Origin of the sequence: Clavibacter sp. A6099 (assembly GCF_021919125.1) — a bacterium.
Classification (GTDB): domain Bacteria; phylum Actinomycetota; class Actinomycetes; order Actinomycetales; family Microbacteriaceae; genus Clavibacter; species Clavibacter seminis.
On record NZ_CP083439.1, the window covers coordinates 2,770,775 to 2,828,445 of the forward strand.

General features: G+C 71.2%; 39 protein-coding genes, 3 rRNA genes and 1 riboswitch (2 of these 43 running past the window's edge). Of the genes, 11 read left to right on the forward strand and 31 right to left on the reverse strand.

The genetic code is table 11. From position 1 onward, the window contains the following. Together KYT88_RS13115 and glyA are read right to left on the reverse strand one after the other, a co-directional pair. On the reverse strand, nucleotides 1–797 hold the 5' portion of the coding sequence (locus KYT88_RS13115; protein WP_043586121.1) for a bifunctional methylenetetrahydrofolate dehydrogenase/methenyltetrahydrofolate cyclohydrolase. It extends 106 nt beyond the left edge of the window; only the first 797 of its 903 coding nucleotides appear in the window; the start codon lies at nucleotides 795–797; the stop codon falls past the left edge of the window. Next, nucleotides 794–2,071: a serine hydroxymethyltransferase gene (gene glyA, locus KYT88_RS13120; RefSeq protein WP_043586123.1), complete on the reverse strand. Its 1,278-nt coding sequence runs from the start codon at nucleotides 2,069–2,071 to the stop codon at nucleotides 794–796. The genes KYT88_RS13115 and glyA overlap by 4 nt, the downstream gene beginning before the upstream one ends. 32 nt (nucleotides 2,072–2,103) lie before the next feature. Continuing rightward, nucleotides 2,104–2,187: riboswitch (ZMP/ZTP riboswitch) on the reverse strand. Between the two features lie 180 nt (nucleotides 2,188–2,367). Here glyA and KYT88_RS13125 point away from each other — a divergent pair. Both KYT88_RS13125 and KYT88_RS13130 read left to right on the forward strand, forming a co-directional pair. Continuing rightward, on the forward strand, nucleotides 2,368–4,017 hold the full coding sequence (locus KYT88_RS13125) for an alpha-amylase family glycosyl hydrolase (RefSeq protein WP_043586125.1): 1,650 nt from the start codon (nucleotides 2,368–2,370) through the stop codon (nucleotides 4,015–4,017). Nucleotides 4,018–4,057: 40 nt separating this feature from the next. Continuing rightward, nucleotides 4,058–4,558, forward strand: coding sequence for a hypothetical protein (locus KYT88_RS13130; protein WP_043586127.1), 501 nt, complete (start codon nucleotides 4,058–4,060; stop codon nucleotides 4,556–4,558). 30 nt (nucleotides 4,559–4,588) lie between these two features. Here KYT88_RS13130 and KYT88_RS13135 read toward each other — a convergent pair whose 3' ends face one another. Further along, nucleotides 4,589–5,446 carry a LysR substrate-binding domain-containing protein gene (locus KYT88_RS13135; protein WP_043586167.1) on the reverse strand — a complete coding sequence of 286 codons (858 nt, stop codon included), beginning with the start codon at nucleotides 5,444–5,446 and terminating at the stop codon, nucleotides 4,589–4,591. A gap of 156 nt (nucleotides 5,447–5,602) precedes the next feature. Here KYT88_RS13135 and KYT88_RS13140 point away from each other — a divergent pair, with 156 nt between their 5' ends. Continuing rightward, on the forward strand, nucleotides 5,603–7,069 hold the full coding sequence (locus tag KYT88_RS13140; protein ID WP_051629338.1) for an MFS transporter: 1,467 nt from the start codon (nucleotides 5,603–5,605) through the stop codon (nucleotides 7,067–7,069). Here KYT88_RS13140 and KYT88_RS13145 read toward each other — a convergent pair. Continuing rightward, on the reverse strand, nucleotides 6,978–8,009 hold the full coding sequence (locus KYT88_RS13145) for an aldo/keto reductase (protein ID WP_043586129.1): 1,032 nt from the start codon (nucleotides 8,007–8,009) through the stop codon (nucleotides 6,978–6,980). The two genes, KYT88_RS13140 and KYT88_RS13145, sit on opposite strands and share 92 nt — an antisense overlap. A 117-nt stretch (nucleotides 8,010–8,126) precedes the next feature. Between KYT88_RS13145 and KYT88_RS13150 the strand changes: the two genes are divergently transcribed. Next, nucleotides 8,127–8,801: a metal-dependent transcriptional regulator gene (locus KYT88_RS13150; RefSeq protein ID WP_043586131.1), complete on the forward strand. Its 675-nt coding sequence runs from the start codon at nucleotides 8,127–8,129 to the stop codon at nucleotides 8,799–8,801. Between the two features lie 21 nt (nucleotides 8,802–8,822). On the opposite strand, the gene KYT88_RS13155 is transcribed toward KYT88_RS13150, so the two are convergent. The 3 genes from KYT88_RS13155 to KYT88_RS13165 form a co-directional block, all read right to left on the reverse strand. Then, nucleotides 8,823–10,073, reverse strand: a complete 1,251-nt coding sequence (locus KYT88_RS13155) for an Nramp family divalent metal transporter (protein WP_043586133.1) — start codon at nucleotides 10,071–10,073, stop codon at nucleotides 8,823–8,825. Between the two features lie 130 nt (nucleotides 10,074–10,203). Then, a complete protein-coding gene (locus tag KYT88_RS13160; RefSeq protein ID WP_043586135.1) occupies nucleotides 10,204–11,133 on the reverse strand; it encodes a Cof-type HAD-IIB family hydrolase in 930 nt (309 codons plus the stop codon). 143 nt (nucleotides 11,134–11,276) lie between these two features. Then, a complete protein-coding gene (locus KYT88_RS13165; RefSeq protein WP_043586137.1) occupies nucleotides 11,277–12,581 on the reverse strand; it encodes an MFS transporter in 1,305 nt (434 codons plus the stop codon). A gap of 77 nt (nucleotides 12,582–12,658) precedes the next feature. Between KYT88_RS13165 and purU the strand changes: the two genes are divergently transcribed. Next, complete coding sequence (gene purU, locus KYT88_RS13170) at nucleotides 12,659–13,531, forward strand: formyltetrahydrofolate deformylase (RefSeq protein WP_043586139.1); 873 nt, start codon at nucleotides 12,659–12,661, stop codon at nucleotides 13,529–13,531. A gap of 92 nt (nucleotides 13,532–13,623) precedes the next feature. Here purU and KYT88_RS13175 read toward each other — a convergent pair whose 3' ends face one another. The 3 genes from KYT88_RS13175 to KYT88_RS13185 all read right to left on the reverse strand — a co-directional run bounded on the left by KYT88_RS13175 (nucleotide 13,624) and on the right by KYT88_RS13185 (nucleotide 22,612). After that, complete coding sequence (locus KYT88_RS13175) at nucleotides 13,624–17,241, reverse strand: S8 family serine peptidase (protein WP_043586141.1); 3,618 nt, start codon at nucleotides 17,239–17,241, stop codon at nucleotides 13,624–13,626. Nucleotides 17,242–17,550: 309 nt separating this feature from the next. Beyond that, nucleotides 17,551–21,150 carry a S8 family serine peptidase gene (locus KYT88_RS13180; RefSeq protein WP_043586143.1) on the reverse strand — a complete coding sequence of 1,200 codons (3,600 nt, stop codon included), beginning with the start codon at nucleotides 21,148–21,150 and terminating at the stop codon, nucleotides 17,551–17,553. A gap of 247 nt (nucleotides 21,151–21,397) precedes the next feature. Beyond that, complete coding sequence (locus KYT88_RS13185) at nucleotides 21,398–22,612, reverse strand: NADP-dependent isocitrate dehydrogenase (RefSeq protein WP_043586145.1); 1,215 nt, start codon at nucleotides 22,610–22,612, stop codon at nucleotides 21,398–21,400. 258 nt (nucleotides 22,613–22,870) lie between these two features. On the opposite strand from KYT88_RS13185, the gene KYT88_RS13190 reads away from it, so the two are divergent. The 3 genes from KYT88_RS13190 (at nucleotide 22,871) to KYT88_RS13200 (ending at nucleotide 24,229) form a co-directional block, all read left to right on the forward strand. Then, nucleotides 22,871–23,323, forward strand: a complete 453-nt coding sequence (locus tag KYT88_RS13190) for a GNAT family N-acetyltransferase (RefSeq protein WP_043586146.1) — start codon at nucleotides 22,871–22,873, stop codon at nucleotides 23,321–23,323. Between the two features lie 3 nt (nucleotides 23,324–23,326). After that, nucleotides 23,327–23,647 carry an MGMT family protein gene (locus tag KYT88_RS13195; protein WP_012039228.1) on the forward strand — a complete coding sequence of 107 codons (321 nt, stop codon included), beginning with the start codon at nucleotides 23,327–23,329 and terminating at the stop codon, nucleotides 23,645–23,647. 144 nt (nucleotides 23,648–23,791) lie between these two features. Further along, nucleotides 23,792–24,229 (forward strand): hypothetical protein, encoded by a 438-nt coding sequence (locus KYT88_RS13200; protein WP_237583679.1) that lies wholly within the window; start codon nucleotides 23,792–23,794, stop codon nucleotides 24,227–24,229. Nucleotides 24,230–24,305: 76 nt separating this feature from the next. Here the strand turns inward: KYT88_RS13200 and KYT88_RS13205 are convergent, their stop codons facing one another. The 11 genes from KYT88_RS13205 to sucC form a co-directional block, all read right to left on the reverse strand. Further along, nucleotides 24,306–26,114, reverse strand: coding sequence for an ABC transporter ATP-binding protein (locus KYT88_RS13205; RefSeq protein ID WP_043586150.1), 1,809 nt, complete (start codon nucleotides 26,112–26,114; stop codon nucleotides 24,306–24,308). Then, entirely contained in the window at nucleotides 26,111–27,877 is a 1,767-nt protein-coding gene (locus KYT88_RS13210; protein WP_237583842.1) for an ABC transporter ATP-binding protein, read from the reverse strand. Before KYT88_RS13210 ends, KYT88_RS13205 begins: the two co-directional genes overlap by 4 nt. A 679-nt stretch (nucleotides 27,878–28,556) precedes the next feature. After that, nucleotides 28,557–29,768 carry a dimethylargininase gene (ddaH, locus tag KYT88_RS13215; protein WP_043586154.1) on the reverse strand — a complete coding sequence of 404 codons (1,212 nt, stop codon included), beginning with the start codon at nucleotides 29,766–29,768 and terminating at the stop codon, nucleotides 28,557–28,559. 276 nt (nucleotides 29,769–30,044) lie between these two features. Further along, nucleotides 30,045–30,161, reverse strand: a 5S ribosomal RNA gene (gene rrf / locus KYT88_RS13220). A 117-nt stretch (nucleotides 30,162–30,278) separates the two neighbouring features. After that, nucleotides 30,279–33,398: ribosomal RNA gene (locus KYT88_RS13225) — 23S ribosomal RNA — on the reverse strand. Between the two features lie 428 nt (nucleotides 33,399–33,826). Further along, nucleotides 33,827–35,347: ribosomal RNA gene (locus tag KYT88_RS13230) — 16S ribosomal RNA — on the reverse strand. Together the 16S, 23S and 5S rRNA genes form the textbook arrangement of a ribosomal RNA operon. 576 nt (nucleotides 35,348–35,923) lie before the next feature. Further along, a complete protein-coding gene (gene purH, locus KYT88_RS13235) occupies nucleotides 35,924–37,549 on the reverse strand; it encodes a bifunctional phosphoribosylaminoimidazolecarboxamide formyltransferase/IMP cyclohydrolase (RefSeq protein WP_043584267.1) in 1,626 nt (541 codons plus the stop codon). Further along, nucleotides 37,546–38,139 carry a phosphoribosylglycinamide formyltransferase gene (purN, locus tag KYT88_RS13240; protein WP_043584384.1) on the reverse strand — a complete coding sequence of 198 codons (594 nt, stop codon included), beginning with the start codon at nucleotides 38,137–38,139 and terminating at the stop codon, nucleotides 37,546–37,548. The genes purH and purN overlap by 4 nt, the downstream gene beginning before the upstream one ends. 9 nt (nucleotides 38,140–38,148) lie before the next feature. Continuing rightward, complete coding sequence (locus KYT88_RS13245; RefSeq protein ID WP_043584271.1) at nucleotides 38,149–39,429, reverse strand: cell division protein PerM; 1,281 nt, start codon at nucleotides 39,427–39,429, stop codon at nucleotides 38,149–38,151. Between the two features lie 160 nt (nucleotides 39,430–39,589). Then, a complete protein-coding gene (sucD, locus tag KYT88_RS13250; RefSeq protein WP_043584272.1) occupies nucleotides 39,590–40,477 on the reverse strand; it encodes a succinate--CoA ligase subunit alpha in 888 nt (295 codons plus the stop codon). 27 nt (nucleotides 40,478–40,504) lie between these two features. Continuing rightward, on the reverse strand, nucleotides 40,505–41,668 hold the full coding sequence (sucC, locus tag KYT88_RS13255; protein ID WP_043584273.1) for an ADP-forming succinate--CoA ligase subunit beta: 1,164 nt from the start codon (nucleotides 41,666–41,668) through the stop codon (nucleotides 40,505–40,507). 238 nt (nucleotides 41,669–41,906) lie between these two features. Between sucC and KYT88_RS13260 the strand changes: the two genes are divergently transcribed. Together KYT88_RS13260 and KYT88_RS13265 are read left to right on the forward strand one after the other, a co-directional pair. Continuing rightward, on the forward strand, nucleotides 41,907–42,728 hold the full coding sequence (locus KYT88_RS13260) for an oxygenase MpaB family protein (RefSeq protein WP_043584275.1): 822 nt from the start codon (nucleotides 41,907–41,909) through the stop codon (nucleotides 42,726–42,728). Between the two features lie 195 nt (nucleotides 42,729–42,923). After that, nucleotides 42,924–44,825, forward strand: coding sequence for a hypothetical protein (locus KYT88_RS13265; protein ID WP_237583680.1), 1,902 nt, complete (start codon nucleotides 42,924–42,926; stop codon nucleotides 44,823–44,825). On the opposite strand, the gene KYT88_RS13270 is transcribed toward KYT88_RS13265, so the two are convergent. Further along, nucleotides 44,797–47,247: an ATP-dependent helicase gene (locus KYT88_RS13270; protein ID WP_043584279.1), complete on the reverse strand. Its 2,451-nt coding sequence runs from the start codon at nucleotides 47,245–47,247 to the stop codon at nucleotides 44,797–44,799. The two genes, KYT88_RS13265 and KYT88_RS13270, sit on opposite strands and share 29 nt — an antisense overlap. 117 nt (nucleotides 47,248–47,364) lie before the next feature. After that, on the reverse strand, nucleotides 47,365–48,423 hold the full coding sequence (locus KYT88_RS13275; protein WP_043584280.1) for a glycerophosphodiester phosphodiesterase family protein: 1,059 nt from the start codon (nucleotides 48,421–48,423) through the stop codon (nucleotides 47,365–47,367). 132 nt (nucleotides 48,424–48,555) lie between these two features. Here KYT88_RS13275 and KYT88_RS13280 point away from each other — a divergent pair, with 132 nt between their 5' ends. After that, nucleotides 48,556–49,365 carry a Bax inhibitor-1/YccA family protein gene (locus KYT88_RS13280; RefSeq protein WP_043584281.1) on the forward strand — a complete coding sequence of 270 codons (810 nt, stop codon included), beginning with the start codon at nucleotides 48,556–48,558 and terminating at the stop codon, nucleotides 49,363–49,365. 108 nt (nucleotides 49,366–49,473) lie between these two features. Here the strand turns inward: KYT88_RS13280 and guaA are convergent, their stop codons facing one another. The 8 genes from guaA to guaB form a co-directional block, all read right to left on the reverse strand. Next, nucleotides 49,474–51,054: a glutamine-hydrolyzing GMP synthase gene (gene guaA / locus KYT88_RS13285; RefSeq protein WP_043584282.1), complete on the reverse strand. Its 1,581-nt coding sequence runs from the start codon at nucleotides 51,052–51,054 to the stop codon at nucleotides 49,474–49,476. Further along, nucleotides 51,051–51,593 carry a DUF3817 domain-containing protein gene (locus KYT88_RS13290; RefSeq protein WP_043584283.1) on the reverse strand — a complete coding sequence of 181 codons (543 nt, stop codon included), beginning with the start codon at nucleotides 51,591–51,593 and terminating at the stop codon, nucleotides 51,051–51,053. Before KYT88_RS13290 ends, guaA begins: the two co-directional genes overlap by 4 nt. 9 nt (nucleotides 51,594–51,602) lie before the next feature. Continuing rightward, complete coding sequence (locus tag KYT88_RS13295; protein WP_051629245.1) at nucleotides 51,603–52,601, reverse strand: SURF1 family cytochrome oxidase biogenesis protein; 999 nt, start codon at nucleotides 52,599–52,601, stop codon at nucleotides 51,603–51,605. Further along, nucleotides 52,601–54,118: a cation:proton antiporter gene (locus KYT88_RS13300; protein WP_043584284.1), complete on the reverse strand. Its 1,518-nt coding sequence runs from the start codon at nucleotides 54,116–54,118 to the stop codon at nucleotides 52,601–52,603. The genes KYT88_RS13295 and KYT88_RS13300 overlap by 1 nt, the downstream gene beginning before the upstream one ends. Nucleotides 54,119–54,121: 3 nt before the next feature. Beyond that, complete coding sequence (locus KYT88_RS13305) at nucleotides 54,122–54,655, reverse strand: cation:proton antiporter regulatory subunit (protein ID WP_012039247.1); 534 nt, start codon at nucleotides 54,653–54,655, stop codon at nucleotides 54,122–54,124. A gap of 101 nt (nucleotides 54,656–54,756) precedes the next feature. Next, complete coding sequence (locus KYT88_RS13310) at nucleotides 54,757–55,875, reverse strand: GuaB3 family IMP dehydrogenase-related protein (RefSeq protein ID WP_012039248.1); 1,119 nt, start codon at nucleotides 55,873–55,875, stop codon at nucleotides 54,757–54,759. Then, the gene (locus KYT88_RS13315) at nucleotides 55,868–56,968 is read right to left on the reverse strand and encodes a hypothetical protein (protein ID WP_043584287.1); all 1,101 of its coding nucleotides are present in this window, start codon (nucleotides 56,966–56,968) and stop codon (nucleotides 55,868–55,870) included. Before KYT88_RS13315 ends, KYT88_RS13310 begins: the two co-directional genes overlap by 8 nt. A 167-nt stretch (nucleotides 56,969–57,135) precedes the next feature. Beyond that, nucleotides 57,136–57,671 carry the 3' end of an IMP dehydrogenase gene (gene guaB, locus KYT88_RS13320; protein ID WP_043584288.1) on the reverse strand. 967 nt of this gene lie beyond the right edge of the window, so 536 of the gene's 1,503 nt are visible here — the last part of the coding sequence; the start codon falls outside the window, past its right edge; the stop codon is at nucleotides 57,136–57,138.

Here is a 57,671-nt window from a genome sequence, read left to right on the forward strand (position 1 = left end):
GACAGGTGGCCGGCGACCTCGGCGACGGCCGGGTCCACGTCGCCCGTGAGGCGCGCCTTGCCGGTCTCGGGATCCACGACGCGCGTGATCCCCACGTCGAGCACCGCGGCGCCCGGCTTGACCCACTCCGGCGTGATGAGGTGCGCGACGCCCACGGCCGCGACCACGATGTCCGCCCGGCGGACCTCCTGCTCGAGGTCGCGCGTGCGGGAGTGCGTGAGCGTGACGGTGGCGTCGAGGCCCTTGCGCGTGAGCAGCAGGCCGAGCGGGCGCCCGACCGTGAGGCCGCGGCCGACGACGACCACGTGCTGGCCGGCGATCGGCACCTCGTAGCGCTGGAGCATCTCGACGATGCCCGCGGGCGTGCACGGCAGCGGCGAGCTCAGCTCGCCCTGCACGCCCAGCACGAGCCGCCCCAGGTTGGTCGGGTGCAGGCCGTCGGCGTCCTTGGACGGGTCGATGAGCTCGAGCATCGCGTTCTCGTCGATGCCCGCCGGGAGCGGCAGCTGCACGATGTAGCCCGTGACGGCCGGATCGGAGTTGAGGCGCTCGATGGCCTGCCGCACGTCGTCCTCGGTGGCGTCGGCCGGGAGGTCGACGCGGATGGACTCGATGCCCACCTCGGCGCAGTCGCGGTGCTTGCCCGCGACGTACGAGCGCGATCCCGGGTCGTCGCCCACGAGGAGCGTGCCCAGGCCGGGCACGAGGCCCTGCTCGCGGAGGGCGCGGATCCGCACGGCGAGCTCGGACTTGACGGCCGACGCGGTCGCGACGCCGTCGAGCACGACCGCGGTCACTGGGTGAGGCCCTCGTAGAGCGGGAAGCCGTCGGTGAGCGTGAGCACGCGCGCACGGAGGGCGGCGAGGTCGCTGCCGGGCTTCAGGGTCTCGGCGATGATGTCCGCGACCTCGGTGAACTCGGTCTCGCCGAAGCCGCGGGTCGCGAGCGCCGACGTGCCGATGCGGACGCCGGAGGTGACCATCGGCGGGCGCGGGTCGAAGGGCACCGAGTTGCGGTTGACCGTGATGCCGACCTCGTGCAGCGCGTCCTCCGCCTGCTTGCCGTCGATGGGCGAGTTCCGCAGGTCCGCGAGCACGAGGTGCACGTCCGTGCCGCCCGTGAGGACGGAGACGCCCGCCTCGGTGGAGTCGGCCGCGACGAGGCGCTCGGCGAGGATCTGCGCGCCCTGGATGGTGCGGCGCTGGCGGTCGGCGAACTCCTCGGTGGCCGCGATCTTGAACGCCGTGGCCTTGGCCGCGATGACGTGCATGAGCGGCCCGCCCTGCTGGCCCGGGAAGACGGCCGAGTTGAGCTTCTTGGCGAGCGCGGTGTCGCGGCTGAGGATCACGCCGGACCGGGGGCCTGCAAGGGTCTTGTGCACGGTGGAGGAGACGACGTCGGCGTACGGCACGGGCGAGGGGTGCACGCCCGCGGCGACGAGGCCGGCGAAGTGCGCCATGTCGACCCAGAGCTTCGCGCCGACCTCGTCGGCGATCGACCGGAACGCGGCGAAGTCGAGGTGGCGGGGGTACGCCGACCAGCCCGCGATGATGACCTGCGGGCGGTGCGCGAGCGCCTTCTCGCGCACGACGTCCATGTCGATGAGGAAGGTGTCGGGATCCACGCCGTACGCGGCCGCGTCGTAGAGCTTGCCGGAGAAGTTGAGCTTCATGCCGTGCGTGAGGTGGCCGCCGTGCGCGAGCTCGAGGCCGAGGATCGTGTCGCCCGGCTGCGCGATGGCGGCGAGGACGGCGGCGTTGGCGGTGGCGCCCGAGTGGGGCTGGACGTTGGCGAACTCGGCGCCGAAGAGGCTCTTGGCGCGGTCGATGGCGAGCTGCTCGGCGACGTCGACGAACTCGCAGCCGCCGTAGTAGCGGCGGCCCGGGTAGCCCTCCGCGTACTTGTTGGTGAGCACGGATCCCTGCGACTGCAGCACCGCGCGCGGCACGAAGTTCTCGCTGGCGATCATCTCGAGGGTGCCGCGCTGGCGGCCGAGCTCCTGCTCGAGGACCGCCGCGATCTCCGGGTCGACCTCGGAGAGGGGGGCGTTGAATGACTGGTCGACGGGCATGGGACTCCTTGAGCACGGTGGACGAATGGATGCGTCGTGGCCCAGGCGTACGGCCACCAACCGTGTGAGTCGCTCCCCGATGGTGACCCATCCGAACGCCAGTCGCGACGGGTCCGATCCTACCCGGGCGGGCGCGCGCCCGCGAGGTGCGCGGCCGCGCACGACGCGCGCGTGCCTGGCCGCCGAGCGAGGAGATGCGAAGTGCACGAACGATCCAGGGGGTCCCGGGGCCCGCCCGCCCGTAGGATCAGGTGGTCGGGCGACGGTGCCCGCCGGATGCGGAGGAAGGACCGAGCATGGGGAGCGCAGCGCTCACGACCGATCCCGCGGAAGGCGGACGCGACCGCGACGACGCGCGCGCGGACGACGCGCCGACCGACGAGGACCGCGCCCCCGCCGACCCGGCATCCGCGCCCCCGTTCGACCGGGACGCCATCGCCGCCGACCTGCGTCCGCTCGTGGGTGACGAGGCCGACGCGCTCGCGGACGCGCTGGCCGCCGACCTCCGTGCGGCGCGCCCCCGCCGTACGCCGACCGACGGGTCCCCCGCCGGCCTCGACCTCGACCGCCGCACGGGCGGCGTCTGCTACGTCGACCGCTACGCCGACGACCTGCGGGGCCTCGCCGCGCGGATCCCCGCCCTCCGCGACCTCGGTCTCACGCACCTGCAGATCAGGCCGGTCGCCGAGCCGGACACCGATGACGACCCCGACCCCGCAGCGCTCCTGGCGCCGGGCGTGCGCGTGCGGGCCGGCCTCGGATCCGCGGCCGACCTGGGCGACCTCGCCGACGCGCTGCACGACGCCGGCTTCACGCTCGCGGTCGACCTCTCCCCCGCCGACGCCGACGCGCCCCTCGCCGACCGGATCCGCGGCGCCGTCCGCGAGGCCGTCGCCCTCGCCGCCGTCGGGGCAGACGTGGTCCGGGTGGATCCCGCCGACGCCATCGGCGAGCGCCCCGACGCCGACAGGGCCGCCCTCCTCCGCGTGATCGCCGCCCTCGGTCGCCGCGTCTCCCCCGCGCTCGCGCTGGCCGTCGCCGCCGATGCCGCCCCTTGCGGATCCGCCGAGCTGCTGGACGGCGACGCCGTGCGCCTGGCCGACGACCCGGCGCTGACCGGGCTCGTCTGGGAGGCGCTCGCCACCCGATCCGCCGCCCTCCTCGCGCGCGCCCTCGAGCGCCGCGGCGACGTCCCCATCGGCTCCGCCCGCACCGCGCGCGTCCGCAGCCACGACGCCCTCCGCTTCGCCTTCGACGACGACGACGCGCGCACCCTCGGCATCGACCCCGACGAGCACCGCCGCTTCCTCGCCGAGTACCACGTGGGCGGGTTCCCGGGCAGCCACGCGCGCGGCATCCGGCACGCCGACGGCGCGGTCGCCGGCACCACGGCGTCCCTCGCGGGCCTCGAGCAGGACGACCCGGGCGCGGTCGAGCGGATCCTGCTCGCCCACTCCATCGCGCTCAGCACGGGCGGCCTGCCGCTCATCGTGCTCGGCGACGAGGTCGGCCAGCTCAACGACTACGGGTACGACGACGTCCCCGCCCACGCTGACGACAGCAGGTGGGTGAACCGCCCGCTGTACCCGTTCGAGCGCTACGACCAGCGCGACGACCGCACCACGAGCACGGGCGCCATCCACGCCGGGATCCGCCGGCTCGTCGCGGTCCGCCGGGCCACGCCCGCGCTCGGCGGCACGCGCGTCGTCGGCTTCGACGCGAACGACCCGCATGTGCTCGGCTACCAGCGCCCGCACGAGGACGGCACGGTCCTCGTGCTCGCGAACCTCGGCGACGAGCCGGCGACGGTCTCCGCGGAGACGCTCGGCGGCTTCGCGGAGCACGCCGTGGACCTCGTGCGCGACGAGCGGCTCCGCCTCACCAAGGGGATCGTCCTCAGCCCGCGCACGTTCGTCTGGCTCCAGGCGACTCACGACCTCGCGTGACACACTCGCGGTCACTGGCGGGTCGGCACGGAGGAACGGCATGAGCGACGAGGGACGCGGCACGGACGAGCCCAGGGAGGGCGCGCGCGCCGCATCCGGGTTCGCCTGGCCCATGTGGGTCAACATCGGCTGGATCGCGCTCGGCGCGTGGCACGTGCTCGCTCCCGTCAACGACGCGTCCGGCTGGCTCGGCATGTTCCAGATCGGCGTGGGCGCGTTCGGCATCATCGCCTCGCGCCGCCGCGCGCGGCGGCTCGCCGAGGAGGAGGCCGAGGCGCTGCCGCTCGAGGAGGCCACTCGGATCCCCGCCGACGTCGACGACGAGCGCGCCCGGCTCGACGAGGCCGCCGCCGCGCACGCGGAGCTGGACGCCCGGCTGCGCGCGCTCGCGATGCAGCTCGAGCAGCCAGGCACACCCGGCGCGGATCCCGACAAGCCCGAGCCGCCGCACCAGCCGACCGGCCGGGGCCGCGGCCGTGGGCGCAAGGACCGCGCGCGCGAGGCCTGGCCCGACGACCTGCCGCCCGTCGCCCGCTGGTAGCCGCGGCCACCGCTCGTCGACTGACGCCGATCAGCTCGCCCGCGTCACCCCGCGCGACATGATCGCCGAGGTCAGCGCCTCGATGGACGCGCGCGGCCCGGCCGGGTTGTCCATCAGCACGTAGTCGACCTCGTCGAGCTCGGGCAGGCCGAGGCGCGAGGTCACCTTCACGAGGTCCGTCGGGATCAGCGCCTGCGGCAGCACCGCCACGCCCATGCCGGCGCGCACGGCGGCGAGCACGCCGTTCACGTCGCGGGTGCTGCACGTGATCCGCCAGGTGCGGCCCTCCCGCTCGAGGGCGTCCATCGCCATCTGCCTGCTGATGCTCGGTGCGCGGTAGGCGATGAGCGGCACGGTCGCGCCCGGCTCCACGAGCGTGCGCTCGAGGCCCACCCACACCATGCGGTCGCGGCCCACGAGGCGCGCGCCCGGCTGCTCGTCGACCGTGGTCTTGGTCAGGATCAGGTCGAGCTGGCCCGCGAGCAGCCGCCGGTGCAGCGGGCCGCTCTGCGTCACCGTGAGCTCCAGCTCGATCTGCGGGTGCAGCTGCCGGAAGTGGCGGAGGATCCGCGGGAGCTGCGTGATGGCCAGGTCGTCCGCCGTGCCGAAGCGCAGGCGGCCGCTCACCTCGGATCCGCCGAAGTAGCTCTCCGCCGCGCGGTGCGCCGCGAGGATCGTGCGCGCGAAGCCGGCCATCGCGTCGCCCGCGTCGGTGAGGCGCATGGCCCGGGTGTCGCGCGCGATGAGCGTCCGGTCGACGGCCCGCTCGAGCCGGCGCACCTGCTGGCTCACGGTGGGCTGGCTGATCCCGAGCCGCGCCGCCGCCTGCGTGAAGCTGCGGGTGTCGGCGACGGCGAGGAAGGTCGCGAGCAGGGTCGGGTCGAGCACGGCGCCTCCCGGCCATTCGAATGCGTGATGCCACTCATCATGTCGAGACGGGATCCGAATGGGAAGCCCGCGGGTAGCGTCGATGACGGCTCGACGCCGAGCCGCATCCATGCAGAACCGACGCCACCCATACGCAACCGCCACCGCAGGAACACCGTGACCCCGCCGAACGCCTTCCCCCCGACCGCCCCGCTCCCGATCCAGACCCGGCGCCCGCCATGGCGCCACACGCTCATCGCCCTGAGCGTGCCGAACTTCCGCCGGTTCACGGCCTCCAACGTCATCGCCATGACCTCGGGGTGGATGCAGCGCATCGCCCAGGACTGGCTCGTGCTCGAGCTCACCGGCAGCGTCACCGCGGTCGGCATCACGGTCGCGATGCAGTTCGCGCCCATGCTGTTCTTCGGCCTCCTCGGCGGCGTCATCGTCGACAGGTGCTCGAAGCGCATGCTCATGATGATCACGCAGGGCACGTACGCGATCCTCAGCGCGCTGCTCGCCGTGCTCACGCTCTCGGGCGCGGTCGAGGCGTGGCACATCTTCGCCATCGCGTTCGCGACCGGGCTCGTGACGGTGATCGACAACCCGGCCCGGCAGGTGTTCGTCACCGAGATCGTGGGGCAGCAGCACCTGCGCAACGCGATCAGCGTCAACTCGTCGGTGTTCCAGCTCGGCGGCATGGTGGGGCCCGCGCTCAGCGGGGTCCTGCTGCTCGCCGTCGGCGCCGGCTGGTCGTTCGCGATCAACGCGCTCGCGTGCGTCGTCGTGGTCCTCACGCTGTGGAGCCTGAGGACCCGCGACCTGATCCGCATCCCGCCCGCCCCGCGTCGCCGCGGCCAGCTCGTGGAGGGGCTCAGGTACGCGCGCTCCAAGCCGACCATCCTCTGGCCCGTCGTGCTCGTGGCGGTGTTCAGCGTCTTCGGCCTCACCATGCCGGTGCTCCTCGCGGCGTTCGCGAGCCAGGTCTACGACGTGGGCGCGGGCGGCTACGGCTTCTTCAACTCGATGGTCGCGATCGGCGCGCTCACGGGCGCGCTGCTCTCGACCCGCCGCGCGACCGTGCGGCTGCGGACCATCGTGGTCGGCGTCGGGATCACCGGCCTGCTGCAGGCGGCCGCGGGGCTGATGCCCGGGATCGCGCCGTTCGCCGTGCTGCTCGTCACGGTCGGCATGGCGTCGCTGCTCTTCCAGACCGCCGCGAACTCGCTCGTGCAGCTCTCCAGCAACGTGGCCATCCGCGGGCGCGTGATGAGCGTCTACGTGCTCGTGCTGCTCGGCGGCCAGGCGATCGGCGGGCCGCTCATGGGCGGGATCGTCGAGGCGTGGGGCGTGCACGTCGGCATGGTCGTCTCCGGCGGGATGCCGGCGCTGGCCGCCGCGGTCGTGGCCGTGATCCTCGCCCGCCGCGGGCAGCTGACCCTCGAGGTCGTGGTGCGCCGGCACGTGCCGCGCATGCGGATCACGCCCCGGGCGCCGGGTGCCGGCCGTCCCCGCGTCGACGGGGCGGACGAGGGGACGACCGGCGGCGGGATCAGCCGCGCACGTCGATCGCGCGGTGGCGCTGCTGCACGCCGGCCGGGCCGTACGGGTAGTCGGACACCACGGGCGCGCTCACCGCGCTGAGCGACGCGATCTCGTCGGCCGTCAGCTCCAGGTCGGCCGAGGCCATGTTGTCCTCGAGCTGCTCGACGGTGCGGGCGCCGAGGATCACGCTGGTCACCGCCGGCTGCGCCTCGAGCCACGCGAGCGAGACGCGCGCGGAGCTGGATCCGTGGGCGTCGGCGATCCGGCGCACCTCCTCGAGGATCGCCCATGTGCGCTCCTGGCCGTTCCGCGGCGTGAAGGCCTCCATGCCGCGCTCCGGGTCCTCGCCGAGGCGGGTCGCGCCGGTGGGCGTCTCGTCGCGGCGGTACTTGCCGGTGAGCCAGCCGCCCGCGAGCGGCGACCAGGGCAGCAGGCCGATGCCCGCATCCAGCGACGCCGGCACGATCTCCGACTCGATCTCGCGCACGAGGAGCGAGTACTGCGGCTGCAGCGTCACGGGCGGCGTGTACCCGAGGGCCTTCGCGAGCCCGACGGCCTTCGTGAGCTGCCACCCCAGGTAGTTCGAGAAGCCGTAGTACGAGATCTTGCCGGCGCGCACGGCGTCGTCGAGGAAGCGCAGCGTCTCCTCGAGCGGGGTCACGGCGTCCCAGGCGTGCATCTGGTACAGGTCGATCGTGTCGACGCGCAGGCGGCGGAGCGAGTCGTCGAGCGCGCGGGTGAGGTGGCGGCGCGATGTGCCGACGTCGTTGTTCCCCTCCCCCATCGGGAAGCGGCCCTTGGTCGCGACGACGAGCTGGTCGGCCTCGGCCGGGTGCGCCTTCAGCCAGCGGCCGACGATCTCCTCCGAGACGCCCGACGTGTAGACGTCCGCGGTGTCGATGAACGTGCCGCCGCCGGCGACGTACGCCTCGAGGATGCGCCCCGAGGTCTCCTCGTCGGCCTCCGCGCCGAAGGTCATGGTGCCGAGCGCGTAGGTCGAGACGACCGCGCCGCTGTTCCCGAGATTCCGGTACTGCATGTGGTTCCTCCATCGGATCCGCCGCGGGCGTCCCTGCCCGCGGTCCCGTCCAGCTTGCACCGCCCGGGCGCGCAGCGTGACCGCGGGCCTCCCCGCGCCGCTCGGTACCATGGCGGCATGTCCGTCGACGAGCTCTCCAGCGCCGCGCAGGACTACCTCAAGCTCATCTGGTCGGCGACCGAGTGGACCGACCAGCCGATGACCGTCAGCCGGCTCGCGGAGCGCCTGGGCGTCCGTCCCGCCACCGCGTCCGACGGCATCCGCCGCCTCACCGCGCAGGGCCTCGTGGAGCACCGGCCGTACGGCAGCATCGAGCTCACCGACGACGGCCGCCGCCACGCGATCCAGATGGTGCGCCGCCACCGCCTGCTCGAGACGTTCCTCGTGGAGGTGCTCGGCTACGGCTGGGACGAGGTGCACGACGAGGCCGAGGTGCTCGAGCACGCGGTCTCCGACGACTTCGTGGCGCGCATCGACCAGCACCTCGGGCACCCGTCGCGGGATCCGCACGGCGACCCCATCCCCTCGGCCGACGGCGAGCCGCACCTGCCGGACGCGACCGTGCTCGCGGACGCCGTCGCCGACCGGCCGATGCGCGTCCGGCGGATCTCGGACGAGGACCCGCGCCTGCTGCGCGAGCTCGCCGAGCACGGCATCGGGCTCGACGCGACGCTCGTGCGCGAGGCCGCATCCGGCTCTCCCGGCGCCGTGCGCGTGACGGTGGACGGATCCGCGGCGCGGCCGCTCACGCCCGCGGCCGCCTCCGCGGTCTGGGTGTCCGACGCCGACTGACGCCCGGTCGACCCGCGTGCGTCAGCCCGTGAAGGTCAGCACCACGAGCGCGACGTTCAGCACCACCACGAGCGACACCGCGACCCACGCCGCGATGCGCGTGATCGGCCGGTCGACGTGCGCGCCCATCACGCGCCGGTCGCCCGTGAGGCGGATCAGCGGGACGAGCGCGAACGGGATCCCGAGGCTCAGCACGACCTGGCTGATCACGAGCGCGGTGGTCGGGTCGACGCCGATCGCGAGGATCGCGAGCGCCGGGATCAGCGTCACCACGCGCCGGGCGAGCAGCGGCACCTTCACGTGCAGCAGGCCGCCCATGATCGCCGCGCCCGCGTAGGCGCCGACCGACGTCGACGCCAGGCCCGACGCGAGCAGCCCGACCGCGAAGACGACGCCGACGACCGGTCCCAGCGACGCCGTGATGGCCGCGTGCGCGCCCTCGATGGAGTCGGTGCCGGGCACGCCGCCGAGGCTCGCGGCGGCGATGAGGAGCATGGAGATGTTGACGGCGCCGGCCACGGCGAGCGCGGTGATCACGTCCCAGCGCGTCGCGCGGAGCAGCCGTCGGAGCACGCCGTCGTCGGTCTGCACGCCGTGCCGGTCTCGGCTCAGAGACGAGTGCAGGTAGACGGCGTGCGGCATGACGGTCGCGCCGAGCATGCTCGCGGCGAGCAGCACGCTGTCCGGCCCGTCGAAGCGCGGCACGAGCCCGCCCGCGATGCCGGATCCCGACAGCGGGCTCACGACGAGGCCCGTGAGGAACCCCACCGTGATCACGAGGAGGAGCGCGCCGATCACGAGCTCGAACGGCCGCTGCCCGTGCCGCGACTGCACGGCGAGGAGGCCGATCGAGATGAGTCCGACGATCACGCCGCCGGCGACGAGCGGGATCCCGAACAGCAGGTGCAGCGCGATCGCCCCGCCGATGACCTCAGCGAGGTCGGTGGCCGCGGCGATGAGCTCGGCCTGCACCCAGAACGCGCGGCGGCGCGTGGTCGGCAGCCGCTGGCCGAGCAGCTCCGGGAGGCTGCGGCCCGTGACGAGCCCGAGCTTCGCCGACTGGTACTGCACGAGCACGGCGATGGCGTTCGCGGCGACGAGCACCCACACCAGCAGGTAGCCGTAGCGCGCGCCCGCGGTGAGGTTGGCGGCGACGTTGCCGGGATCCACGTACGCGATGGCCGCGACGAACGCCGGGCCCAGCAGGAGCACGAGCCGCGGGCCGGTGACGGGCCGACGCGCGCGGGCGCGCTCGGGGGCGGTGCGGGTCATGGCGGCCTCTCCGTCGAAGTGTTAGCCGAGGCTAACATCCGTTCGCGCACACGCGGAAGGGCCCGTCCGGAAGCGGACGGGCCCCGAGGGTCCTGCGGGTCGCGCGGGGGGCTGCGAGCGCCCGCGCGGATCAGCTCGCGGTGCGGCCCGGCGCGAGGAACGCGGAGTCGTCATCGGCCTCGCCGCGCACGATGCGCACCCACTGCGCGAGGAGCGCGGCGCCCGCCTCGTCGTGGATGAGGTCGCCCGCGGTGAGCACGGGGTACGGCGTCGCGGGGATCCCGTCGGCCGGCCGCACGTCGACGTGCGCGACCTCGTGGCCGTTCTCGTGCAGCCAGCGCGCCATCGCGTAGTCGGTGCGCGAGTCGCCGACCGTGCGCCAGCGCAGCGGCAGCGGGCCGCTGTCGGCCAGCAGCTCCAGGGCGCGAGCGGCGCCGAGGTCCTTGCCGAGGCGGATCGACTCGACGTCGGTCGAGATGATCGTGGGATCCACGCGCACCTGCACCTCGCCGTGCGCGTCCGGCACCTCGACGCCCTCGAGCACCGAGCCGAGCCCGTGCGCCGTGAGGATCTCGACGGCGCGCGCGTCGAGGTCGGGCTGCAGCCGGAGGTAGTCGGCGGACGAGACGCTCGTGAGCTGCTCGACCGAGACCATCGCGTGCTTGGTGGTGTCGAAGAACATCGAGTCGGCGAAGCGCTCGGCGACGAGCCGCTCCATGTCGCGCATGTACGCCTCCGGCAGCGCGAGCGACCGGTCGACGTGCACCTCGCCCGCGCCGTCCGCCGTGATCGAGAACCAGGACGCGCCCTTCTCGCAGACGGCATGCACGCGGGCCCCCGCGGGGAGACCTGCCGCGAGCAGCGGGCCGACGACCTGCTCGCGGATGAAGGCATCCGAGCGGCCCGTGTTGAAGACGACCGGGACGCCCGCGGCCGCGAGCTCCACGAGGTCGGCGGCGATGCTCGGGATGGCGAGGGTGCGGGTGATCGGGCTGGCGATGGGTCCGTCGACGTCGAGGAGGAGGCCGAGGGGCGCGGGGGTCGTGGTCACGGCTCCCATCCTCCCGCAGGCCGAGGGCGCCCCGATGCGACTGGGGACACCGACGGCCTCCCGCAGGCCGAGGGCGCCCCGATGCGACTGGGGACACCGACGGCCTCCCGCAGGCAGGAGGCACGCCGATGCGACCGGGGAGGTCGGACGGATCAGGCAGCCTCGCGCGCGGCAGCCGCGCGACCCCGGGCGGCCCGGCCCGCGGATCCCACGACGAGCGCGACCGACACCGCCATCACCGCGAGGAACGCCCCCGGCAGCGACGCGATGCCGAACCCGTCGAGCAGCGCGCCGCCGACGAGCGCGCCGCCGCCGATGCCCACGTTGAACGCGGTCGTGTAGAAGGAGCTGGCCGTGTCGCGGAACGACGGGTGCGCGGCGTGCAGCATGCGCGTCTGGAGCAGCGTCGGGATCGCGCCGAACGCGAGCCCCCAGAGGAGGAAGCCGGGGATCGCGACGGCCCAGAGGCCGGGCACGAACGCCAGCGCGCTGACGCCCGCCGCCGCCGCCCCGAGGCCCGCGAGCACGCCCAGCTGCGGTCGGCTCGCGAACACGGTGCCGGCGATGAGGAGCCCGACCGCACCAGCGATGCCGTAGCCGAAGAGCATGGCGCTGAGCTGCTGCTCGGGGATCCCCATCACGCGCGTGACGAACGGGTCGACGTACGTGTAGAAGCCGTAGTGGCCGATCATGATCACCATCGCCGTGAGGCACACGAGCAGCACGCCGCCGAGGCCCTGCCCGGCCATGCGCTGCCGGATCCCCACGCGACCTCCCGCGGGCGCGTCGACCGGCGCCTCACGCTCGGGCCGCCCGACCGCCGGCAGGAACCGCCACACGAGCAGGATCCCCACGAGCGTGAGCACGCCGATCCCCGCGAACGCCGCCCGCCAGCCGAACGCCTGCCCCGCCGCGGTGCCGACCGGCACGCCGAGCACGAACGCGAGGCTGCCGCCGCCGACCGTGAGCGCGACCGCCCGCCCGATGAGCGCGGGCGGCACCAGGTGCGCCGAGTACGCGCCGACGACCGCCCAGAACAGGCCGTGCGCGAGGCCGCCGAGCACGCGCGTCGCGGTGACGAGCTCGAACGTGGGCGCGATGGCCGTGAGGAGGTTGCTCGTCGCGAAGACGGCCAGCACCGCGAGCAGCAGCGCGTGCCGCGGGACCCGGCGGGTGAGGGCCGCGAGCGGCGCGCTGGAGACGACCACCGCGACCGCGAACACCGAGACGAGGAGACCGACGCGCGACTCCTCGACGCCGAGGTCGCCGCTCATCTCGCTGAGGAGGCCCGTGGGCAGCATCTCGCTCGTGACGCTGAGGAACACGCACGCGGCGAGCGTGAGGATCCCGACCCAGGGGAAGCGGAAGGACGGGTCGACGCCCGGTCGCGGGCGGCGCCGTCCGGCACGCTCGGCGCGCTCGAGGTCGGGCAGGAAGATGGGGGAGGTGTTCGTCATGGGACCTGAGGGGACGTGACGGCGGGAGTGCTCCCGGGGCCGGCGGGATCCGCGCAGCCAGGGAATAGCCTAGACGGATGACCGACCAGGCCACCCCCGCGCGCGCGCCGCACCGCGTACTCGTCTTCTCCTGCGACGACCGCCCGGGCATCGTGCACGCCATCGCGGGCGCGATCGTCGAGGCCGGCGGCGACATCACCGAGTCGCAGCAGTTCTCGAGCGCCGACACGGGCCGCTTCTTCATGCGCCTGCAGATCCAGAGCGCGGCCGACGACGACCGGCTGGCCGACGCGCTCGCCGCCGTGGTCGAGCGGTACGACGCGACCTGGCACCTCGACGAGGTGGGCCGGCGGCTGCGCACGCTCGTTCTGGGATCCACCGCCGAGCACTGCGTGAACGACCTGCTGTTCCGGCAGCGCGCGGGCCAGCTGCCCGTCGAGATCCCCCTCGTCCTCAGCAACCACGGGAGGCTCGCCGACCTCGCGGGCTTCTACGGCGTGCCGTTCGAGCACGTGCCCGTCACCGACGACGCGTCGAAGCGGGCGTTCGAGGAGCGCGTGATCCGCGCGGTCGAGGAGCACGACATCGAGCTGGTGGTGCTCGCGCGCTACATGCAGATCCTCTCCCCCGAGCTCTGCGCGCGCCTCAGCGGCCGGATCATCAACATCCACCACTCCTTCCTGCCCGGCTTCAAGGGCGCGAACCCCTACAAGCAGGCGCACGCGCGGGGCGTCAAGCTCATCGGCGCGACCGCCCACTTCGTCACGAGCGACCTCGACGAGGGCCCGATCGTGGAGCAGAACGTCGTGCGGGTCGACCACTCGCGCAGCGCCCGCGAGCTCATGGCGATCGGCCAGGACGAGGAGTCGCGCACCCTCACGCAGGCCGTGCGCTGGTTCGCGGAGCACCGCGTGCTGCTCGACGGCGCGCGCACGATCATCTTCCGCTGACGCGCGCTGAGCGCAACCGCCGCGGACGCCACGAGGGGGCGGGCGCCTCACGGCACCCGCCCCCTCGGCGGTCACTCCGGGTCAGCCGCCGATCAGCGGCTCACGTAGAGGTACTTCGGCGAGCTGGTCTTCGCCGCGTTGGCGGCGTCGCCCGCGTAGGTCGCGGTCACGGTGTACCGGCCCTTCGCGTACGCCGGCAGCTCCACGCGGCCGGTGCCCGCAGCATCCAGCGCGACCTCGAACGAGTCCGAGCCGACCTTCACGGTGACGGTGCCCGTGGGCGCCGCCTTCGCCTGGCTGTCGACCTTGACCGTGACGACGGCCTTCTGCGCGCTCGTCAGCACGGGCGGCTTGACGCTCACCGTCACGGTGCTCGCGAGCTTGATCACGACGGCCTCGCTGGTCGCGGTGCCCGAGGGGCCCGTGGCCGGCTTCGCCGTCACGACGACCGTGATCGACTTGCCCGCGACCGACGGCGAGACCTTGTAGGTCGCGCGCGTCTGGCCGGCGAGGGCCTTCCCGTCCGCGTACCACTGGTAGGAGAACTTGAGGCCCTCCTGGTCCCATGTGCCGGGTGACGCCGTGAGCGTCTGGCCGGCGGTGGGCGTGCCGGTGATCACGGGCGGTGCGGTCGCCGCCGGCGCCGGGATCGCGCCCGACTCGACGCGCACGTACGTCGATGACTCGGTGCCGGAGTAGGCGACCCGACCGAGGTACGCGGTCTCGGGCGCGAGCCCGCTCCACGACGCCGTGTACGTGATCGGCTGGCTCTGCACCGCGTCGAGCGGGTTCGGGGACACCGTGAATGCGCCCTCGTCCGTCGACTCGGAGAGGTCGAACTGCGTGATGGTGAAGTCCTGCGTCGTCGCGCCCGCGGGGATCGAGAAGATCGACACGACCACGACGTAGTCACCGGCCTCCGGGGTCTCGATCGTCACGGACTCGTCGGCGGACTCCGTCGCCGAGTCGAACTGCTCGACCGGCTCCCCGTCCTCGAGGCGGAACACCGAGAGATCGAGGTCGGCCTTGTCGTCGGCCGAGTCGAGGTCGATCCGGGTCGCCAGCTGGCCGGCGGGGACGGTGGTCGCGTACTGCAGCTCCGCCTTGGCCGGCCCCGTGCCCGAGATGGGCGAGGACGCGTCCTTCGGGTTCGCGTAGACGCGGCCGGCGGTCAGGCCCTCCGCGGCGAGCGCGATCGGCCCGGTGGTGCCGGGCGTCACGGTGACGTCGACGGATCCCGTGATCCCCTTGCCCTGCACCTCGTCCGGCGCGGCGATGGAGACCGGGTTCACCGCGATCGGGCTGCGCACCGTGGTGCCGCCGTCCGTCCAGGTGAGGGATCCGGTGGCGTAGGCGTCGATGTCGGCCGTGGTGCGCGTGAACGCGACCTCGTACGACTTCGTCTGCCCCGCCTCGGTGAACTCGAGCGTCTTCGGGGTCACCTCGGCCGTGACGCCCGCGAGGCCCTGCACGCTCGCCGTGTAGGTGCCGGCCCGCGTGGACGTGACCTCGCGCGTCACGGTCTCGGAGCCGGTGAGGGCGCCGATCGCGATGCTCGCCAGGTTGAGCTCCGACGGGTCGACCGGGTCGATGCCCGACGCGTAGCCGGTGGCCGCGAGGTACGCGAGCCAGTCGGCGCGGTCGTTGAGGTACAGCAGGCCGGGGTCGAGGTACCGGCGCGCGTCGACGTGGCCGGCGCCCTGCGTGAAGGGATCCGTGACCTTGCCGCCGTCCTCGTCCACCGTGTCGTACGCGGTGGTCATCATCGCCGACTTGATCTCGGCTGGCGTCGCCTTCGGGTGCTCGCCGAGGTACAGCAGCGCGAGGCCGGCCACGTGCGGGGCCGCCATCGAGGTGCCGGAGAGGAGCGCGAAGGTCGGCTCCTCGCCCTCGGCGTTGTTGGTCGCCGCGATGATCGAGACGCCGGGCGCCGTGACGTCGGGCTTCAGGATGTCGCTGCCGTCCGCGAGCACCGGTCCGCGCGAGCTGAAGCCCGCGACCTGGGGCGTCGGGGCGGAGACGCCCGTCGTGTTGTCGGGCACCAGCGTGACGGTCGCGCCGGGCGTCGCCGCGTAGGCGGAGACGGCCGCGTAGACGTCGGCGTCGAGGTGGACGGTCGGCACGGAGTGCGTGTCGGCGTCGACCGAGTTGGGCGTCGGGTTGACCAGCACCATGCCGATGCCGCCCGCGCGCTCGACCTCGGCCGACTTCGCGACCCGGTCGAACGTGCCGCGCTCGCACAGCACGATCTTCCCGGCGGTCTCGGCAGGATCCAGCACGCCGGGCCCGCAGAGGGCCGGCGTGGTGGCGCCGGCCGTCGCGACGGACGCCGCCGTGACGAACGAGCCCGTGACGGGCTCCGTGACCGTGATCGACGAGCCGGCGAAGGCCTTCCCGTCGCCGAGCTGGGCCGTGGCCTCGAAGTTGCCCGCGACCGTGCTCGCGGCGACCGTGGTGATCCACGGCGACGCGTTGTCGAGGGTCGAGGCGTCGGGGCCGGAGTTGCCCGCGGAGGCCGACACGAAGATGCCCGCGCTGGCCGCGCCGAGGAATGCGCTGTCGGTCGCGGAGAACGTGGTGCGCGCGGATCCGCCGCCGATGGAGTAGTTGATGACGTCGACGCCGTCCTTGGTGGCCTGCTCGATGGCGGCGACGAGGTCGGCACCCGCGCAGCCGTCGTCCGTCTGCACGGCCGGGTCGGGGCCGGACCAGCAGACCTTGTAGGCCGCGATCTTGGCGGCGGGCGCGACGCCCGAGATCTCCCCGAGGTCGTTGCCGTCGATGGTGGCCGTCACGCCCGCCTCGCCGGCGGCGGTGGATGCGGTGTGCGAGCCGTGGCCGTCGCCGTCGCGCGGGGAGACGTACTCGCCCGTCGCGGCCGTGCCGATGTTCTCCTGGCCGAAGCCCGTCACGAAGTAGCGCGCGCCCACGATCTTGGTGGAGCAGTCGGCCGCCGTGAACTGCTCGCCGGTCTGGCAGGCGCCCCGGAAGGTGGTGCCGTCTCCCTTGGCGTAGGCGATCGCGGATCCGTCGCGGTACGGCTCGGCGCCCGCCGTCGTGCCGAGCGGCTCGCCCGCGAACGCGGGGTTCTCGGGAGCGATGCCTGTGTCGATCACGCCGATGACGGCGCCCTCGCCCGCCTTCTCCTGGCCGCCCGTCTTCGCCCAGACGCCGTCGGCGCCCGTGAGCCCGAGGAAGTCGGCCGCCGGGGTGGACGTGGGGTGGTAGATCCGGTCGGGCTCGACGGAGGCGACCTCCCGGTCGCCGGAGAGCTTCGACGCCTGCTCGGCCGTGAGGTCGGCGGAGAAGCCGTTGACCGTCAGGGAGTAGGAGTACTCGATGTCGGCGCCGACGCTGGCGGCCACATCCTCCTGCTGGTCCTCGAGGTAGTCGGTGTACGCGACGACCGGGCCGGCCTTCGCGTCGAGCTGCGCGCCCGACCGGGCCTGGGTCGCGGGGAGCCCGTCGACACCGCCCCGGTAGGTCGCGGCGGCGTCGTCCGCGAGGGTGACGATGTAGCGGCCGTCCTCGAGCGCCGATGCCGGCGTCGCCGCGGTCGGTGCCGGGGCCGCCATGGCCCCCGCTGCTCCGAACGTGACGAGGCCTGCGGCGACGAGGGCGGTGGCGGCGACGGAGGCCGTCGCCCTGCGCAGGGATGATGCGCGGTCGGACTCCGAGCGGAGCCGGGGGGAGCGTGGGATCACGAACACGTCCTTCGAGTGGGGATGAGTGGCCCGCGCGCACCCCTTGCGACACGCGCGAATCCTCAACATACCCCGGGTATTCGCCCTGAGAGCGGCCGGTTGTTACCGCCGTGTAACAGTTGCCGGCCGGCACCCGAATCCCGTCATGACTGCCATCCGCTCCCGATCGCGCACCGTCCACCCCGCGGCGCCATCGCCTGCCGCAAGGCAGCCTTTCAGGCTTCGTCGTCCCTCCCCGTGTAGTGGCCGGGTGCGCACGCACGACGGAGGGCGGGTGCCGTCCGGCACCCGCCCTCCGCTCGCCTCACGCGACGATCAGCGCACGAGGATCCTCTGCGCGCGGCTCGTGCCCCCGCCGACGAGGTTGTCGCCCGCGTAGGAGGCCTGCACCGTGCGGGTCCCCGGCGCGATGCCCGCGATGTCGGCGCAGCCGGAGCCGGAGCCGTCGAGGGGCACGTCGTGCTCCGCGCCGTCCACGGTCACCCGCACGACCCCGGTGGCCGCCTGCTTCCCGGCCGACGTGACCGACACCTGCACGTGCACGGTGCCGCTCGCCGCGCCCCGCGGTTGCGTCGCCTGCATGTGCACCGTCGCCGCGTCGCGTGCCGTGACGGTCGGGCTCGTGGCGACGCCCGTCTGCCCGTCGGATGCGGTGGCCGTCACCCGGACGGCGAGCGCCGTGCCCGCGACCGCGGAGGTCACGCGGAACGTGGATCCCGTGGCCCCGGCGATCGGCGTGCCGTTCGACAGCCACTGCGTGGCGAGCGTCACGCCCTGCGGCGTCCACGCGCCCGTCGACGCCGTGAGCGTCTGCCCGACGTCCGGCGTGCCCGTGATGGCGGGAGCCGTGGTCACCGTGGGAGCCGCGGAGGCCGCGGGCGTGGTGACGCCCACGATCGTGGTCGCGGTCGAGCCGCCGTAGCTCACGAGCCCGACGTACGACTTCCCGGCCGCGAGACCCGACCACGAGGCCGTGTACGTGGCCTTCTTCCCCGCGGTGACGGGGAGCTGGGCCGGCGAGACCGCGAAGGACCCCTCCCCGCCCGTGCCCTGCACGTCGTACCGCGTGAGGTCGAAGTCGACGCTCGTCGCCGAACCCGCGAGCTTCGAGGCCTGCACGCCGACGATGTAGTCGCCCGCCTCCGGCGCCGGCACGACGATGCGCTCCGACAGCGAGGACGTCTGCTGCAGGCTGATGAGCTTCCGGTCGTCGTCGGTCTTGCCCACCTTCTGGAGGTACAGCACGAGGTCGGATGCCCCGTCGACCGGCGCCGCGTCGAGGACCAGCGCCTTCTCGCCCGCCTTCACCGTGATCTCGGCCCCGTCGGCGTCGGTGGCGGTGACGCTGCCGGAGTGTCCGGCGTGGCCGGTGTCGCCGTCGCTCAGCAGCTCCCCGGGCGCGAGCCCGGCGGCCGTGAGCGGGATCCGGCCGGTGATGCCCGCGTCGACCGACACGTCGGCCTTCCCGCTCGTGCCGGTGCCGTCGACCGACGCCGGGGCGATGACCGCGGTCGGCCGCACCGCGATGGGGCTGCGGACGGTGCCGGCCGATCCGGTCCAGGTGAGCGAACCGGTCGACCACGCGTCGGACGGAGCCCCGCGCTTCGGGGTGATGCGCACCTGGAAGGACTTCGTCTGGCCCGGGGCCGTGAACGACAGCCGCGCGGGCGTGACCTTCACGTCGGCCTGCGATACGCCCTGCACGGAGGCCGTCCAGGTGCCCGCCGTCAGCGACGTCACGGTGCGCGTGACGGTGGTGGATCCCATGAGCTTCCCGACGCCGATGCTCGGCAGGTTCAGCTGCGACGGGGCCACCGGCGCCACCGGGTGCGGCAGCTCCAGGCCCGTGGCCGCGGCGTAGCCGGCCCAGTCCTTCGCGCCGCTCGGGTAGTAGAGGCCCGGGTTCAGGAACCGGTCGGGCGCGATCTGCCCCGCCCCCTGGGCGAACGGATCCGTGGCGGGCTTGCCGTCCGCGTCGAGCGTGTCGGTCGCGGTCGTCATGAGCGCCGACTTGACCTCGGCCGGCGACGCCTTCGGGTGGACGCCGAGGTAGACGAGCCCGAATCCGGCGATGTGCGGCGAGGACATGGACGTGCCCGAGTACGGGGCGAAGGCGGGCTTGCCGCCGTCGTCGCTGACCGCGGCCAGGATCCCCACGCCCGGAGCGGTGATGTCGGGCTTGATGGTGTCACCGCCGTCGACGTCCTCGGAGGCGCCGCGCGAGCTGAATCCCGCGACCTGCGGCGCGGGGCGCTCGACGCCCGTCGTGTTCCCGTTCGTCAGGGTCACCGTGGCGCCCGCCTTCGCCGCGTAGTCGACGATCGCCTGCCGGGCGTCGGCGTCGAGGTGCACCGTGGGGACGGCGTGGAGGTCGTCGTCCTGGGAGTCGGGCTCGACGTTGGTGAGCACCATGCCGATGCCGCCCGCGCGCTTGACCTCGGTGCTCTTGTCCATGCGGGTGACGGTGCCGCGGTCGCACTGCACGATGCGGCCGCGCACCTTGGCGGGATCCAGCGTCCCCTTGCCGCACAGCTCAGGCGACGTGGCGCCCTTCACCCCGGAGTCCGCCGCGCGCACGAGGGGGCCCGAGACGGGCGATCCCACGGTCGCGGAGGCGCCGGCGAACTTCGCTCCGCTGCCGAGGGTCACCGTGCCGGAGTAGTTGCGCGGCACGCTGCTGGCCGCGACGGTGGTGACCCACGGCTCGGTGTTCGCGACCGTGTCGGCGTCGGGGCCGCTGTTGCCCGCCGACGCCGCGACGAAGATGCCGGCGTCCGCCGCACCGAGGAGGGCGCGCTGGAACGCGTCCTCGGTCTTGCCGGGGCCGCCGAGCGACATGTTGAGCACGTCGACGCCGTCGGCCGTGGCCGCCTCGATCCCGGCGACGATGTCCGACAGCTCGCAGGCGTCGTCCGTCTCCTTCGTCAGGTCGGGTCCGCTCCAGCACACCTTGTAGGCCGCGATCTTCGCGGCGGGGGCGATGCCGGCGATGGTCTCCTGGATGGTGCCCGCGGTCGCCGCCACGCCCGCGTCGCCCGCGGCCGTGCTCGCGGTGTGGCTCCCGTGGCCCGCGGTGTCGAGGGGGGACAGCTTCTCCTGCGGCCCGTTGGGATCGCCCGAGGCGGCTCGGCCGGCCTCGAACGAGCGCGCGCCCACGATCTTGGTGGAGCAGTCGTCGGCGGTGAACCCGTCGCCGGTCTGGCACGTGCCGTGGAAGACGGTGCCGTCGCCCTTCCGGAAGTCGATGCGGGAGCCGTCGAGGTACGGATCCTCCCCGGGCGTGGTCCCGAGGGGCTTGCCCGCGAAGGAGGGGTTGTCCGCGGCGATGCCGGTGTCGAGGACGCCGATCACCGTGCCCTTGCCCGCCTTGTCGGAGCCGCCCACCTTCGCATAGAGGCCGTTGGCGTCCTCGAGGCCGAGGAAGCGGCTGTCCGGCGTGGACGTGGTGTGCAGGGTCTGGTCGGGCTCCACGCTCAGCACGTCGCGATCGTGGCCGAGCGCCTGGACCTGCGCCGCCGTCAGCTCGGCCGAGAAGCCGTTCACCGTGAGGGAGTACCGGTTGGTCGGGGTGACCCCCGCCGCGCTCGCGGCCGAGTCCTGGAGCTGCGTGAGGTGGTCGGAGTAGCGCTGCACGGCGTCCGACTGCGCGTCGAGGCGGGCGCCGGACTCGACCCGCGTGGGCGCGAGCCCGTCGAGGGTGCCGTCGTAGGACGCGGCGGGCTGATCGCGCAGGGTCACGAGGTAGCTGCCGTCCCCCGCGCCGACGGGGACGGTCGCGGTCGGAGCGTCGTCCGCGCTGGCCGTCGTGGTGCCGGCCGCGACGAGCGCGAACGCGAGGGCGCAGGCCGCGAGCGGACGTCCCGCACGCAGGCGGCGCCTCCGGTCCGGCAGGAGCGGGTCTCGATGGATGGGCATGGCTGTTCCCCCCTGTCGCCGGCATCGGCCGGCTCGTGGATCCGCGGAGCTCGGGACGCGCAGCACGCGCGAGCCCCCGTCGCGGAGTCGCGTCGTCGACGCGATGGGGAGAACCGTAGGGAGGAATCCACGGCCCCCGTCGACCCTCTGCACACGTGAGGGTCACGCGAGCATGCGAGAGGCCCCGCCCCCGGTTCGGGGGCGGGGCCTCTCGGCGTGCGGCGGCGTCGCGAGGACGCCCGCGGGATCAGGCCAGGCGCGTCTGCAGGTTGTCCGCGAGCGACGCGAGGAACTCCTCGGTCGTCTGGTACGGCTGGTCCGGTCCGACGAGGAGCGCGAGGTCCTTCGTCATCTTGCCGCTCTCGACCGTCGTGATGACGACGTCCTCGAGGGTGTCCGCGAAGGTCTTCAGCGCGTCGTTGCCGTCGAGCTTGGCGCGGTGCGCGAGGCCCCGGGTCCAGGCGTAGATCGACGCGATGGGGTTCGTCGACGTGGGCTTGCCCTGCTGGTGCTGGCGGTAGTGGCGCGTGACGGTGCCGTGCGCGGCCTCCGCCTCGACGACCTTGCCGTCGGGCGTGGTGAGCACGCTGGTCATGAGGCCGAGCGAGCCGAAGCCCTGCGCGACGGTGTCGGACTGCACGTCGCCGTCGTAGTTCTTGCAGGCCCAGACGTAGCCGCCCTCCCACTTGAGCGACGCGGCGACCATGTCGTCGATGAGGCGGTGCTCGTACGTGAGGCCCGCGGCGGCGAACTGCTCCTCGTACTCGGCCTCGAAGACCTCCTGGAACAGGTCCTTGAAGCGGCCGTCGTAGGCCTTCAGGATCGTGTTCTTCGTGGAGAGGTACACGGGGTAGTTCCGGGCGAGGCCGTAGGAGAGCGACGCGCGCGCGAAGTCGCGGATCGAGTCGTCGAGGTTGTACATGCCCATCGCGACGCCGGATCCGGGGCTCTGGAACACCTCGAACTGCTGCGGCTCGGAGCCGTCCTTGGGGGTGAAGGTCATCGTGAGCGTGCCCTCGCCCTCGAAGCGGAAGTCGGTGGCGCGGTACTGGTCGCCGAACGCGTGGCGGCCGACGATGATCGGCTTGTTCCAGCCGGGCACGAGGCGCGGGATGTTGCTGATGATGATGGGCTCGCGGAAGATCGTGCCGCCCAGGATGTTGCGGATGGTGCCGTTCGGCGAGCGCCACATCTTCTTCAGGCCGAACTCCTCGACGCGCGCCTCGTCGGGCGTGATCGTCGCGCACTTCACGCCGACGCCGTGCTTCTTGATGGCGTTCGCCGCGTCGATCGTGATCTGGTCGTCGGTCTCGTCGCGCTTCTCGATGCCCAGGTCGTAGTACTCGAGGTCGATGTCGAGGTACGGGTGGATGAGCGTGTCCTTGATGGACTGCCAGATGATGCGCGTCATCTCGTCGCCGTCGAGCTCGACGACGGTCCCCTCTACCTTGATCTTCTCCACGAAGTCCTCCTCATGCTCGTCGGTCGCCTCCGTGCGCGTCTCCGTCGGCGCGCGCCGGGTCCGGCTCGTCGCCGGTGGATCCGTGGGCCAGCCTACCCGGCGGGCCCTGTCTCTCGACATCGAGACATCGGCGGGTCCGGGTCGCATCCGCGTCCCGGCGCCGCCTCGCGCCCCGGCCCGCGACACCGCCCGCGGCACCGCCCGGCGCACCGCTCGGCGCACCTGGCCCGACGGAGGCCCGCCCGATACCCTGTGCCCATGAGCGACATGACACTCGAAGAGCTGAGCGCCCGCACGATCGTGGCGGCCAACACGCTGACGCTCAAGCCGGGGCAGGAGAACTACGTCGCCCCCGTGTCGCACTCCATCGCGGAGGCCTACGTCAACCCCACCACCGCCTGGCCGCGCGTGGTCATGGAGGACGACGAGGTCGTCGGCTTCATCATGGGCAACTTCGACCCCGAGGCCAGCGAGGAGATCTTCCGCAGCTGCATCTGGCGCATCAACGTCGACGCCGACGCGCAGGGCCACGGCGTGGGCCGGTTCGCGGTGCTCGCGCTCGCCGACGAGGCGCGCTCGCGCGGCTTCGACCGCCTCACCGTCGTGTGGGAGCCGGGCGAGGACGGGCCCGAGGAGTTCTTCACGCACGTGGGCTTCGAGGTCATCGGCGAGACCCAGTACGGCGAGGCCATCGGCGCGCTGGCGCTCTAGCGCGTGGCCGTCTTCGCCACCCCGGGCGAGTTCACCGACCGCGTGCTCGAGGTCGTCGCCGAGATCCCGTCGGGCCGCGTCATGACGTACGGCGACGTCGCCGCCGTCTTCGGCCGCCGAGGCGCCCGGGCGGTGGGCATGGTGCTGCGCTACCACGGCGCCGGGCTGCCCTGGTGGCGCGTGCTCCGGGCCGGCGGGCACCCGCCGACCGGGCTCGCCGACGAGGCCCGTCCCCGCTACGAGGCCGAGGGCACGCCGCTGGTCGACGCCCCGACCGACGCGGGCTACCGCGTCGACCTCGAGGCGGCCCGCTGGTTCCCGTGATCCGCTGACCGCGGTCCGCTCGTCGCGCGCCGCTCGCGGCATGGCGCCCGTCCGCCTGACGGCCGAGCGCAGGTCATGCTGCGGGACCAGGGTCGGGGCCTCCCGGCCGATGCGGGGCGGGCGCGGCTCCGCTGGACTGGGAGCATGCCCCGTCGCCCGTCCGCACGCTCCCTCGCCGCCGCCCCGCTCACGATCCTCGTCGTGCTGACCCTCACGGGCTGCGGCGCCGCGAGCGCCGTCGGCGGGATGACGACCCCCGCGGATGCGCGCGTCTACGCCACGGCGGCGGACGCCGACGGACGCATCCCGACGTGGATCCCCGCGGACGCGACCGACATCCGCATCAAGACCTCGCTGCGGGGCGAGGGTGCGATCCTCGCCTTCCGCTCCGCGACGCCGGCCGACCGCCTGGGCTGCGACGCCGCGCCCGCCGACTCCGCCGCGCCGACGGTGCAGGACACCTGGTGGCCGGATCCGTCCCCCGCCGCGGCCATGGCGTGCGGCGACGGCTGGCTGGCCGCCGCGGACGGCGACGCCGTGCACGCATGGCTGCCGAAGGGCTCCCCCGCGCTCGACCTCTGATCGCGCGGGGCCCGGACGCGACGCGGCCCGGGCGCCTCCTGCAGGGAGGCACCCGGGCCGAGATCGTGCGACCGCGCTAGACCAGCGACTCCCGCCAGGCCGCGTGCAGCTGCGAGAACCGGCCGGTGCCCTGGATGAGCGACTCCGGCGTCCCGTCCTCGACGATGCGCCCCTGCTCCATCACGAGCACGCGGTCCGCGATCGCGACGGTCGAGAGCCGGTGCGCGATGATGATCGCCGTCCGGTCCGCGAGCAGCGTCGTGAGGCCCTGCTGCACGAGCCGCTCGCTCGGGATGTCGAGCGAGCTCGTCGCCTCGTCGAGGATCAGCACCGCCGGGTCCGCGAGGAACGCGCGCGCGAACGAGATCAGCTGCCGCTGCCCCGCCGACACCCGGCCCCCGCGCTTGTTCACGTCCGTGTCGTAGCCGTCGGGCAGCGACTCGATGAACGTGTGCGCCCCCACGGCCTCCGCGGCCGCCTGGATCTCGCCCCGGGTCGCGTCGGGCTTGCCGATCGCGATGTTGTCGGCGACGGATCCGGAGAAGAGGTACGCCTCCTGCGTCACCATCACGATGGCGCGGCGGAGGTCCTTCGGGTGCAGGTCGCGGAGGTCGATGCCGTCGAGCGCCACGCGGCCGCCGGACGGGTCGTAGAACCGGGAGATGAGCTTCGCGAGCGTCGTCTTGCCCGCGCCGGTGGATCCGACGAGCGCGATGGTCTGCCCGGCCGGCATGTCGAGGTCGAACCTCGGGAGGATCGTCTTGCCCTTCCCGTAGCCGAACTCGACGCCTTCGAAGGAGACGTGGCCGGTGGACTCCCACAGGTCGACCGGTGTCACGGGATCCGGCACGCTCGGCTCCTCCTCGAGCACGCCCGAGATCTTCTCGAGCGCGGCCGACGCCGACTGGTAGCTGTTGTAGAACATCGCCATGTCCTGCGCAGGCCCGAAGAACTGCCGCGTGTAGAGCACGACCGCGAGCAGCGCGCCGATGCCGAGCTGCCCGTCCGCGACCCGGAGGCCGCCCACGAGCAGCACCACGGCGACCGTGACGTTGCCGATGAGGATCAGGCCCGGGTCGAAGATGCCGAACACCTGGATCACGCGCATGTTGGTGTCGCGGTACCCCTCGACGTGCTCGGAGAACTCCTCCGCGTTGCGCTTCTCCTTGCGGAAGGCCTTCACCGCGCGGATGCCCGTCATGGTCTCGACGAAGTGCACGATCAGTCGCGCGGACTTCACGCGCGTCTGGCGGAACAGCGCCTGCGACTTCACGGCGAACCAGAGGCTCAGGAAGAACAGCGGCACGAGCGCCGCGAGCAGCACGAGGCCCGACACCCAGTCGAACGAGAACAGCGCGATGGCGGTGAACGCCATGTAGAGCGCGCCCTGCACGAGCTGGTTGATGCCGCCGTTCAGCAGCTCCCGGATCGAGTCGAGGTCGCTCGTCTGGCGGGAGATGATCCGACCGGACGTGTACGTCTCGTGGAACTCGAGGCTCAGCTTCTGCGTGTGCAGGAACATGCGCTTGCGGAGGTCGAGCAGGATCTCCTGCGCGATGCGCGCGGACATCACCTGGTACTTCGCCACCAGCACGGCGCCCGTGATCGCGACCAGGACGTACGCCCCGATGACGAGCGCGAGCAGCGTGGGGTCGCCCGTGCCCAGCAGCGACGGCAGCGCGCGGTCGAGGCCCACGCCGATGAGCGCGGGGCCGGCGACGTTCGCGGCGGTGGCCACGAGGATCGTCGCGGCCGTGAGGATCAGCGTCCGCTTGACCGGCTGGATGGTGCTGACGAGCAGCCTGGTCGAGCGACGACGGATCTGCTTGCTCTCCTCGCGGGAGAAGTCGTCCCGCTCCTCGCCGGTGACCCCGGTGACGCTCATGCGCCCACCTCCTCGCGCACGGTGTTCCCTTCCACGTCCAGGCTCGAGATGACGAACCGGTAGTGCTCGCTCGTGGCGAGCAGTTCGGAGTGCCGGCCGACCGCGGTGATGCGGCCGTCCTGCATGAGCGCCACCCGGTCCGCGAGCATCACGGTCGAGGGGCGGTGCGCGACGATCAGCGCGGTGGTGGAGGCGAGCACGCGACGCAGCGCTGCCTCGACGAGCGCCTCCGTGTCGACGTCGAGCGCCGAGAGCGGGTCGTCGAGGACGAGCACGTCCGGCGCCGCCGCGACGGCGCGCGCGAGGGCGAGCCGCTGCCGCTGGCCGCCGGAGAGGCTGAGCCCCTCCTCGCCCACGGTCGTCTCGACGCCGTCGGGCAGGTCGTGCACGAAGCCGGCCTGCGAGATGTCGAGCGCCTCCTGCAGGACCCGTTCCGCCTCGGGCCCGCCGTCGGCGAGGTCGGGGCGGCCGAGCAGCACGTTGTCGCGGACGCTCGAGGAGAACAGCGTCGCGTCCTCGAAGGCCATGGCGATCCGGCTCCGCAGCTCCTCGAGCCCGAGGTCGCGGATGTCGACGCCGTCGAGCTCGATGCTGCCGCCCGTGACGTCGTAGAGCCGGGTCGTGAGCGCCGTGAGCGTGGACTTGCCGCACCCGGTGACCCCGACGAGCGCCATGGTCTCCCCCGGCTGCAGGTCGAGGTCCACCCCGTCGATGAGGTCGGGCTGACCCGCGACGGCGTCCTGGTAGCGGAAGCGCGCGCCGCGGAAGACGAGGTGCCCGCGGGGCTCCTGGATGCGCACGGGGGTCGCGGGATCCGTGATCGCGTCCTCCTCGTCCATCACCTCGAAGTAGCGGTCGATGGCCGTCCGCGCGTCGAAGGTCATCGACAGCAGGAAGCCCACCGACTCGATCGGCCAGCGGAGCACCGCGGCGGTCGCGAAGAACGCCACGAGGTCGCCCACCGAGATCTGCCCGCCGGCCGCCAGCAGCACGCCGCCGAGCAGCGCGAGCGCGAAGGTCAGGTCGGGCACCAGCAGCAGCCACAGCCAGATGCCGGCGATGGCCTTGGCCTTCTTGATCTCCGTGCCGCGCAGCTCCTCCGCCTGCTCGGCGAACGCGTCGTGCATGTGCTTGCCGCGGCCGAAGGCCTTGAGCACGCGGATCCCGTGCACCGACTGCTCGACGCTCGTGGCGAGGTCACCGGACTGGTCCTGGCTCAGTCGCGCGACGGACGAGTACTTCTGCTCGAAGAGGTAGCCGTAGACCCACAGCGGGATGGAGCAGACGAGGAAGCCGAGCCCGAGGCGCCAGTCGATGGAGACCAGGAAGCCGATGCCCACCAGGATCGTGAGGATGTTGACGATGAACAGCACCAGGCCGAAGGCCATCCACCTGCGGATGAGGTTCAGGTCGCTGACCATGCGCGACAGCAGCTGGCCGCTCTGCCACCGGTCGTGGAACGCGACCGGGAGCCGCTGCAGCTTCCGGTAGAAGGAGTTCCGCATGTCGGCCTCCATGAGCGTGCCGGGCTTCAGCACGAACCAGCGGCGGAGCGCGATCATGGCGGCCTCGAGGATGCCGAGGCCGAGGATGAGGAGCACGGCGGGCACCACGGCGGCCGAGTCGCCGTCGCCGAGCGGGCCGTCCACGAGGCCGCGGAGGATCTGCGGGATGACGAGCGACAGCAGCGAGCCGACGAGCGCGACCACCATGCCCGCGATGATGCTGGGCATGGCAGGCCGGGCGAACGGCAGCAGCCGCATGAGCACGGCGATGGTGCCGGGCCGGGGGCCGTGCCGCTCGGACGGCGCCTGGTCGGACGATGCGGGCGGTGAGGTGGACACGTGGCATTCCTTCTGTGATCGGCCGATGCGCGGCCGGGCGTGCGGGGCGACCGCGCGCGTGAGCACGCGCGCGGTGGAGGATCGGGGGTGGATGGATCTCGAGGAGGGCCGAGCAGATGCCCGTCGAGGCGGGAGCGGTGGAGCGGGCACGGCATCCGGTCGGGCGCCGGGGGTACGACCGGCGATCCGCACGGAGACGCGGCCGTTCGGGAGGATGGCCAGCGCTTGCGGGCGGACCGCCCCGCTCGCCCGCGGCGGCCGGCGCAGGGGGCCGCGCGGGGGACGTCAGCTGGCGGAGCGGGAGGACGCGGTCGCGGCCGCCTCGTCGATCCGGTGCGAGGTGGTGCGTGCGTGTGTCGTCGATGTCGTGGTCATGACACCCTCCCTGGCTGCGTATGCGATTCACGTGTGGGCCGCACCGGACGACCACGCGAATGGCAGCCCCAGGCAGCCTTCCAGGATATGGACCAGCAGCCGGACGCACAAGAGCCCGGCCCGCATCCGAGGATGCGGGCCGGGCTCTTGTGGTGGGGTCCTGACACGTGCGGCCATGCCGCAGATGCCGCGGATGCCGCTGATGCCGCGGATGCCGCGGACGTCAGCCGATGCGGACCGACAGGCAGGTGACGCAGCCCTCGAGCTTCTCGAACTCGCTGATGTCGACGGCGACGACATCGTAGCCCAGACCGCGGAGCAGGTCAGCCGTGCGGGGAGCGGCGGACGACAGCAGCAGGGTGTCGTCGTCGAGCGCGACGACGGCCACGCCCTCCGCCTCGGGGACGGGGAGGAACGACGGGAACAGGCGGGGAGCGTCGACCAGCGGCTCGTACCCGATGACGGTGCCGTCCGGCAGCGCCGTGACCTGCGACTTGAGGTGCAGGGTCCGGCTGACGGGGACGCCCACCACGGCGTATCCGAGAGGCCGGGCGATCTCGCGCAGCCGCTGGATCCCCGCCGCGTTGGTCCGGCTGCTCGCACCGACGTAGAGCGTGCGACCGACCTCGAGCACGTCCCCGCCGTCGATGGTCGCGGGCAGGTCGATGGACGTCACAGACAGGTCCATGTCCTCGAGCGCGCGCTCGACGCCGGTCCGCTCGCCACGGCGCGAGTCTGCCCCGGACGTGAGCAGGACGGCTGTGGTCCCGAGGACGAGCACGGCGTCCTCCACGAACACCGAGTCCGGGTGGTCGTCGGCCGGCGGCACCTCGCGGGTCGACCACCCGCGCTCCTCGAGCGCGAGCACGTAGCGCTCCCACTGCTGGTCCGCGAGCTCGGCGTCCACAGGGCGGCGGTCCAGGTGCGTCAGCTCGCCGTCGGCGAGCCGCGAGGACGGGATCCGCACCAGGGCGATGCGCTCACGCTGGACCTCGCCGTCACCCGCGGCGACGAGTCGGATCCAGAGACGACGGCCCAGGAGGACGGACGCCAGCGCGACGCCGAGCACGAACATCAGGTTGAGGCCGAGGAGCGTCTCGAGCAACGGGCCGACGATGTCGCCGCTGACGGTGGCGCCCTGCCCCAGGGCGCCGACGAGGCTCCCGGTGAGCGCGCCGACCACGGCGGCAGCGACGGATCCCACGATGGACCTCCACAGACGCCGGTGCATGCCCATACCCGCCAACGCGGCGAGGAGGACGAAGGCGACGAGCGTGTGCACGGTCCAGTAGTCGAGGAGCGTCACCAGCACGGCAGCGCTCGGCTGGTTGGAGCTGAAGAGCGTCAGCACGCTGAAGAGCAGACCGACGATGGCCGAGACGCCCGCGGACACGAGAGCCGCGGAGAGCGCCCTGGCGAGAGGAGCGTTGGACATCCCGGCGCGTGGGGAAGGCGTCGCCGAAGGGCGGACGTTCGTGGCAGTCGCTGGGGTCGTCGACGGTCGGGCGTCAGCGGGGTCGACGGGCTGGCCGGGTGTGCGGTCGTTCTCGCGGGATTCGGTCACGAACGACGACGATAACGGCACCCCTTATGGCCGGCATGTGAGGCGGCTGACAGGGTCGCGCCTACGACGGCGGGACGCCTAGGGTGTTAACGCAGAAAGGCCCGCCGCACGATGTGCGACGGGCCTCCCCGATCATTCTCAAGTTAAGTCCGGCGGTGTCCTACTCTCCCACAGGGTCCCCCCTGCAGTACCATCGGCGCTGAGAGTCTTAGCTTCCGGGTTCGGAATGTGACCGGGCGTTTCCCTCTCGCTATGGCCGCCGAAACACCTCATACACACCCCGACAGGGCATGAAATCTGTGATGAATCGACCAGTCAAGCTGGTTATTCAATTAGCACCCGACCGTATATCGGGAACCACATAGTGGACGCAAGCAAAGTGTTTTCAAGATATCGGCTTATTAGTACAGGTCAGCTCCACGAGTCTTTAGTCCTCGCTTCCACATCCTGCCTATCAACCCGGTAGTCTAGCCGGGAGCCTTCACCCTGAAAGGGATGGAAATCTCATCTCGAAGCCGGCTTCCCGCTTAGATGCTTTCAGCGGTTATCCGTTCCGAACGTAGCTAATCAGCGGTGCTCCTGGCGGAACAACTGACACACCAGAGGTTCGTCCATCCCGGTCCTCTCGTACTAGGGATAGATCTTCTCAAATTTCCTACGCGCGCAGCGGATAGGGACCGAACTGTCTCACGACGTTCTAAACCCAGCTCGCGTACCGCTTTAATGGGCGAACAGCCCAACCCTTGGGACCTACTCCAGCCCCAGGATGCGACGAGCCGACATCGAGGTGCCAAACCATGCCGTCGATATGGACTCTTGGGCAAGATCAGCCTGTTATCCCCGAGGTACCTTTTATCCGTTGAGCGACAGCGCTTCCACAAGCCACTGCCGGATCACTAGTCCCGACTTTCGTCCCTGCTCGACTTGTCAGTCTCACAGTCAAGCTCCCTTGTGCACTTACACTCGACACCTGATTACCAACCAGGTTGAGGGAACCTTTGGGCGCCTCCGTTACTCTTTAGGAGGCAACCGCCCCAGTTAAACTACCCACCAGGCACTGTCCCTGAACCGGATTACGGTTCGAAGTTAGATATCCAGAGTGACCAGAGTGGTATTTCAACAATGACTCCACCCGAACTAGCGTCCGAGCTTCACAGTCTCCCACCTATCCTACACAAGCCACACCGAACACCAATACCAAGCTGTAGTAAAGGTCACGGGGTCTTTCCGTCCTGCTGCGCGTAACGAGCATCTTTACTCGTAGTGCAATTTCGCCGAGTTCGCGGTTGAGACAGCTGGGAAGTCGTTACGCCATTCGTGCAGGTCGGAACTTACCCGACAAGGAATTTCGCTACCTTAGGATGGTTATAGTTACCACCGCCGTTTACTGGGGCTTAAATTCTCAGCTTCGCACTTGCGTGCTAACCGTTCCTCTTAACCTTCCAGCACCGGGCAGGCGTCAGTCCGTATACATCGTCTTGCGACTTAGCACGGACCTGTGTTTTTAGTAAACAGTCGCTTCCCACTGGTCTCTGCGGCCTTCAAACGCTTCAGGAGTAAATCCCTACACGCCTCAGGCCCCCCTTCTCCCGAAGTTACGGGGGCATTTTGCCGAGTTCCTTAACCACGATTCTCTCGATCTCCTTAGTATTCTCTACCTGACCACCTGAGTCGGTTTGGGGTACGGGCGATTGGAACCTCGCGTCGATGCTTTTCTTGGCAGCATAGGATCACTGATTTCGTCCGTGAGGACTACCCATCGGGTCTCAGGCTTCATAGAAGACGGATTTGCCTATCTTCTGCCCTACATCCTTAGACCGGGACAACCATCGCCCGGCTCAGCTACCTTCCTGCGTCACACCTGTTAATACGCTAAACGCCCCAGCGTAGGGTCGTGTGCTAGGCCAAGACCGTCACCCCGAAGGGATCGAATCAAGGATTCAGACACTTAGCATTACTGGATTGTCTTGGGCGGTTCTTCATCGGTACGGGAATATCAACCCGTTGTCCATCGACTACGCCTGTCGGCCTCGCCTTAGGTCCCGACTTACCCAGGGCGGATTAGCCTGGCCCTGGAACCCTTGGTCTTTCGGAGGACGGGTTTCTCACCCGTCTTTCGCTACTCATGCCTGCATTCTCACTCGTGTGGCCTCCACGGCTGGTTCACACCGCCGCTTCGCTGGCCACACGACGCTCTCCTACCCATCCATACGGCTGGACCACGAAGGCCTGCCTATAATATAAATGCCACAACTTCGGTGGCGTGCTTGAGCCCCGTTACATTGTCGGCGCGGAATCACTTGACCAGTGAGCTATTACGCACTCTTTCAAGGGTGGCTGCTTCTAAGCCAACCTCCTGGTTGTCTATGCAACTCCACATCCTTTCCCACTTAGCACGCGCTTAGGGACCTTAGATGGTGGTCTGGGTTGTTTCCCTCTCGACGATGAAGCTTATCCCCCACCGTCTCACTGCTGCGCTCTCACTTACCGGCATTCGGAGTTTGGCTGAAGTCAGTAACCTTTTGGGGCCCATCGTCCATCCAGTAGCTCTACCTCCGGCAAGAAACACGCAACGCTGCACCTAAATGCATTTCGGAGAGAACCAGCTATCACGAAGTTTGATTGGCCTTTCACCCCTATCCACAGCTCATCCCCTCCATTTTCAACTGAAGTGGGTTCGGTCCTCCACGACGTCTTACCGTCGCTTCAACCTGGCCATGGATAGATCACTTCGCTTCGGGTCTAGAACATGCGACTCATACGCCCTATTAAGACTCGCTTTCGCTACGGCTGCCCCTCACGGGTTAACCTCGCCACATATCACTAACTCGCAGGCTCATTCTTCAAAAGGCACGCTGTCACACCAACAAGGGTGCTCCAACGGTTTGTAAGCAAACGGTTTCAGGTACTATTTCACTCCCCTCCCGGGGTACTTTTCACCTTTCCCTCACGGTACTTGTCCGCTATCGGTCATCTGGGAGTATTTAGGCTTATCAGGTGGTCCTGACAGATTCACACGGGATTTCTCGGGCCCCGTGCTACTTGGGATACTCTCCGGACAGGCGACGACATTTCGACTACGGGGTTCGCACCCTCTATGACTGGCCTTTCAAGACCATTCGTCTATATCGCGCTCATTGCCCTCACAGCTCGGTAGAACTGTACGGAAAGTCCCGCAACCCCGACCATGCAACTCCTACCGGATATCACACATGATTGGTTTGGCCTCTTCCGGTTTCGCTCGCCACTACTAACGGAATCGCTTTTGCTTTCTCTTCCTGTGGGTACTGAGATGTTTCACTTCCCCACGTTCCCTCTACCCGCCCTATATATTCAGGCGGGAGTCACCAGGTCACCCAAAGGGCCTGGCGGGGTTTCCCCATTCGGAGATCCTCGGATCAAAGCTCTATTATCAGCTCCCCGAGGCTTATCGCAGATTTATACGTCCTTCTTCGGCTCCAGATGCCAAGGCATCCACCGTTTGCTCTTAGAATCTTGAAATCACATGAGATTGAATCGTTTCGCCTCCCCTAGAGGAGACAGAATTGACCAATGATCTATAAATAGATCTTTGTGATCCACCGGAAAACCGGTGAATCTAAGATGCTCGCGTCCACTGTGTAGTTCTCAATATACGGGCGGTACCCCACCACCATCCACAACAGGACGACGGAAAGGGTCCGACAAGAAACCAGACACACCCCTAAAGGTGCGGCCCGGTCCCTCAGGACCCAACAGCGTGCAACATGCCCTCGACACACCAGACCACGTTCCCACCCCACAAGGAGGCGTACTAGCAGCCCGACACATCAGCCGGCATCAATGTCAATGTTCCACCCATGAGCGCCACCGCCAGGACATACGCCTGACGCGTGACTTGGCACCTATGATCTCCCTGTATACAGAGGAGAGGTGCACATGCTCCTTAGAAAGGAGGTGATCCAGCCGCACCTTCCGGTACGGCTACCTTGTTACGACTTAGTCCTAATCACCGATCCCACCTTCGACAGCTCCTCCCTTGCGGTTAGGCCACTGGCTTCGGGTGTTACCGACTTTCATGACTTGACGGGCGGTGTGTACAAGGCCCGGGAACGTATTCACCGCAGCGTTGCTGATCTGCGATTACTAGCGACTCCGACTTCATGAGGTCGAGTTGCAGACCTCAATCCGAACTGAGACCGGCTTTTTGGGATTCGCTCCACCTTACGGTATCGCAGCCCTTTGTACCGGCCATTGTAGCATGCGTGAAGCCCAAGACATAAGGGGCATGATGATTTGACGTCATCCCCACCTTCCTCCGAGTTGACCCCGGCAGTCTCCTATGAGTTCCCACCATTACGTGCTGGCAACATAGAACGAGGGTTGCGCTCGTTGCGGGACTTAACCCAACATCTCACGACACGAGCTGACGACAACCATGCACCACCTGTATACCGACCTTGCGGGGCACACATTTCTGCATGTTTCCGGTATATGTCAAGCCTTGGTAAGGTTCTTCGCGTTGCATCGAATTAATCCGCATGCTCCGCCGCTTGTGCGGGCCCCCGTCAATTCCTTTGAGTTTTAGCCTTGCGGCCGTACTCCCCAGGCGGGGAACTTAATGCGTTAGCTGCGACACGGAGACCGTGGAATGGTCCCCACATCTAGTTCCCAACGTTTACGGCATGGACTACCAGGGTATCTAATCCTGTTCGCTCCCCATGCTTTCGCTCCTCAGCGTCAGTTACGGCCCAGAGATCTGCCTTCGCCATCGGTGTTCCTCCTGATATCTGCGCATTCCACCGCTACACCAGGAATTCCAATCTCCCCTACCGCACTCTAGTCTGCCCGTACCCACTGCAGACCCGAGGTTGAGCCTCGGGATTTCACAGCAGACGCGACAAACCGCCTACGAGCTCTTTACGCCCAATAATTCCGGACAACGCTTGCACCCTACGTATTACCGCGGCTGCTGGCACGTAGTTAGCCGGTGCTTTTTCTGCAGGTACCGTCACTTTCGCTTCTTCCCTACTAAAAGAGGTTTACAACCCGAAGGCCGTCATCCCTCACGCGGCGTTGCTGCATCAGGCTTTCGCCCATTGTGCAATATTCCCCACTGCTGCCTCCCGTAGGAGTCTGGGCCGTGTCTCAGTCCCAGTGTGGCCGGTCACCCTCTCAGGCCGGCTACCCGTCGTAGGCTTGGTGAGCCATTACCTCACCAACAACCTGATAGGCCGCGAGTCCATCCCCAACCGAAATTCTTTCCACGACCAGGCCATGCGGCCAATCGTCATATCCGGTATTAGCTACCATTTCTAGCAGTTATCCCAGAGTCGGGGGCAGGTTACTCACGTGTTACTCACCCGTTCGCCACTGATCCGCCAGAGCAAGCTCTGACATCACCGTTCGACTTGCATGTGTTAAGCACGCCGCCAGCGTTCGTCCTGAGCCAGGATCAAACTCTCCATAAATGCTTAAACGCACGACCACCCGAAAGCGATCGGCACATCTAAAGCCAGACGTGAACGGGAATCGAACACGAACCAGCAAGTTTGAAACCGACAGAACAAATCATTACTGACTTGCTTGTTTGTTTAAATGTATTCCAAAGGAATCCGAAACGAGCATCCGAAGGACACCCGCAACGGGTATTTGGCATTTGACATTGTGCACGCTGTTGAGTTCTCAAGGAACGGACGCTCCCGACACCAGCCATCACAGCCAGCCATCGGAGCTCACACTCCACCGCTCCCCGTGGGAGTGATCCAGACCAAACAGCCCAGCACTCACGTCGGAAGCAGAATCAGATCCTAGCTCAGTTGATGGTAAACACGCAACCCTTCAGGGCCACGGCAACTTCTGTTTCACCAGGATCACCACCACCAGAACAGCTCCGGAAGCTTCTCAGCTCCCCGCCCGTTCCGGCGACAAGAGGAGACATTACGCGGACCACCCCACCCCCGCAAAACCACCCACATCCCGGGCGTGTCGCGACGACCTGCCGCGGGCGGCGCGGCTGCGGCCCCGTGGGACCGCAGCCGCGGGCATCAGTGGAAGAAGTGGCGCTCGCCCGTGAAGTACATGGCCACGCCAGCGGCGCGAGCGGCCGCGACGACCTCCTCGTCGCGCACGGATCCGCCGGGCTGCACCACGGCCCGGACGCCGGCGTCGAGGAGGACCTGCAGTCCGTCGGCGAACGGGAAGAACGCGTCGGACGCCGCCACCGATCCGGACGCCCGGTCGCCGGCGCGCTGCACCGCCAGCTGGCAGGAGTCGACGCGGTTGACCTGCCCCATGCCCACTCCCACGGACGCACCGTGGTGGGCGAGCAGGATCGCGTTCGACTTCACCGCCCGGCAGGCCTTCCACGCGAACTCGAGGTCCGCGAGCGTCTGCTCGTCCACGGGCTCCCCGGTCGCGAGCGTCCACGACGCCGAGAGGCGAGTGCCGTCGGTCGGGAACGCGTCACCGGACTGGACCAGGTAACCGCCCGAGATCTGCCGCGCCTCGAGGAGCTCGCGGTGGTACCCCTCCGGGAGCGTCAGCAGCCGCAGGTTCTTCTTCGTCTTCAGCAGCGTGAGCGCGTCGTCGTCGAACCCGGGCGCGACGAGGACCTCGGTGAATATCTCCTTCACGGTCTCCGCCATCCCCAGCGTGACGGCGCGGTTCGCGGCGATGACTCCCCCGAATGCCGAGACGGGATCGCAGTCGTGCGCGCTGCGGTGCGCGGCGGCGATCGCGTCGACCGCCCGGGGCGCCGCGACGGCGATGCCGCACGGGTTCGCGTGCTTGATGATGGCGACGGCCGGCTCCGCGAAGTCGTAGGCGGCGCGGACGGCCGCATCCGCGTCGACGAAGTTGTTGTAGGACATCTCCTTGCCGTGCAGCTGCACCGCCTGGGCGATGCCCGCGCCGTCCGGCCGTCGGTAGAGCGCCGCGTCCTGGTGGGAGTTCTCGCCGTACCTGAGCACCTGGGCGAGCTCGCCCGCGACGTCCCAGCTGGTGGGCCACCCCGGAGCGTCGTCCCCGGAGGCGTCGTCGCCGACGACGGCCGACCGGAAGTACTCCGCGACCGCGCGGTCGTAGTCGGCCGTGTGCGCGAAGGCGGCAGCCGCGAGGCGACGCCGCTGGTCGAGCGTGGTCCCCCCGGAGCGCACGGCCTGGATCACCTCGTCGTAGCTCGACGGGGACACGACGATCGCGACGTTCGCGTGGTTCTTCGCGGATGCGCGCACCATGGCGGGACCGCCGATGTCGATCTGCTCGATCACGTCCGACGCGGGGGCTCCCGACGCCACCGTCTCCACGAACGGGTAGAGGTTCACCACCACGAGCTGGAACGGCGAGATTCCGAGCTCCGCCAGCTGCACCTCGTGCGACTCGAGCCGGAGGTCGGCGAGGAGGCCGGCGTGCACGGCGGGATGCAGGGTCTTGACGCGTCCGTCGAGCGCCTCCGGGAACCCGGTCACGTCCTGCACCGGCGTGACGGGGAAGCCCGCGTCCGCGATGGTGCTGGCCGTCGATCCGGTGGAGACGATCTCGACCCCGGCCTCCGCGAGCGCAGCGGCCAGCTCGAGCAGCCCCGTCTTGTCGCTGACGGAGACGAGGGCGCGAGCCACCTCGATCCCGTCGCGATCGCGGAACAGGGACGGGTCGTGACGGGGTCCGCTCATGCCGGGGACAGCTCCTTGAGGTCGATGGTGCCGAGGGAGATCGCGCGCACCGTGTCGACGAGGAGCCTGCGCTCCACGACCTTGATGCGCTCGTGCAGGGTGTGCTCGGTGTCGTCCGGTTCCACGGGCACGCGCTCCTGCGCGAGGACCGGTCCGGTGTCGACGCCGGTGTCGACGACAATGATGGACGCCCCGGAGCTCGAGGCCCCGGCGGCGATGGCGTCCCGGACCGCGTGAGCGCCGGGGAACTCCGGGAGGTACGCCGGATGGGTGTTGACGATGCGGGGCGCGAAGGCGGCAACGGCGCGCGGCGGCAGGAGCCGCATGAATCCGCTGAGGACCACCAGGTCGGGCTCCCAGCCGGCGATCGCCGCCGCCAGCTCGTCGCCCCACGAGGCGCGATCGGGGAAGCTCGCGAACGGCACGGTGAAGGTGGGGATGCCGCGCTCCTCGGCGAAGCGGAGGCCGTCGGCGTCGCGGTCGGCTCCCACAGCGATGACGCGCGCCGGGTATCCCGCGTGGTCGGCCGCCTCGAGGAGGGCGTGGAGGTTGGTCCCGCTGCCGGAGATGAGGACGACCACGTTGAGCACGCGCACAGCCTATCCGCGTCCCTCGGGGCTGCGCCGGACGAGGGGGGCCATGAGACCCGAGACGAACATGCCCGCCACGGACGCGACGCCGATCTCGAGGAACGCGACGAGGAGGATCCACCCGCCTGCCGGGCCGACGTCGGCCAGGCGCCCCGGTCCGGCGGCGCCGCCGGAGAGGACGGCGAGCAAGGAGAGCACGGCGGCGCCGACCAGTCCCATGCCGAGGCCCGCGACCAGGAACCACGGCCAGCGGCGCGCCTCGGGCTCGGGGATGCGGGCGACCCGCGGCGACAGGGCGACCGCGGCGACGAAGGACACGACGACCGGGACGAGGATGCCGAGGTAGCCCAGGTCGAAGGCCCCCTGTGGCAGGACCCCAAGGACCGGCACCGACGGGATCGGGCCGACGGTCGTGCCGAGCGGCGAGATGGACGACCCGGTGCCCAGGGCGAAGCCGGGGCCGATGAGCCACGACGCCGCCCACATCACGAGGTTCGGCAGCAGCGCGATCTGCGCGAGCGTGAGGGCGACGCCGCCGACGATCCCCGTCTGCAGCGTCTCGTAGAGGGTGATGACGGTCGCGTACTGGAGGCCGAGCAGCACCGCGACGATCACCGCGGAGATCGCGACGACCCCGAAGGCCGCGGCCGCTCCCCCGCGGACGGCCGTCGCCGCCACGGAGGCCGCGCCGCCAGGGAGGCGGTCGAACGCGTCGCGGGCGCTCCGGATGGCGCCGGCCGCGCGACCGGACGACAGGGATGCCCACCACCTGCGGGCCCTCGCTCGATCGGCTCTCGCGATCCCGCCGACGAGGAGGCCGAGGGCGAGGACCAGCGTCGGCAGGATCGCCCCGCGCCCGACGGCCGGGGCGACGCCCTCATGCTGCGCCGAGAGCGCGAGGCCGAGGGACAGCACGGCGGTGGTGGCCACAGCGGAGACGGCGCCGACGCCGGGGTGGTCGGTCTCGACGATGCGGCGGCCGGCGCGGATACCGAGGAGGAGCGTGAGGAGGGCGAATCCCAGGGGCGCCAGCGTGAGCGCGAACGGCGCGTCGACGCCCGGGAGGCCGAGGGACGAGGCGAGCGACGGATCCAGCGACGCCGTGAGCGGCACGCCGTGACCGAGGAGCCACAGGTCGACGGCCGTGCGCGCGAAGACGCCCCAGTCGATCTGCAGGTCGTACTGGCCGGCCCACAGCGCGGTGAGCGGCACGAGGGGCAGGGCGACGCCGACCCCCACCACCAGGAGCGCCTCGAGTGCCGCGAACAGGGCGGTTGCGTGTCGGTTCATGCCTCGACGACCCTACCGGCCGCGCCCTGCGCGACCCGTCCGGCGCCGGGCGCGCCGGGGCATCGGCGGGCCGATCCGCATGGGGAGGACCCGGGCACGACGACGGCCCGCATCCACCGGGGATGCGGGCCGTCGTCGTGCGCTCGCGAGCGCCGCGCCGCTACAGGGCGGCGAAGACCTCGCGGAGGAGGTTCGCCGTCTCGGTCGGCGTCTTGCCGACCTTGACGCCGGAGGCCTCGAGGGCCTCCTTCTTGCCCTGGGCCGTGCCGCTGCCGCCGGAGACGATGGCGCCGGCGTGGCCCATGGTCTTGCCCTCGGGGGCGGTGAAGCCCGCGACGTACGCGACGACCGGCTTGGTGACGTGGGCCTTGATGTACTCGGCCGCGCGCTCCTCGGCGTCGCCGCCGATCTCGCCGATCATGACGATGGCGCGCGTCTCCGGGTCGGCCTCGAACGCCTCGAGGGCGTCGATGTGCGTGGTGCCGATGATCGGGTCGCCGCCGATGCCGATGGCGGTCGAGATGCCGAGGTCGCGCAGCTCGAACATCATCTGGTACGTGAGCGTGCCCGACTTCGACACGAGGCCGATGGGGCCGGCCTCCGTGATGGTGGCGGGGATGATGCCGGCGTTCGACTTGCCAGGGCTGATGATGCCGGGGCAGTTCGGGCCGACGATGCGCGTCTTCCCACCCGTGCTCTTGGCGTGCGACCAGAACTCGGCGGAGTCCTTGACGGGGATCCCCTCGGTGATGACGACCGCGAGCGGGATGGCCGCGTCGATCGCCTCCACCACCGCGCTCTTGGCGAAGGCCGGCGGGACGAAGATGACCGACACGTCGGCACCCGTCTCGGCCATGGCGTCGGCGACCGAGCCGAAGATCGGGAGCTCGACGCCCTCGATGGTGACCGTGCTGCCGGCCTTGCGCGGGTTGACGCCGCCGACGACCTTGCTTCCGGACGCGAGCATGCGGCCCGCGTGCTTGGTGCCCTCGGAGCCGGTGAGGCCCTGGACGATGATCCTGCTGTTCTCGTCGAGAAGAATCGACATCTATCTGTTCCTGTTCTCTCTCGGGAGTTAAGCGGCGGCCAGCTCGGCGGCCTTGTCGGCCGCCTCGTCCATGGTGCCGACGACGGTGACGAGCGGGTGGGCGCGCTCCTCGAGGATGCGGCGGCCCTCCTCGACGTTGTTGCCGTCGAGGCGGACGACGAGCGGCTTGGTGGCGGCGTCGCCCAGCTTGTCGAGCGCGCCGACGATGCCGTTCGCGACCGCGTCGCACGAGGTGATGCCGCCGAAGACGTTGACGAAGACGCTCGTGACCTGCTCGTCGCCGAGGATGACGTCGAGGCCGGCGGCCATGACCTCGGCCGACGCTCCGCCCCCGATGTCGAGGAAGTTCGCCGGACGAACGCCGCCGTGCTGCTCGCCGGCGTAGCTGACGACGTCGAGCGTGGACATGACGAGACCCGCGCCGTTGCCGATGATGCCGACCTGGCCGTCGAGCTTCACGTAGTTGAGGTCCGACTCCTTGGCCTTCGCCTCGAGCGGGTCGGCTGCGGCCGCGTCCTCGAGGGCTGCGTGACCCTCGTGCCGGAAGCCGGCGTTCTCGTCGAGCGTGACCTTGCCGTCGAGCGCGATGATGTCGCCCGACTCCGTGAGGACGAGCGGGTTGACCTCGACGAGCGTCGCGTCCTCGTCCCGGTAGACCCACCAGAGGCGCTCGAAGACCGGCGCGACCTTGGCGATGAGCTCCTCGGGGAACGAGGCGGCGCGGGCGATCTCCTCGGCCTTCGCGGCGTCGATGCCGGCGACCGGGTCGATCTCGATGCGGGCGAGCGCCTCGGGCCGGGTGACCGCGAGCTCCTCGATCTCCATGCCGCCCTCGTAGCTGGCGAGGCAGAGGTAGGAGCGCTCGGCGCGGTCGAGGAGGATCGAGAAGTAGAACTCCTGCGCGATGCGGGCGCCGGCCGCGACCATCACGCGGTGCACGGTGTGGCCCTTGATGTCGAGGCCGAGGATGCCCTCGGCGGCCTCGAACGCCGCGTCGGCGCTCTGGGCGACCTTGACGCCTCCGGCCTTGCCGCGGCCGCCGGTCTTCACCTGCGCCTTCACGACCACGGTGCCGCCCAGCTTCTCGGCCGCGGCGCGCACCTCCTCGGCGGTGTCGGCGACGATCCCCGGGAGGACCGGGACGCCGTAGGACTCGAAGAGGTCCCTGGCCTGGTATTCGAAAAGATCCACGCGTGTCATCCCATCCGCACCCGCGCTCGGCGGTCATGTGCGTCGTTCGAGGCTGCGGTGCCACGACCGTCTGGCGGCGGCACCCGGTGTGTTGCGGCTGGTCGACGCGCCCGCCGCCCACCTGCGTGGGCCGGCCCGCCGCGTCGACGACCGTGGAGAGCCTATCGGGTCGCGGGTCGGCCGCCCCGGGTGGGGAGCGGCCGTGCGCCGATGCCCCCTGGGGAGGGAGACTGGCGGGATGAGCCCGAGGACGCATCCCGCGCGCCGGCGCGCCGGGTCGATCCGGGACATCGCGGGCGAGGGCATCCTCCTGGCGGCGGGAGCGCGGGCGATCCTGCTGCAGGTCGCCGACCCGTCCGTCGCGCGCGGGGTCGCGGAGCACAGCGACTTCGCGACGCGCCCGCTCGACCGGCTCGAGGGCACGCTCGGATACATCTACGCCGTGGTGTTCGGCTCCCCCGAGGAAGTCGCGCGCGCACGGCGGATCGTCGGACGCGCGCACGCTCCGGTCCGGTCGGCGGTGCCCGCGGTGGACGGCTCCGCGCCGGCCTACTCCGCCTACGACCCGGAGCTGCAGCTCTGGGTGGCGGCGACGGTGTACCAGTCGGCGATCACGATGTTCGAGCTCTGCTTCGGACCGCTGCCCGAGGAGTCGGCCGACAGGATCCACCGCCAATACGCCGTCCTCGGCACCGCGCTGCAGGTGCCGGAGGGGATGTGGCCCGAGGACCGCGCGGCGTTCCGCGCCTACTGGGACGAGCGGATCGGGACGCTCGAGCCGACGGCGGATGCGCGTCGGATCGCCCGGACCCTGCTGGAGGGCCGCGGCGCACCGGCGGCGGTCCGCGCGTTCATGCCGCTCCTCGCGCTGGTGACGGCTGGGCTCCTGCCGCCGCGGATCCGGGCCGGCTTCGGGATGCGGTGGGACGCGCGGATCGAGCGCCGCCACGCGCGCCTCCTCACCCCCGTCCTCGCCGTGTACCGAGTGCTGCCGCGCGTCGTCCGCGAGGCGCCGCGCACGATCGTCACCCGCAGGTACCTCCGCCGCGACGCCGGGTAGCCGTCGCCCGGCCGCTCCTGCACAGGCGCACGGCCGCGGATCCCGTCCCCGGCTCGCCGACCTGCGCGCAGCCGCGCCGCGCTCGACCCGCACTGTGCGGCCATGACACGGAACCCCTCGGAACCACACCCCTCTCCCTCCTCAGCGCGATCCACGAATGACCGCCCGCCCCTTCGTCCGCGCATCGCACGGCTCGTGTCGGCGCTCGCCGGCGTCGGCCTCGCGTTCGGGCTCGCAGCGAGCGCCGTGCCGCCCGCGCAGGCCCTGAGCGCGGTCTCGCACGGTGTCGGCTACGCATCGGCGCCGGATGGCCGATGGCTGGGCTCGTACCGGATGGACGACGGGCGGCTCGGCTTCTGCATCGACGTCGGGCTCGCCGCGCCGCCCGGCCACGCGTACTCCCCGGTCGATGACGCGGGTGCGTCACCCGAGGACCGGGCACGGCTCGCCTACATCTCGAGGCGCTGGGCCGGATCCGCGGATCCCGACACCGCCGCGGCGGGGCAGCTCGCCACGTGGAGCATCACCGGCCTCGGCGCGCACGACCTCGCCTGGTACGCGGCGCGCGCCGGCGATCACGCGGGCGCAGTCGAGTCCCGCGCGCGCGACATGCTGGCGGAGACGGCCGCTCGCGCGTCGCGTTCGGTGTCCGCGTCCGCGACGGTGGCCCTCGGCGACGACGGGCGCGGGTCCGTGCGCGTCGACCTGCGGGCCGACCTCGTGGCGGGCGGGCCCGCGGACGTGCCGGCCGGGTCCGAGACCGGCACCGTCACGCTCGACGGCGCCGTGTTCGACGACGGGAGCACGACCGCGCAGGTGGCGAACGGCGCAGCGGTGCCGCTGCGGGCGACCGGATCGTCGGCGGCGCTGCACGTGACGGCGAGCGCCGTCTTCTCCTCCCTCCCGTACGGCGACGCCCTCGACGCGGTGGGCGATGACGGCGCGTCGCAGCGGATGATCCTGGCCCGACCCGCGGACGCCCGAGCCGAGGCGCGGGCGGACGCGCAGGCGCCGAGCCCGCTCCCCTTCGCCCCGCGCGTCGTCACGCGCACCTCACGCGCCGTGGCGTCCGTCGGCGACGAGCTGACGGACTCGCTCCAGGTGTCCGCGGATCCCGCGGCGGCCGCCGATCACGGGAGACCGGCGACCTCGGCTGGCTGGGGGCTGACCCGCGGAGGCGACGGGGCCCTGGTGCCCGTGCCGGTCACCGTCCGCAGCAGGCTCCTCGGCCCCTTCACGGAGCAGGTCGGACCCGAGCGCGAGGACGTCCCCGCCGGCGCCCCGGAGGTCTGCGAGGTCGTGACCCGCATCGACCACGGCCCGGGGGACTACACCTCGCCCGCCTGCCGCCTCGCGGCCGGCGGCTTCTACACCTGGGTGGAGTCCATCTCACCCGAGGACACGGCCGTGCCAGCCGGGCGGGCACGGGTCCTGCCCTGGCAGTCGACCTTCGGCGCATCCACCGAGACGACGCAGGTCCCGCAGCCGCCGCGGATCACGACGACCATCGGGGCGTCGGAGATCGCGACGGGCAGCTGCCAGACCGACACGCTGCACGCGACGTCGTTCGTCGGGGTGGGCCCCGTCCCCGTGCGCATCCGCCTCGCGGGTCCGTTCGCGGCCGCGCCCGCCGAGGGCGAGGCGGTGGTCGTCCCCGAGGGCGGCACCTCAGGCGGGCCGGAGTCCGACGTCGCCGTGTCCGGTGACGGGGATGCGACCACGCCCTGCATGCGCGTCCTCTCGCCCGGGTGGTACGTCGCCGTCCTCGACAGTCCTGGGCGTCCCGCCGGAGACGCGGACGGTGCAGCCATCGCGCCGTTCGCCGACCACACGGCGCACGTGAGCGAGACCTTCCATGCGGGCCCGCCGCCCTCCGTCGCCGTACCCGCATCGCCCGCGCGCTCCCAGCTGGCCATGACGGGAGGAGGGCCGGGGATCGACCTGCCGGGAACCGGTGCGACGCAGCGGATGGGCGCGTTGCCGCTCGCATGCGCCGCGACCGCGATCGGTGCGCTGGGAGCCGCCGGCATCGGCGTACGTCACGCCGGCCGCCGCCGTCGAGCCCCGGCTAGAGCTTCTCGATGGGCGCGATCTTGATGAGCAGCCGCTTGCGACCGGCCGGTCCGTCGAACTGCACCTCGGCGATGCGCTTGCGTCCCTCGCCCGTGACGCCCGTGACACGGCCGTCGCCGAAGTCGGTGTGGCGGATGCGGTCGCCGAACGCGAGCTCGAGGTCGCCGTTGTCGCGCACCTGGCCGGTGACCGTGTTGGCCCACTGGGTCTTGGGTCGCGGTGGCGGCGGCAGCGCCGGATCCTCGAAGCCGCTCGACGAGCGCGAGCGACCGCCGTACCCGCCTCCCTCCCGCCGGGCGTTGAGGGCGCGCGGTTGGGTGCCACCGCGCGATGTGGCCATGCCGGGCGACTGCTTCCAGTCGATGAGCTCGGCCGGGATCTCCTGCAGGTACCGGCTGGGCATGGCGACGTTGACCTCGCCGAACTGGGCCCGCGTCATCGCGAGGGAGATGAAGAGGCGCCGACGGGCTCGTGTGATGCCGACGTAGAACAGGCGCCGCTCCTCCGCCGGGCCGCCGGGCTCGTTGGCCGACATGCGGTGCGGCAGCAGGTCCTCCTCCACGCCGGTGAGGAAGACCGAGTCGTACTCCAGGCCCTTCGCTGTGTGGAGGGTCATGAGGGACACGGTGCCGCTCGAGTCGTCGAGCTCATCCGCCGCGGCGACGAGCGAGACCTCCGTGAGGAAGTCGACCAGCTGGCCCTCGGGATTGTTGCGCGAGAACTCCTTGGTGACGGCGACGAGCTCCTCGACGTTCTCCGCGCGGGCCTCGTCCTGCGCGTCCTTGCTGGCCCGGAGCGCCTGGACCAGGCCGCTCTTCTCCAGCAGCGTGGTCACCAGGTCGCCGACGGACGTCCGTCCTTCGGGCCGCTCGGGGTCCATTAGGAGCGCGACCTCGTCGAGCATGCGCGAGAGCGTGAGGATCGCCTGCGTCACCTTGGGCCCGAGCCCCAGCTCGGACGCACGGCGCATGGCCTCCCGGAAGGTGACGCCGTGCGACTCCGCGAAGTTGGCGAGGGCCGTCTCCGTGGCGGGGCCGATGCCGCGCTTCGGGGTGTTGAGGATGCGGCGCAGCGCCAGCACGTCCGCGGGGTTGGCGACGGCGATCAGGTACGCCATGGCGTCCTTGATCTCCGCCCGCTCGTAGAACTTCGTGCCGCCCATGATCCGGTAGGGCACGGCCGAGCGGATGAGGATCTCCTCGAGCGCTCGCGTCTGCGCGTTGGTCCGATAGAAGACGGCGATCTCCGAGTAGGCGGTGCCCTCCTCATGCAGCTTCTGGATCTCGTCGGCGACGAACTGCGCCTCGTCGTGCCCCGAGTACCCCGTGAAGCCGACGATCTTGTCGCCGTCGCCGATGGAGGTCCACAGCTTCTTGTCCTTGCGGTCGAAGTTGTTCGAGATGACGGCGTTGGCGGCGGTGAGGATGTTCTGGGTCGACCGGTAGTTCTGCTCGAGGAGCACGACCTTCGACTGCGGGAAGTCGCGCTCGAACTCGGTGATGTTGCGGATGTCGGCGCCGCGGAAGGCGTAGATCGACTGGTCGCTGTCGCCCACCACGGTGAGCGAGGCCCCGTCGATCCCGCCCATGCCGTTCGTGGACATGCGGGTGTCGACGGGCACGTCCTCCGGGGCGACGGCGCGCGTCAGCTCGCGGATGAGGGAGTACTGCGCGTGGTTCGTGTCCTGGTACTCGTCCACGAGCACGTGCCGGAAGCGCCGCTGGTAGAGCGCCGCCACCTTGGGGAAGGCGCGGAAGAGGTAGACCGTCTGGCCGATGAGGTCGTCGAAGTCGAAGGCGTTGGCGGAGGCGAGCGAGCGCGTGTACTGCCGGAAGATCTCCACGAACATGGCCTCGGCAGGATCGTTGAAGTTCGCCGTGCGCGCGAAGGTGTCCGCGTCCGACAGCTCGTTCTTGAGCTTCGATATGCGGCCCGACACCGACGAGACGGTGAAGCCGAGCGTGTCCGCGTCGAGCTGCTTGATGATCCGCTTGATGAGCACGCGGCTGTCCGCGGAGTCGTAGATGGTGAAGTTCTGCGTGAAGCCGAAGGCCTCCGCCTCGCGTCGGAGGATGCGCACGCACGCGGAGTGGAAGGTGGAGATCCACATGCCCTCGGACGCCTGCCCGAGGAGGGACTCGACGCGCTCGCGCATCTCGGCGGCGGCCTTGTTCGTGAAGGTGATGGCGAGGATCTGGCTCGGCCACGCCTCCCGGGACTCGATGAGGCTGGCGATGCGGTGCGTGAGCACGCGCGTCTTGCCGGAACCGGCGCCCGCGACGATGAGCAGCGCGGGACCCCGGTAGACGACGGCCTCCCGCTGCTCCGGGTTGAGGCCCTCCAGCAGCGGATCCTCCGGAGCGCCCGACCCCCCGGCGGCACCCGACCGGCCGTCGAGGATGATCGGCGTGCTGGAGGGGGAGATGGCGGCGGGGTCGGAACTCATGTCGGCATCGATCCTAGGCGCTGCCCCCGACGCGGAGACGGGCGCCGACGCGGAGACGGGCGCCGGTGCGGAGACGAGCGCCGGCGCGGACGCAGGGCCGTGCCGGCGCGGAGAGCCCTAGCTCCCCGCGGCCGCGGCCCGCTCCCCCACGAGCCGGACCGCGAGATCCGGGTGGTCGACGAAGACGCCGTCGACACCCGCGTCGAGGAGCCGGCCCCAGTGCGTGCCGAAGTCGCCGTGCGCGGACTTCGCACCGGGCCCGCGGAGGGACCGGGGCAGGAACGCGTTCTCGGGGCGCAGCGTCCAGGTGAAGACCGACAGTCCGGCCCGGTGAGCGCGCTCGACCAGGTCGGACACGGGAGCGGCCTCGTCAGCGGAGCCGAAGCCGTCGGCCGGGCAGATGCGCTCGACGCCCACGCTGATCCCGTCCACCTCCGCGGCGAGCGCCGCCAGACCGGCGTCGGTCAGCTGGTCCTCGAACGTGACGGCCGAGTCGCCGTGACGCGCGACCTCGTCGATCGCCGCGCCGCGCCCCTCGAGGAGGTACACCAGCCGGGCCGCGATGCCGTGCGCCCGGACGCCGAGGAGCGCCGTCCGCTCGAAGGACTCGATCGTGAGGCGCGACGCGTCGTCCGACCAGCCGTGCTCGCGGAGGTCGCGGGCGAGCAGCTCGTCGAGCGGCATGCCGAGCGCGGCGAAGTGCGTGGCGTGCTTGATCTCCGCGACCATGCTGAGCGGGCGTCCGTGGCGCGTCGACTCCTGGTCGATGATCCGCAGCAGGTCGGGCAGGGAGAGCACGGTCTCCTCGTCGTCGTGGGCCGCGCTGTCCGGCCGGGCCGCGGGCACCCGCTCCCGGCAGCGCAGCGTGCGGATCTCGGCCCACGTCATGTCCTCGGTGAACCAGCCCGTGCGCTCGACGCCGTCGACGACGCGAGCGGCACGGCGATCGGCGAACTCGGGTCGGTCGGCGACGTCGGTCGTGCCGGACAGCTCGTTCTCGTGCCGGATGACGAGCACGCCGTCGGAGGACGCGACGAGGTCGGGTTCGACGGCGTCCGCGCCCTGCGCGAAGCCGAGCCGCACGGCGGCGGCGGAGTGCTCGGGGCGGTAGCCGCTGGCTCCGCGATGCGCGATGACGAGGGGGCGAGGGCGAGGGGCGTGATCCACGCCGGGCACGCTACATGCGCCAGGTGGACGGCGAGCGCGTACTCATCTGAGGAAATACACGGCCCGCGCGAGTGGTCTCCCAGCCTGGCCAGCTAAATTGGTCGTCAATCACGTTCAACCACCATTGAGAGTAGAAGGACCATGGCCAACCCCACGTTCTCCAACAACCCGGTCTTCAACGGCCGGGGAGCGACGCCCACGAGGGATGTGACCCCGGAGAGCCTCGACGAGCTGTACGCCCGCCCGTCCGCGACGGCCTCCGAGACCGACCGCATGACCTTCGAGGACACGACCGTCAAGACGGTCAGCCTCCTCGCGATCGTCGTCGTACTCGGCGCGGTCGCGTGGCTCTCCGGCCCGCTCGCGCTCCCCCTCGCCATGCTCGGCGCCATCGGCGGCCTCGTGCTGGGCCTCGTCAACTCCTTCAAGAAGGAGCCGTCCGTCCCGCTCATCGTCGCCTACGCTGCGTTCGAGGGGCTCTTCGTCGGCGGCATCTCGCGCATGTTCGAGTCGATCGCCCCGGGCGTCGCGACTCAGGCCCTCCTTGGGACGGCGGCCGTCTTCACCACCGTGCTTCTGCTGTTCCGCAGCGGCAAGGTCCGCGCGTCTGCCAAGGCGACGAAGATCTTCCTGTTCGCCATGGTCGGCTACGCCCTCTTCTCGCTCGTCAACGTGGGACTCATGATCTTCGGTGTCACCACCGACCCGTGGGGACTTCGCGGTACCTCGATCCCCGGCACCAACATCCCGTTCGGCGTGGTCCTCGGCCTCTTCGCCGTCGTCCTCGCCTCGTACTCCCTCGTGATGGACTTCGACTTCATCCAGCGCGGCGTCCGTGCCGGCGCACCGCGCAAGTACGGCTGGACCGCCGCCTTCGGCCTCGTCGTCACCATCGTGTGGCTGTACGTCGAGCTGCTGCGCCTGTTCGCGATCCTGCGCGGCAACAACTAGCACCACCGCCGGTCCGCGGCACAGCACCGCGGACCGGCAGCATGACGAAGGCCGCTCCCCGAGGGGAGCGGCCTTCGTCATGTCAGCGCCGGAGCGCGAGCGGGAGGATCACTCCCACTCGATGGTGCCCGGCGGCTTCGAGGTGACGTCGAGCACGACGCGGTTCACGCCGTCGACCTCGTTCGTGATGCGGTTCGAGATGCGCGCCAGCACGTCGTACGGGAGTCGCGTCCAGTCGGCGGTCATCGCGTCCTCGCTGGAGACGGGGCGCAGCACGATGGGGTGGCCGTAGGTGCGGCCGTCGCCCTGCACGCCGACCGAGCGGACGTCCGCGAGGAGCACGACGGGGCACTGCCAGATCTCCCCGTCGAGGCCCGCGGCGGTGAGCTCGGCGCGCGCGATGGCGTCCGCCTTGCGGAGCAGCTCGAGGCGCTCGCCCGTGACCTCGCCGACGATGCGGATCCCGAGGCCGGGGCCGGGGAACGGCTGGCGCCCCACGATGACCTCGGGGAGGCCGAGCTCGCGGCCGATGGCGCGCACCTCGTCCTTGAAGAGGGTGCGGAGCGGCTCGACGAGCTCGAACTTCAGGTCCTCGGGGAGGCCGCCGACGTTGTGGTGGCTCTTGATGTTCGCAGTGCCCGTGCCGCCGCCCGACTCGACCACGTCCGGGTAGAGCGTGCCCTGCACGAGGAAGCGGATCGGCTCGCCGTCGGCCTTGGCCTCGAGCACGAGCGCCTCCGCGGCCCCCTCGAAGGACCGGATGAACTCGCGGCCGATGATCTTGCGCTTCGCCTCCGGATCCGTGACGCCCGCGAGTCCGTCGAGGAACTGGTCGGCCGCGTCGACCGTGACGAGGCGGACGCCCGTGGCGGCCACGTAGTCCTCCTCGACCTGGCGGCGCTCGTCCTGGCGGAGGAGGCCGTGGTCGACGAAGACGCAGGTGAGCTGGTCGCCGACCGCGCGGTGCACGATCGCCGCGGCGACCGCGGAGTCGACGCCGCCGGAGAGGCCGCAGATGACGCGGGCGTCGCCGACCTGGGCGCGGATCCGTTCGACCTGCTCGGCGATGACGTTGCCGCTGTTCCAGTCGCCGGGGATGCCGGCGGCGCGGTGCAGGAAGTTCTCGAGCACGGCCTGGCCGTGCGCGGAGTGCTTGACCTCGGGGTGCCACTGCACGCCGTAGAGGCGGCGCTCGTCGCTCGCGAAGGCGGCGACGGGCGTGGACGCGCTGGAGGCGAGGACCTCGAAGCCCTCGGGCGCCTTCGACACGGAGTCGCCGTGGCTCATCCACACGGTCTGGTCGTCGGGCTGGCCGTCGAGCAGGGTGCTGCCTGGCGTGAGCGTGACGGCGGTGGATCCGTACTCGCGGGCGCCCGTGTGCGCGACCTCGCCGCCGAGCGCGCGGGCCATGACCTGGAAGCCGTAGCAGATGCCGAGGACGGGGACGCCGAGCTCGAGGATCCCCTCGTCGAGGCCGGGCGAGCCCTCCTCGTAGACGCTCGACGGGCCGCCGCTCAGGACGATGCCGGACGGGTCCTTCGCGCGGATCTCCTCGGCCGTGATCGTGGACGGCACGATCTCCGAGTAGACGTTGGCCTCGCGGACGCGGCGGGCGATCAGCTGCGCGTACTGGGCGCCGAAGTCGACGACGAGTACGGGGCGCTGGTTCGTGGGGTTGTCGACGCTCAAGTGGTGGCCTCCGTGGTGGTGGTCGGGTCGATGGGTCGGGGGTCCGCGTCGTCGCGGTCGTCGGCGGACGCGCTCGCGCGGCGGGGCGCCTCGAGCTTCGCGATGACCTCCCGCACGCGGCGGGCGATGCGCGCCTCGACGATGAAGGAGAGGAACGGCACGACGCCGCCCGCGGCGATGAGGATGAAGCGGGTGAACGACCAGCGCATCTTCTGCCAGAGCAGGAAGTCGCTGATGAGGTAGACCACGTAGATGTTGCCGTGGACGATCTGGATCAGGAGGCTCAGGTTCGTGCCCGTGAGCGTGTCCGCGGGCGACAGCGCGAGGAAGCCGGAGGGACCGTTCAGCTCGAGCTCGTAGCCGGCGCCGGCCAGGTACTGCAGCGATCCGTCGACGAACTGGAAGCCGGGGAGGTACTTGATGCCCATCTCCACGACGAGGAGGAGGAGGAACGCGCCGGTGATGAACGCCATGACGCGGTAGAAGCCGAGGACCCTCCGGATCTGCGGGACGTCGGAGCGCTTGAGTCCGTAGGCCATGCGTGGATCCTACCGGTCGGCGTCTGCGCGGCTCCCGCGTCCGGGGGCGCCGACGGGGTCGTCGCGGTCGCCCTCGGGGAGCGGCTCGTCGTCGTCGTCCTCGTCGTCGTCCTCGCGGTAGCCGGGCTGCTCGCGCGTCCAGGTGTCGCGGACGGTGCGGTACCAGATGACGATCGCGAAGATCGCGAACACCGCCCACTCCGCCGCGTAGAAGATGTTCAGCCAGTTGAGCTGCACGGCCTCGCTCGGGGGCGGCGAGTCGATCGCCGTGAGGCCGGCGACCGGGGTCGACGCGACGATGAAGCCGTTGTAGACGTCGCCCACGTCGCCCGGCCAGAGGTTGACGAGCGCGGCCGTGCTCAGCCGCGTCATGCGCTGGGGGTCCTGGCCCTCGCCTGAAGGCTCGGGCTGCTCGCTCGGGAGGAAGCGGCCGATGACGTCCTGGACCCCCGTCGGGGATCCGTCGCCCGCGTTCAGCTGCGCAGCGACGCCCGCCGCCTCCCCGTCGGTCGCGGACCAGCCGAGCGCGACGGGCACGCTGGCGGGCAGCGCGCCGGGCGCCGCATCCGCCGGGCCGCCGTCGTCCGTGATGGAGAGGTGGCCGACGACCCAGGCGCCGGTGCGGCCGGAGTTGAGGCGGTCGGAGACGACGACGAAGTCGCCGGGGACGAGCGACCCCTGGACGGTGACCATGTGCCCGGCGGACGTGTCGGTGACGTATCCCTGCGGCGCGACCAGCGTGCCGAGCGGCAGCGCCGTCTCGGTGTCGCGCTCGATGACGACGCCCGACTCGACCGCGCGCGCCAGCTGCCATTGCCCGAGCGCCGCGAAGCCCGCGGCGATGACGAGCGCGAGCGCCAGCAGCGCGAGGGAGCGGGGGCGCCGGGCGACCTGGCCGACGGAGGGGCCGGGGGCGTCCGGCACGCCGGGTCCGCCCGGGCCGGATCCCGCGGGCTCGGCGTCGGGACGCGGGGCGGCGTCGGAGCGGGGGTCGGATGCGTGCGTCATCAGTAGTCGGGTTCCCGTTCGCGGGTGGGTGGTCTCCAGGTGTCGTGGTCGGACTGCTGCCCGGCCTGCTCGGCGCGGCGGTCGGGCCGCGGGCCCGCGGCGCTCCCTGCGTCGCCGGCGTCTTCGTCCGCCCCGCGCCGGGCGTCGAGGGCGCCCTCCGCCTCGGGGCCGGTGCCCGGCGTCACGCCGCGCGCCACGGTGCCCGGTCGGGGCCCCGCCACCGCCAGGCCGTCGTCGAAGGCGTCGGCCGGCACCTGCTCGCCGCGCTCGGCGGCCTCGAACAGGGCGAGCGCGCCGGCCCGCTCCGCGTCGCGCCCGGCCTTCTCGGCCGCGCGCTTCGTGGCGGAGCGGTACCTCGTGGGCAGCACGGCGGTGCCGATGCGCACCGAGTTCGCGGCGAGGAGCGGCCCCATGATCGCCATCACCAGCACGTAGAGGCCCGCGAACGGCTGGATCCGCTCGTCGAGCCCCGCCGACAGCGACAGCGTCGCGAGGATGAGCGCGAACTCGCCCCGGTTCTGCAGGATGAACGCCGTGTTGATGCCGGCCTGCGCTCCGTGTCCGTTGAGCCAGGCGACGAACTGCCCGGCGATGATGTTGAGCACCACCGTCATGAGCACCGCGAGGAGCACCGGGACGAGCACGGTGGGGAACTCCCCCGGATCCAGCGCCAGGCCGAAGTTGAGGAAGAAGAACGCGCCGAACACGTCGCGCAGCGGGATCGCGATCTGCTCGATGCGGTTGCGCACCCGGGTAGCGCCGAGGACCAGCCCGATGAGGAAGGCGCCGATCGCGTCCGTGACGCCGAGCACCTCGCCGATGCCGCCGAAGAGGATCGCGAGGCCGAAGAACAGGACCGTGAACAGCTCGACGTCGCGCGTGCGCATGAACCGCGACAGGAACGCGCCGCCCTTCCGCGCGACCGTGAACATCACGACGAGGAAGGCGAACGACACCGCCAGCTGGCCCACCACCGCCCACGGCTCGGTCTGCCCGCTCAGCACGACCGACACGATGGCGAGGTAGACGGCGATGAAGATGTCCTCGACCACGGTGACGCCCAGGATCATGGGCGTCTCGTCGTTGGCCAGGCGGTTCAGCTCGATGAGCAGCTTGGTGACGATGGCGCTCGAGGACGTCGCCGTCATGCCCGCGATGATGAGCGCCTCGCGGGTGCCCCAGCCGAGCGCGAACCCGAACGCGAACCCGACGCCCATGTTGATGAGGACGTACGAGCCGCCCGAGATGATGAGCTTGCCGGCGTTGCCGAAGAACTCGTCCTGGTCGAACTCCAGCCCGAGGTTGAACAGCAGGAGGATCAGGCCGAAGACGGCGATCAGCTCGATGTCGCCCGAGGCGAAGTCGAGCGGGAACCAGTCGACGCTCGGGCTCGCGAGGAGGCCGACGAGCATGTAGATGGGGATCGCGGGCAGGCCGATGCGCTTGCCGAGCTGGCCGAACGCGTAGGCGAGGACGAACAGCAGGCCGAGGACGATGAGGTCGAGGCCGTGGTGCACCCGCTACCCTCCGTCCGGCGCGGAGCCGGGCGCGGGGCGGTGCGGGAACTCGCCCGTCCGGTAGAACGCGAAGGCCTTGGCGACCTTCTCGGGGGATCCGGCGACGACGAGCGTGTCGCCCGGGTACACGGTGAAGTCGTCGGACGGCGCGGGGTTGGCGGACTCGCCGCGGACGACCGCCACGACCGTGAGCCCGACGACGCCGCGCGACGCGAGGTTGCCGAGCGCCTGGCCGGCGATGTGGTCGTCGTAGTCGACCGTGAACCAGTCGATGCTGAGGCCGGGGATCTGGTCGAGCTTGTCGAGGGACTCCGTGATGCGCGTGCCGCCGAGCAGCTCCGCGAGCGTGTGCGCCTCGTCCTCGCTGAGACGGAGCGACACCTTCTGCGTGTCGGGCCCGTCCTGCTCCTCGGAGAAGGTGATCAGGTCGCTGTGGCCGGAGCGGTGGGCGATGACGCCGACCTTGCCCCCGTCGTCGGTGATGAAGGTGTGCAGCACGCCGACACCCGGCAGCTTGACGCGACGGACCTCCGCCATGCGCGCACCTCCCTCTTCCTGTGGTTCACAACGCGGGCCGCGCCCCGCATGTTCCCTGCCCGCTCGACGCGGGACGGGTCCGGCCGAGCGGCCGGCGCGGACTACTTGCCGTACGGCGCGACGACCACCTCGACGCGCTGGAACTCTTTGAGGTCGGAGTAGCCGGTGGTCGCCATCGCCCGACGGAGGGCACCGACCAGGTTGGCGCTGCCGTCGGCCGTGGTGGACGGGCCGTAGAGGATCTGCTCGAGAGGCGCGACCTGGTCGACGCGCACGCGGTGGCCGCGGGGCAGCTCGGAGTGGTGCGCCTCGGCGCCCCAGTGGAAGCCCTGGCCGGGCGCGTCGGTCGCGCGGGCGAGCGTGGATCCGAGCATGACCGCGTCGGCGCCGACCGCGATGGCCTTGACGATGTCGCCCGAGCTGCCGAGGCCGCCGTCGGCGATGACGTGCACGTAGCGACCGCCGGACTCGTCCATGTAGTCGCGGCGAGCGCCCGCGACGTCGGAGAGCGCGGTGGCCATGGGCGCGTGGATCCCCAGGGTCGAGCGGGTCGTCGACGCCGCTCCCCCGCCGAATCCGACGAGCACGCCGGCCGCGCCCGTGCGCATGAGGTGCAGGGCCGCCGTGTAGGTGGCCGCGCCTCCGACGATGACCGGCACGTCGAGCTCGTAGATGAACTTCTTGAGGTTGAGCGGGGCCGCGCCCTTGGAGACGTGCTCCGCCGAGACGGTGGTGCCGCGGATGACGAAGAGGTCGACGCCTGCCGCGACCACGGTCTCGTAGTGGTCGGCGGTGCGCTGGGGCGAGAGGGCCGCGGCGACGACGACGCCGGCCGCGCGGATCTCCGCGATGCGCGCCGTGATGAGCTCGGGCTTGATCGGCTCCGCGTAGATCTGCTGCATGCGGGCAGTGGCCGACTCGGGCGGCAGCGAGCGGATCTCCTCGAGCAGGCGCTCGGGGTGCTCGTACCGGGTCCAGAGGCCCTCGAGGTCGAGGACGCCGAGGCCGCCGAAGCGCCCCATCGCGATGGCCGTCGCCGGGGAGACCACGGAGTCCATGGGGGCCGCGAGGAACGGGATCTCGAACTGGTACGCATCGATCGACCACGTGACCGACACGTCCTGCGGGTCGCGCGTGCGACGGGACGGGACGATGGCGATGTCGTCGAACGCGTACACACGGCGGGCCCGCTTGGCGCGGCCGATCTCTACATCACTCACCCGCACAGCCTAGCGGCGGGCTCCTGCGCGACCGGCCGTCGCCCGGATCCGCGCGCATCCCCGCGACGGTCGGCGTGGCACGCCGCTCGGGCTCGAGCCCCGCGTGCAGCAGGAGCGCGCGGAGCCGTCCGGCGGCCAGCACGTCCCTCTCGGTCGCCTCGACGACGCGCCACTCCCCTCCCTCCGCTCCGTCCGCCGCGCTGGACCCGACGGCGAGGGGAATGCCCGGGCCCGCCCCGCGGATCCGGAGCCCGACCCGCTGCCGCGGCCAGGCCAACGCGAGCCGCCCCTGACCCGGCACGCGCGAGCCGACGGCCGGCCGCGCCAGCCCCGTCTCCGCCGCGACCCCGCGCGCGATCGACTCCACGGGGCCGCCCGCCGCCCCGTCCGCGGCGTCGACCAGGAGCTCGGCGCGCCTGCTCCACGGACCCGGCCCCCGCAGCTCCCTCTCCGCGTGGAGCTGGGCGCGCGTCACGGGGACGACGCGCGACGGCGCGAGCGCGTCGTCGAGCGCGACCAAGCCGTGGGCGGACCAGCCCGGTCCGGGCGCCGCGGCTCCGCGCACGGCGGCCAGGGCCGCGTCGTGGGAGGCGGCGAGCGCCGTCGCCGCGAGCGTGGGCAGCCGCACGCCGCCCGGGCCTCGCATGAGCGGCGAGCGCCCGCACGAGGGATCCCGCACGATGCGCGTGCCCGCCCGGCGCCCCGGCGGCAGGCCCGGCACGTCGAGCAGCGTCACGTGCAGCGGCCACGGCGCGAGGCGCGGCAGCCCGTGCACGGCGGCGGCCGATGGGCCGCCGAGCGCCACCGGAGCCGGGGAGACCCGGGCGAGCGCGCGGATCCGCAGCAGGTGCCGCTCCCGGGTCGACATCGCCTCCCAGTCCCCGCGCTCCACGTGCACGCCGGCCCGCAGCCGCACCAGCTCCCCGCGCGCCTCCGCTCGGGCGACGACGGCGGGATCCGCCCGCTCCTCCTCGCCCACCGGATCCGCGCCGGGCAGCGCCGTGGTGCCCGAGAGGAGCAGGACGACCCCGGGCGGCCCGAGCGTCGCGTCCTCGAGCGGACGGGCATCGGGCGCGGGCGGGGTCGAGGGCATGCGGGCAGTGTCGCGGCCGACGAGGGCCGGGGATGCCTCCGGCCGCGACTCGCCGGACGCGGGATCGGAGCCGCGCCCTGTGAGGGAGCGCCCGCACGCACGAGGGGCCGGTGCGCACGGCACCGGCCCCTCGTCGTCACCGCGCGGGATCCGCGCGGCTCACCGCATCAGCGCCGGTAGTTGGGTGCCTCGACCACCATCTGCACGTCGTGCGGGTGCGACTCCTTGAGCCCGGCCGCCGTGATGCGCACGAAGCGCCCGCGGTCCTTCAGCTCGCCGACCGTGCGCGCGCCGACGTAGAACATGGACTGCCGGAGGCCGCCCGTGAGCTGGTACACGACGTTCGCGAGGGATCCGCGGTAGGGCACCTGGCCCTCGATGCCCTCGGGGATGAGCTTGTCGTCGTTCGGCACGTCCGACTGGAAGTAGCGGTCCTTCGAGTAGGACGTCTTCGAGCCGCGGGTCTGCAGGGCGCCGAGCGACCCCATCCCCCGGTAGCTCTTGAACTGCTTGCCGCCCACGAACATGAGGTCGCCGGGGCTCTCGTCGCAGCCGGCGAGCAGGCTGCCGAGCATGACGGTGTCGGCGCCGGCGACGAGCGCCTTCGCGATGTCGCCCGAGTACTGCAGGCCGCCGTCCGCGATGACGGGGATGCCCGCCGCGCGCGCGGCGAGCGAAGCCTCGTAGACCGCCGTGACCTGCG

Excerpts from the sequence above, each read along its gene's own strand:
- glyA (WP_043586123.1), bottom strand. The coding sequence starts at position 2,071 with ATGCCCGTCGACCAGTCATTCAACGCCCCCCTCTCCGAGGTCGACCCG.
- KYT88_RS13125 (WP_043586125.1), top strand. The coding sequence starts at position 2,368 with ATGGGGAGCGCAGCGCTCACGACCGATCCCGCGGAAGGCGGACGCGAC.
- KYT88_RS13130 (WP_043586127.1), top strand. The coding sequence starts at position 4,058 with ATGAGCGACGAGGGACGCGGCACGGACGAGCCCAGGGAGGGCGCGCGC.
- KYT88_RS13145 (WP_043586129.1), bottom strand. The coding sequence starts at position 8,009 with ATGCAGTACCGGAATCTCGGGAACAGCGGCGCGGTCGTCTCGACCTAC.
- KYT88_RS13150 (WP_043586131.1), top strand. The coding sequence starts at position 8,127 with ATGTCCGTCGACGAGCTCTCCAGCGCCGCGCAGGACTACCTCAAGCTC.
- KYT88_RS13155 (WP_043586133.1), bottom strand. The coding sequence starts at position 10,073 with ATGACCCGCACCGCCCCCGAGCGCGCCCGCGCGCGTCGGCCCGTCACC.
- KYT88_RS13160 (WP_043586135.1), bottom strand. The coding sequence starts at position 11,133 with ATGGGAGCCGTGACCACGACCCCCGCGCCCCTCGGCCTCCTCCTCGAC.
- KYT88_RS13165 (WP_043586137.1), bottom strand. The coding sequence starts at position 12,581 with ATGACGAACACCTCCCCCATCTTCCTGCCCGACCTCGAGCGCGCCGAG.
- purU (WP_043586139.1), top strand. The coding sequence starts at position 12,659 with ATGACCGACCAGGCCACCCCCGCGCGCGCGCCGCACCGCGTACTCGTC.
- KYT88_RS13180 (WP_043586143.1), bottom strand. The coding sequence starts at position 21,150 with ATGCCCATCCATCGAGACCCGCTCCTGCCGGACCGGAGGCGCCGCCTG.
- KYT88_RS13190 (WP_043586146.1), top strand. The coding sequence starts at position 22,871 with ATGAGCGACATGACACTCGAAGAGCTGAGCGCCCGCACGATCGTGGCG.
- KYT88_RS13200 (WP_237583679.1), top strand. The coding sequence starts at position 23,792 with ATGCCCCGTCGCCCGTCCGCACGCTCCCTCGCCGCCGCCCCGCTCACG.
- KYT88_RS13205 (WP_043586150.1), bottom strand. The coding sequence starts at position 26,114 with ATGAGCGTCACCGGGGTCACCGGCGAGGAGCGGGACGACTTCTCCCGC.
- KYT88_RS13210 (WP_237583842.1), bottom strand. The coding sequence starts at position 27,877 with ATGCGGCTGCTGCCGTTCGCCCGGCCTGCCATGCCCAGCATCATCGCG.
- ddaH (WP_043586154.1), bottom strand. The coding sequence starts at position 29,768 with ATGTCCAACGCTCCTCTCGCCAGGGCGCTCTCCGCGGCTCTCGTGTCC.
- purH (WP_043584267.1), bottom strand. The coding sequence starts at position 37,549 with ATGAGCGGACCCCGTCACGACCCGTCCCTGTTCCGCGATCGCGACGGG.
- KYT88_RS13245 (WP_043584271.1), bottom strand. The coding sequence starts at position 39,429 with ATGAACCGACACGCAACCGCCCTGTTCGCGGCACTCGAGGCGCTCCTG.
- sucD (WP_043584272.1), bottom strand. The coding sequence starts at position 40,477 with ATGTCGATTCTTCTCGACGAGAACAGCAGGATCATCGTCCAGGGCCTC.
- KYT88_RS13260 (WP_043584275.1), top strand. The coding sequence starts at position 41,907 with ATGAGCCCGAGGACGCATCCCGCGCGCCGGCGCGCCGGGTCGATCCGG.
- KYT88_RS13270 (WP_043584279.1), bottom strand. The coding sequence starts at position 47,247 with ATGAGTTCCGACCCCGCCGCCATCTCCCCCTCCAGCACGCCGATCATC.
- KYT88_RS13280 (WP_043584281.1), top strand. The coding sequence starts at position 48,556 with ATGGCCAACCCCACGTTCTCCAACAACCCGGTCTTCAACGGCCGGGGA.
- KYT88_RS13290 (WP_043584283.1), bottom strand. The coding sequence starts at position 51,593 with ATGGCCTACGGACTCAAGCGCTCCGACGTCCCGCAGATCCGGAGGGTC.
- KYT88_RS13295 (WP_051629245.1), bottom strand. The coding sequence starts at position 52,601 with ATGACGCACGCATCCGACCCCCGCTCCGACGCCGCCCCGCGTCCCGAC.
- KYT88_RS13305 (WP_012039247.1), bottom strand. The coding sequence starts at position 54,655 with ATGGCGGAGGTCCGTCGCGTCAAGCTGCCGGGTGTCGGCGTGCTGCAC.
- KYT88_RS13315 (WP_043584287.1), bottom strand. The coding sequence starts at position 56,968 with ATGCCCTCGACCCCGCCCGCGCCCGATGCCCGTCCGCTCGAGGACGCG.